The organism is Pseudomonas sp. S2_F07 (assembly GCF_054668325.1).
On sequence record NZ_CP162758.1, the window covers coordinates 1,263,250 to 1,320,089 of the forward strand.

Sequence of the window (56,840 nt, forward strand, 5' to 3'; positions counted from 1 at the left end):
CGCGGCTACTACGGTTCGGTAAACCACAACGTCAAAGCCACCTACGTGTTGTATCTGGGATGGTTTACCGGTAACCCGGCACAGTTGCATGAGCTGCCACCAGAGGAAGGCGGCAAGCATTATGTCGAGATGATGGGCGGCGAAGAGGCTGTCCTCAAGAAAGCCAAGGAATATTTCGACAAGGGCGAGTTCCGCTGGGTCGCCGAGGTGGTCAACCATGTGGTGTTCGCCAATCCGAGCAATCAGGCGGCGAAGAACCTGCAGGCAGACGCTCTGGAGCAATTGGGTTACCAGGCCGAAAGCGGGCCATGGCGTAACTTCTATCTCACCGGCGCCAAGGAGCTGCGAGAAGGAGTGATGAAGCTGCCGACCCCAGATACCGCCAGCCCCGATACGGTCCGGGCCATGGATCTGGACTTGTTCTTTGACTTCCTGGCCATGCGTTTGAATGGACCCAAAGCCGAAGGCAAGCGCCTATCGCTGAACTTCGATTTCACCGACCTCAAACAGAAATATTCGGTGGAAATGGAGAATGGTGTGCTCAACCACACCGAAGGTGTTGAAGCAAAAGATGCCGATGCGAAGGTGACCCTGACCCGCGACACGCTGAACAAGATCGTGTTGAAAGAGACCTCGTTGAAAGACGCACTGGCCTCGGGTGATATCAAGATAGACGGAGCGCAAGGCAAGCTGGAGGAGCTGGTGTCCTACATGGACAACTTCGACTTCTGGTTCAACATCGTGACGCCGTAACGCAATCCCTTCACGTCCCTGGAAGACGGCAGCGTGCAAACGCTGTCGTCGTTTCGGCAACTGCTCAGTCTTACTCAATTGCATTTCCCATCAACTCGGACGGAACAATATGAAAGTAGCCATATGGGTATTGGCTTTAGTGTCATTGGCAGGATGCGCGACTCCAACCATGAACGAGATGCGCCAGGAAGCGCCTCGTGAAGTACTGCACTCCAAAAAAGCGGATAAAGTCGTCGCAGATTGCGTTCAGCGGGAGTGGAAAGATCTGTTCGTTTTTGAAGGCCGGGATGGGGCAACCCAGGAATCCGGCAGCAAAGGCGGCTACACAGTAGCAACGAGCGGCTCAGCGTATTTTGTCGACATCCAGCCAGAAGCGTCCGGCTCGGTGGCCAAGTACTACGCTGCGACCTATCGCTGGATATCAAAAAAACATCTGGACGCGTTACAAAGCTGTCTCTGAATCGCCCCTGATTTCGTCAGTAATGAATGACCGATATTGGCCGTTCTCTGCCGGTCATGATTACAAAGCCTGCGGGTCAAATCCGATGCAATCGGTGGTCAAGCGGAATGCCATTTCGCGCCTGACAACCAAACCAGTACTGCCCACGCCAAAAACCCTTCCTGCATTTCAACACAGGAAGGGTTTTTTGTTTGCGGCTAATCAGTCTTTAGCCTGGCTCAACTTGGTAAACAACTCGGTCGGCACTTTCTTGCCATTGGAGGTGAACTGGTTGGTGCGGAACTTGTAAACCTCACCCTCGGACAGGAATCCATCGCCGTTGGCGTCCATCGCCTTGAATTCCGCTGTGCCCTTGGGTGCCACGGCCAGCAGTTCCTTGAGCGACACGCGGCCGTCATGATCGGCGTCGGTACGCGCAAAAGATGCATCGCCGCACTTGCCCTCACCGCACTTGCCCTCGGCCTGGGTCTTTTGCGCGCTGGCTTCGGCACCGCACTTGCCTTCGCCACACTTGCCTTCGCTGGTCTTCTCCGCGGAAGCCAGTTGATAGCCCTGAGGCAAGGCCTCGGCGGAAAACGCGGAGGACGTGAAGTTGATACCGCCGACCAGTGCAACAGCGATCAGGCCAATACGGGTTTTGTTCGACTGGATACGAGTCATGTTGATACTCCGGATCATTTGCGCGGCGGGACCGTTATTGGTCGTACCACAAGGGTTGATAAACCTGGTTGCGGGGTGCGTTGTGCACCTCGCTTTGCCAGGTCTATTTGGCCTCGGTGGTGTATCCCGGCTGTATCCGTGAAGCGCTGGTTTTGTATGGCTGTACGAAGATGTGGTGCCTTGATACACGGCGATACAACAAAAGCCTCAAGCGACTACCCTTCATTGACGACCTAGACCTTACAACTCAAGGAGCGTCAGGCATGAACGGCAAACGTATGGCAGCGGGATTGAGTCTTTTGTTCGCCCTCAGTGGTGCGTGCCTGGCGGCGCCGGGCACCATCAGGTTTCAAGGCAGCATTGTCGAGCCGGGCTGTCAGTCACGCGTGGGGACGGATGGCACATTCGGACTTTACCAATGCCCTGCCCAGAGTCGTGCGATGGGGATTGAGGCAAACAGCATCGCACCAACCGCCAGTGTGAGCGCTGTCGGTCAATCCAGCGTCAACGTAAAACTGCTCGCTGACAGTGGTCGGGAAGGCCGATATTACGATCAACGGTTTGTGTTGATGGATGACGCAGGCTTACCGATCCGTTCCGGAGACTATCTGGTTACCCTCAGCATGCCTTGATCACGGGGTGCGCGCAGAGCGTCTGCATCTGAGCAATAGCACTTGTTTAAAGAGGCTGTAGGTTATTTCCTGAGAGCTACAAGACCTTGCGTCGTTGCCTACGGTTACGCCAGAATCCGCCGGCTTGTGCGCCCTGCCCCTGGTCTCTATCGTTTCCGCGCCACTGCCCATCAGTGGTCGGGTCTGGAAACCCCGAAATGAAAATGGCGCAACTGCGCCCTTCATAACCTATGCTTGCGCGCTTTTAAGTGTGCACTCCGTTATGGCGGCTGTGCGCGGGAGACCTTCGGGTCTACCGGGTTGCCGTTTCCCCGGGTTTCCAGCCTGCGTACAGCTGCCACCTCTTCGCCTGGAAACGAACGTGGCAGCTTCAACCATGAAGCGGAGACAGCCATGTTCAAGGTCACCCCCAACCCGCCGGACACCGATCCGACATCCCCGTACGAACCCGATTCAAAAACGCTCAACGAGGCCGCCGAACGTGCGCTCGCCTTCCACTTCCCGTCGACTGCCGACATCAAAGCCACGCCGCGCAGACCTAGCCACCTGTTTACCGTTGACCCCGAAGCCACGACCGAGACCCTGGTGGTTTATCTGGTCGAAACGCTGGCCTCGGTCGATGTGATGGTGCACCAGTTGGTGGACCATCTGGATGGCGGATCGCGCAATGCCCTGCTGGGGATTTCCAACAGTGTGATGCTGGCGGAGATCACGGCGAATCGGGTGCTGGACCAAATCGACCCGCCCGAATAAACACTGAATCTGTGACTAACACTCCCCCCGTGGCGTGGGGCATTGCCCCCGCTCGGCGGCGAAGCCGTCGCAAAACCTGACTGCACCGTCTGACTGAAGAAAAGCGGGGGGCCGCTACGCGACCCAGCGGGACGGTGCAGCGTTCCGACAAGCTCCCTCGCCACAGGTTTTGTGTGTTTGATGTTGGCTGGGCCATCTCTAGTTCGGGTCCAGCAACCCGCCACTCCAGTTTCTCGACACCCGGCTACCAGTGAATTTCGCCACGCCCATGCCCTGGGGGATCAGGCGATCGCGATAGCGCGTCACCAGGCGCCCCGCTTGTTCGGCGTGCAGCACCACTTCGGTGGACGGGTCGCCCGGGCGTCCGAGAATCCGCGCAAAGCGCTGGCCTTCCTCGACGAAATCCCCCAGTTCTTTTTCGAAGATCAGCACGCCGGGTTGCGGGGCGATGATGGTTTCCATGTGGCCCATTTCCACGGCTTCGACGGGCCAGTCCGTGGGCGCCACTGATTCATCGATGACAGCGCAACCGCACAGCCAGTTGTATAGCCCTTCGGCATCCGACTCGGCAAAACGATCGCTGACATCGCCCTGCCCGCGCAGCTCCAGGGTCGCGGCCATGCGCCCCGCAGTGACTCCGTCGCGTATCCACGGGGCAATGATGGTTTCCTCGAAGGAGCCATCGCCGCCGTCATCCCAGATGATCGCCACGTCCATCTTCATCGCCGCCGCCAGTTCGCGGCCACGGGGCCAGAAGCTGCGGTGCACGTAGAGGTACGGCAAGGCCTCGTCATCGGTGTGCAGGTCGAGCATCACATCGGCCGGGGCAGCCAGTTGCACCAGTTGCTTTTGCCATTGCTGGACGCAGGTCGAAGGTCGTTCCATGGCTGCCGACTGGTCGAACGCGCGGTTGAAGTTTTGCCCGGTGGCGTCGTGATAACGGCCGAGGATCCGCCCTTGGCGAAACTGCCCGATGCCCAGCGGATTGGCCTGCGGCACCACGGTGACGTTGCCTTTGAGCCGGCCCTGGGCCTCGGCGTTTTGCAGCCGTTGCATCAGCAGGTGCAGGACCAGCATCCCGGCGATTTCATCGGCATGTACGCCGGCCTGCAGGTGTACGTTTGGCCCGCTGCCGTCGCCTGCATAGCGCCAGGCACCGACCCGCACGGCGTCACCGTTGTTGTTGCGAACACTGAACGAAATATCCTGCGGCATTGGCTTTCACTCCCGTCATGAACCTTGAAAAACGTTGTATCGCTGCTGCCGAAGCTGGTGATTGAACAGACGTTCAACTAAGCTCGGCATCGTGGAACCTCACCCAAGGACAGCCTTGTGACAACCGATGCCCCGAAAAACCGCCGCGCCGAACCCGAAGACCGTCGCGAAATGCTGGTGGCCGCCACCCTGCGCTGCCTGGGCCGCGACGGTCACGCCGGGATTTCCGTGCGGCGTATTGCTACCGAGGCCGGGGTCTCCGTGGGGTTGCTCAACCATCACTTCGGCAGCATCGAGGCACTGATCGCCGACACCTACCAGCGGCTCGCCAGCGAACTGACCACCGCCCTGCTCCAGGAAATCGAACAGGCCCAGACACCGGCGCAAAAGATCGATGCTTTCCTGGAAGGCTCGTTCTCGCCCAGGGTCATGGACCCGAAACTGCTCGGCGTGTGGGTGGTGTTCTGGAGCCTGATCCGTCACTCCGAACACGTCAGCCAGTCCCACGAAAAAAGCTACCGCGCCTACCTCGACCTGATCCGCCAGTTGCTCGACGGGCTGGCCGCCAGCGAAGGTTTCGTGATTCACGACACGCGCCTGGCCGCCATCGGCTTATCGGCGATGCTCGACGGTCTCTGGCTCGAGTGGTGCCTGAACCCCGAGACCTTCAGCGCCGCCAACGGCCTGCACATCTGCCGTTGCTGGATAAAGGGGCTGCGTCACGGAGCATTCAGCACCGACGACGTCCTGTGACGGGTGCCGGCCGAAGATCATCGCCAGGGTGCCGCTGACCGCGATCAACCCGGCGCCGATCATCAGCGACATGTCCATCAGCGTGCCCCAGATCAGGCTCGACAGGGCAAACGCCCAGATCAGCCCGGTGTATTCGAACGGCGCGAGCAAGGTCGCGGTGGCGCGGCGGAAGCTGGCGAACAACAGGAACTGACCGATGCCGCCCACCAGGCCGGCGCCGAGCATGCCCAGCCAGGCCGGCGTCGGTGATGGCGTGTGGGTCCAGGGCAAGGCGACCGCCATGCAAATCACGAACACCACGTTGGTGATCAGCATCTGCTCCAGCACCGAGGTCTGCTCGTCCACCTGACGCAGCTGAATGTAAGTGAATGCCCAACACATCGCCGCCAGCAGGGTCAGGACGATCGGCAACGGATCGGTCATGTTGTCGGGACGACAGGCAATGACCACCCCGACAAAACCGATGATCAGGCTGAACCACTGCCAGCCGCCGGCGCGCTCCTTGAGAATCACCGCCGCCAGCACCGTGACCATGATCGGCGCGGAAAAATACAGGGTGGTCATCTCGGCCAGGGTCAGGTCCCGGGCCGCCGTGTAGTACAGCACCCAGGCGACAATCGACAGCAACCCGCGCACCACCAGCAGACGCCGGCTCGGCGAGCGCCAGGCCCGCTGGATCAGGCGCAGGCGCCCCGCCAGCAGCACCGCCACGACCACCACCGCGGCGCGCCAGAACAGAATGGTAACCACCGAATAGTCGGCCACCAGCCACTTGATGACCGCATCCTGCAACGCCAGGAACGCATAGCCCAAAGTGCACAGGCCGATGCCTTGCAGCGAGCGGTCAACGGTTGGAGAACTCATCAGGCCGACCTGCGTACGGGCGTCCCGCGCCGCTCGGCAAAGGCAAACAGCGCCTCGATCAGGAACGTCAGGCAGACGTAGACGCCGGCCACCAGCAACAAGGGTTCGTACACTTGCAGGGTTTGTGCGCGGACCACGTTGGCGGCGCCGAGCAGATCGATCACGGCGATGGTCGAGGCCAGCGCCGTGGACTTGAGCAGCATCACGGTTTCCCCGGCCAGGGTCGGTAACAGCAGGCGCATCGCCCGGGGCAAGCGCACCCGCAGCAAGGACTGGCGCGCCGTCATGCCGAAGGCCGACGCCGCTTCCATTTCACCCTTGGGCACCGCCAGCAGGCCACCGCGAATCACTTCGCCAACATAAGCCCCCACCGACACCACCAGGGCAAACACGATGTACCAGTAACCATCGCGCAGGTACGGCCAGAGGAAACTGCCGCGAATCAGCGGGAACTGGGCAAACAGGCTGCCCAGGCCGTAGTAGAAAATGTAGATCTGGATCAGCAACGGCGTGCCGCGGGTGACGCTGGTGTAGAACAGGCTGACCTTGGCGATCACCTTGTTTTTCGAGATCCGCGCCAGCGCCACCAACACCGCCAGGCCATAACCCAACACACTGGCGATCAACAAAATCGTGAGGGTGGTTTGCAGCCCCCGGCCCAACAGTGCCGCGTATTCAACTATCCACGCTGGAATCATTTCATTCTCTCTGCCGGTTCAGTCAACAAGAGGCATCCAGCGACGAATGCGTCGCTCCAACCGTCCCGAAAGGTAGTTGGACACCAGAGTCACCGCGTAATACAGCGCCGCAGCCGTGAGGTAGAACAACAGATAGTGGCGCGTCGACCCCGCGCCTTGCTTGGCGGTGTATAGCAGCTCGTTGGTGCCGACCACGCTGATCAGTGCACTGTCCTTGATCAGGTTGATCCACAGGTTGGCCATCCCGGCCATGGCATAGGGCGCCATGATCGGCAGCGTGACCCGGCGGAACAGGCCGAAACCGTTAAGGCCGAACGCCTTGGCCGCTTCGATCTGGCCGAAGGGAATCGCCTGGATCGCCGCGCGGAAAATCTCCGAGGCGTAGGCGCCCTGCACCAGCCCCAGCACCACGATGGCCGCCAGCGGACCGCTGACATCGACCACGCCGTAGCCGAGATGGGTCATCAGCGAATTGAGGAGCATGGAGCCGACGTAGTACAGCAACAGAATCAGCAGCAACTCCGGAACAGCCCGGAACAAGGTGGTGTAGCCACGCATCAGCGCTGCAATCGGCTTCGGCGCGCCAAGCTTGAGGCACGCCACCACCAGCCCGATGGCCAGCCCGAGCACGAAGGCCCCGGCGGAAATCTGCAGGGTCATCCAGAGCCCCTTCAACAGCGCACTGCCCCATCCCTGCTCGGTGAAATTGATCAGATCGAACATTGCCGGCATTTCAGTCTCCAGTATGCGGTCGTGAACACACCGCCGGATCCTGTGGGAGCGAGCTTGCTCCGGGCGGCGTTCCGACGATGAGGCCATGCCAGTCAACATCAATGGTGACTGAACAACCGCTATCGCGAGCAAGCTCGCTCCCACAGGGATCTGCTTTTCCTCAGGACTTGCGTTTAGCCAGCCATCAGAACGCAGGCTTGACGCTGGTGCCGAAGTAGCTCTGGGACAGCTCGTCGTAGTCCTTGCTCGCCAGCAATTCCTGGATGGCCTTGTCCAGTTTGGCCTTGAGTTCGGTGTCGTCCTTGCGCAAACCAGCGCCAACGCCTTTGCCGAAGATCGGGTCATAAGGCACGGTACCGAGGTAGGCCAGGTCCTTGGCATCCGGGGTTTTGATGAACGCGGCCATGGCGGTGCCGTCGGCCATCATCAGGTCGATGCGCCCGGCAATCAGGTCGGCGTTGGCCGAGTCCTGGGTGTCGTAGTACTTAACGTCGGCAATTTTTTCGTAGTAGGTCTTCAGGTAGCTGGCGCTCACGGTCGAGTTCTGCACGCCGATGATCTTGCCCTTGAGGTCATCCGGGTATTTCTTCACCGATGCTTCTTTCGGGCCGACGACGGCAATCACCGAGTCGTAATAAGCCTTGCTGAAGGCGATCTGTTTTTCCCGCTCCTCGGTCACCGACATTGACGAGAAAATCACGTCGATCTTCTTCGCCAGCAACGATGGAATGATGCCGTCCCACGCCACTTCCTTGATCTCGCACTCGGCTTTCATTTCGCTGCATAGCTTGTGGATCAGGTCGACTTCAAAACCTTTCCACACGCCGTTGGCCTGTTTTTCGGTGTACGGCGGATAGGGTTCCGCTGCCACCGCGAACCTGATCGGTTGCGCCTGAGCAGCACTCATGCCGACCAGCATTACGCAGGCCGCACCGGTCAACCAGTTTGCAAAACGTCGATTTCCCATGTTGTTTTCCCGTCTTTTTATGATGAGTTAGCGAGTCTGATGAGCGTTGACGAATTGTCGGCAACGCTCGCTGCGTGGGTGTACGAACACTTCGTCCGGCGAACCGGTTTCCTCGATCAGCCCTTGATGCAAAAAGGCGACTTTGGATGAGACATCGCGTGCGAAAGCCATTTCATGAGTCACCAGGATCATGGTCCGGCCTTCTTCGGCGAGGGAGCGGATCACCCGCAGCACTTCCCCGACCAGTTCCGGGTCGAGTGCCGAGGTGGGTTCATCGAACAGCATGACCTTGGGCCGCATGGCCAGGGCCCGGGCGATGGCCACCCGTTGTTGCTGTCCCCCGGAGAGAAACGCCGGGTACTCGTTGCGCTTGGCCGCAAGACCTACGCGTTCGAGCAGGGCTTCGGCCCGCTCTGTGGCCTCCGCACGGCTTTCACGCAGGACCTGGGTCGGCGCTTCGATAAGGTTTTCCAGCACCGTGCGATGGGGCCAGAGGTTGAAGTTCTGGAACACCATGCCCAGGCTGGAACGGATGCGCACCAGCTGTTTGGCGTCCGACACCAGCGGAGCGCCGGGACGATTCTGGTTGAGGTGAATGCTTTCGCCATCGACCAGGATGCGCCCCTGGTCCGGCACTTCGAGCATGTTGATGCAGCGCAGCAAGGTACTTTTGCCCGAGCCGCTGGCACCGATCAGGGAGATCACGTCGCCCTCGCGGGCGGTCAGGGAAACGCCCTTGAGCACTTCGATATTGCCGAAGCGTTTGTGCAGGCCATCGACCTCGATCATGGTCTTGGCGGCGACCGGTTCGACGGTGGCGGTGCTGGTCACCGTGCCGATCACCGGCCGCGGCGCTTCACCGTTGAGCACCTGGACGAAGCCGCGAATGCGCTGGCAGGCCTGGGCCAGGCGCTCGTCACTCAAGGTGAACGACAGCCGTACAAACCCCTGGGCCGGCTCACCGAATGCCGCCGCATCAAGCACCGAGACACCGGCCTCGCGCAGCAGGCGCCAGGCGAACTCCAGCGAGGTCAGGCCGGTGCCGCGCACGTCCACCAGCACGAACATGCCGGCATCGGGGTTGAGCACGCTAATGCCCGGGCAATCCGCCAGGCCAGATACCACCAGGTCGCGGCGCCGACGATAGATCTCGCGCATGCCATGGGTGACGTCGTCATGGGACTGCACGGCCTTGAGCGCCGCTTCCATGACAAACCCGGGCAAGCCGTACAGCATGCTCAGCACCAGGGTTTCGACATGATTGACCAGGGCTTCATTGGCCACGACCCAGCCGATGCGCCAACCGGTCATGGCATGGGATTTGGACAGGCTGCCGATCACCACGCAGCGCTCGGCCATGCCCGGCAACGCCGCCAGGCTCAAGTGTTCACGCTCGTAGGCGAGGCTCTCATAGACCTCGTCCACCACCACCCACAGGTCATGGGCGATGGCGAGTTCGGCGATGGCTTGCAGCTCTTCGCGCCCCAGTACCACCCCGGTGGGGTTGTTCGGGTTGGAGAAGAAAATCGCCCGGGTGCGCGGGGTGATGGCCTTGGCCAGCACGGCGGCATCGAGGCGGAAACCCGAGTCCGCCGCGCAAGGCACCCGCACCAGCGTGGCGCCGGACGCCTTGAGCGTGGCTTCGTAGGTGACGTACATCGGATCGAAGGCAATCACTTCGTCGCCGGCACCGAGCAGGCACATCGAGGTGGCGAACAAGGCGTTCTGCGCACCGGCCGTGAGAATGACGTTGGACGCCTGCAGTTCGCGGTCGATCAGTTGGCTGTAGCGGCCGGCAATGGCCTCGCGCAAGGCTTGGCGACCGGCGATTTCGGTGTAGTGGGTATCGCCTTCACGCAAGGCGTGGATCGCGGCATCGGTAATGAAATCGGGGGTGGGGAAATCCGGGTCGCCGACGCTGAGGATGATCACGTCCTCGCCTTTGCGCTGTGCCGCGCTGGCCGCGTAGTGGATATCCCAGGCGGCAACGCCTTGGCCACTGATCCGTTCAACAAAGGGTGAAAACCGCATGCCAGTGCCTCGTTCGAATTGAAGAAACGCAAGCCCGCAACCAGCCGGGGGAAGGTGGCCCCCAACATAGTCCAGACTGAACACTCGTTCAATAGAAAACTCGCAAGGCTTCGCGTTCAGCGCAAACAGGTCGTTTTCACGACAGTCGCGCCGTTTTTCAGCACGGCGCAATCAAGCGACGTGAAACGATTTTGCTGATCGCGCCCAGCACCAGGGCCACGAGAATCAGCCCCGCAGCCACCGCAAACGTCAACCGCATCCCCTGCGCGATGGCCTCGGGTTGCGCCTGCAGGATATCGCCGCTGGCCGTGCCGAAGGCGAACACCGCGCCCATGACCGAGGCGCCCGTGATCAATCCGAGATTGCGCGACAAGCCGAGCAATCCGGACACCACACCACGCTGCCGCGCCTCGATTTCCAGCATGACGGCGGTATTGTTGGCCGCCTGGAACAGCGCATAACCGGCGGTAATGACAGCCAGCGGCACGATGTAGCCGGGCACACCGAACGTCATTGGCAAGGCCGGCAGGATGCAAGCGCCGGTCAACATGGCGATCAATCCAGTCGTGCAGGCTCGATACGTGCCCAAACGATCGACCCACCGGCCCGCCGGCACGCCTGCCAGCGCCGCCACCAACGGCCCCGTCGACATCACCAGCCCGACACTCGCTGCATCCAACGCCAGTGCGCCAGTGAGGTAAAACGGCCCTACCACCATGGTCGCCATGACCACGGTGGTCACCAGCATGCTCATGACCAATCCCGCGCTCATCTGCGAGTTACGGAATATCGTCAATCGAACCAGAGGCGACTCGGCCGTGTGCTCGACGAATACAAACACGCCCAGCCCGAAAACCGTCGCCAGCAACAGCGTCATGTTCAGCGGCCCCAGGGTGCCACGCCCAAGGGTCATCGCCAGTGCATAAGCCAGCAGCATCAGAACCAGCACCAGCGTGCCGGGCACATCGAAGCCCGCTCGATCCGCCCTCTTCTCACTGCGATCACTCGGCAAAAAGTAGAGCGTGAGCCCCATCGCCAAAACACCCACCGGCACATTGACCAGAAAAATTGCCTGCCACCCCAGATTGGCAATCAAAAAACCTCCAAGGGTCGGGCCGAGCGAGGTGCCAATCGCCGACATCGTGCCGAGCACGCCCATCGCGCTGCCCATTTTTTCCTTGGGCACCGCCCCGCTCACCAGCGCCATGGTCAGCGCCATCATGGTGGCCGCGCCGACGCCCTGTAAGGCCCGGGCGGCAATCAGCAGCCACAGATTGGGCGCCAGGGCGCACAGGAGCGAGGCGACGGTGAACAGCGCAATGCCGATCAGCAGCAAGCGCCGCCGCCCCAGAAGGTCGCCGAGCCGGCCGATGCTGACGATCAGCGCGGTGATGCTCAGCAAGTAGGCGAGCACCACCCACTGCACGGCCTGGAACGACGCTGAAAACGCCTCGGCCAATGTCGGTAAACCCACACGCTGGCAATGCTGGTGCCCAGGGACGACAGCAGCATGGATAACGACAGGCTGGCCAAGGCGCCCCGGATCGATATGGACTTCATTTTCTCGCGACTCCGCAAATGGTTGTCCCGAGCCTAAGCCTGGCCATAACATGGCGGAAGACGCAGCATTTGCACTGTATACATGCATATAACGCCACCTACCCACAACCCAGTGTGGGAGCGGGCTTGCTCGCGAAGAGGCCGTCAGCTTCACCATTAACGTTGGCTGACACACCGCCTTCGCGAGCAAGCCCGCTCCCACAGGAATTGATTCGATGCCCGATCTGAATCTGTTGATCACCCTGAACGTCTTGCTCGAAGAAGGCAGCGTGGCCCGCGCGGCAAAGCGTTTGCACCTGAGCCCGTCGGCCATGAGCCGGGCGCTGGCGCGGTTGCGCGAAACCACCGGCGATCCGCTGCTGGTGCGGGCCGGGCGCGGACTGGTTCCCACGCCCCGGGCGCTGGAGCTGCGTGAGCGCGTCGGCCTGTTGGTGCAGGACGCCGAAGCCGTGCTGCGCCCCGCCGAGGCACTGGACCTCAACCAACTGGTGCGCACCTTCACCCTGCGCACCAGCGATGGCTTCGTGGAAAATTTCGGACCGCCCCTGATCGCCCGCCTCCATCAGGACGCACCTGGTGTGCGCCTGAGTTTCGTGCAGAAGCTGAACAAGGACAGCACCCTGCTGCGCGAAGGTTCTGTGGACCTGGAAACCGGTGTGATCGGCGAATCCACCAGCCCGGAAGTGCGGACCCGGATGCTGTTTCGCGACCGGTTCGTGGGCGTCGTGCGCAAGGGCCATCCACTGGCTCGCGGCGAGATGACAGCGGTCCGTTATGCCGCCGCCCGGCACATCCTGGTCTCGCGCCGGGGCCACGAAAAAGGCGTCATGGACGACGCCTTGAATGAGCTGGGACTGAGGCGGGACATCGCCACCATTGTCGCCGGCTTCTCTTCGGCGATTGCATTGGCGCGGGCTTCAGATCTGGTCGCCAGCGTACCGCAGCGGCACGTCGGCAACCTGTGCCAGGGGATGCACTGCTTTGCCCTGCCGTTCCCCACGCCGGCGATCACGGTTTCGATGCTGTGGCACCCGCGCATGGATGCCGACCCGGCGCATCGCTGGCTGCGCGGTTGTGTGTGGGAGGTTTGCAGTTCGCAATGACCCGGTAGCGCGCCTACTCCTTCAGGATCAGCAGCGGCTCGCCTTTGTTCACGATGTAGGTCGCCAGCTCCGAGGCCTTGCCCTGGCCCACGTTCTTCGCCACATGGGCAACGCCTTCGGGGATGTACAACGAATCACCGGCCTTGAGCGTCACCGGTGCCCGCCCTTCCAGTTGATACTCGAAGGTGCCGCTGATCACGTGCGCCACCTCGACACCGGGGTGAGCATGTCTGGGCGACGTCACGCCCGGATCGAAGTCCACGAGCACCTGAAGGACTTCGCGGTTGGCGGCGCCCAGGTCTTCACGTACCAGGTCGGTGCGATGCAGGCCCTGCTGCCAGCTTTTCATCGCCGGGGCCGGCTGAGCTTCCTGGGCTTGAGAGAAACCCGCGAAGGTGGCGAGCCCGGCGGCGGCCAGGACCAGACCAAGCTTGCCGAGGGTGTGACGGGTGTGGGTACGCAACATTGTCTTTCCTCCAATTGAACCACGCCAGGTCGCGCCGAAAGTGGCGCGATGCCGGTGGTTCCATTGGAAGGCCGCCGTGTATCGCCCGGGTGTCGGGAAACGGCGGTTTTGTATGCCCGGGTAACGGCGGGCGTTGCGGATACCTGCGGATACAAACCCACAGCCGAGGGCATACCATCAATGACAGCTTTATGTCTGCGTACCCCCTCTCCGGCGTCCTGCCGACCGAACACCAGTCCCTTCATGCACTATTGCCCGTTGCTACGTTGAAATCTCCACGGAGAATTCGCGATGCCAAACTCTGACCTACTCCCTTCCCTGCTCGCCCTGGAAGCTGCCATCCTGGAACTGTCGAACTGGGTCGAGCAGCACGGATCGGCCGATTCTGTTGAAAAGTCGGCCATGGTTTTCACGGTAGAAAAGTACACGCTTGAGATTAAAATCTTTGCATTGAGCGGAGGACTCCCGGCTCAGATTTCGCGTAGCGGCGCGCAAAAAAAGGCATTGTCAGCGGTCCGTATGCAGGCGGTCTGGAAGAACCGACTTTTTCAACAGAATCGGCCAAAAAGCGCTCGTTCGGTCACTCGCAAGTATTCCTGACACGGGTGCTGACTCAGCTCATTGCGAATTTATTACAGATAAATGACAGGAATTACGCCCGAATGATCTAGAAATGCGACACCCGCATTGAGCTCAAACACGGGCTGATATAGAACACCTTGGCAGCATTTGCCACAGTTGTTCAATCCGTGTTCTAAGGGCTCGAATGTGAAAATAAAAACAAAGAAAATCCTAATCTCCCCCTTGTTCCTCTCTCTGCTGATGCTTCATGGGACTCCCAGCTTTGCCGAGGACGTCGCCAGCCCACCTTCAAATCTTTTAACGGCTGCCGTTGCCTGGAAGCAAACCGCCGCCGAGTTTGAAGCGCTTTATTATCAAGGGTTCAACGTAGCAAGAATGCAGCTGGATCGAGCCCTCCAGGCCCACAAAGCGGGCGACCGACCGTTAGCGATCATCAGCGATGTCGACGACACCGTGCTCAGTAGCAACAGCTATTGGGGCTATATGATCAATGCCGACAAAGAGTTTTTCGACGACGCCGCATGGGATAAATGGGTGGCCGACAATGGTCCGGTTGCCACGCCTGGCGCGGTGGATTTCTTGAACTATGCGCAATCAAAGGGTGTTGAGGTTTTTTACGTCACCAGCCGTGACCAGGGCGAAAAAACCTTCGAATACGCTTTGGCGAATCTTCGGAAAAACAATCTTCCGTTTGCCGATGATAAACACCTGACGGTTTATCGTGAAAGCTCCAACAAGGAGCCACGTCAATCAGAGATCGCCAAGGATTACGATGTCGTGGTGATGCTGGGTGACAACCTCAACGACTTCAAGCGCAAGTACTACGTTGCTGACGTTAAACAACGCAATAGCCTCATGATCGAAGATAAGGAGCAGTTCGGTCGCAAGTTCATCATCTTCCCGAACCCGACCGATGGCCACTGGCTCAAAGCGATTTTTGGCGACTCGGAACCACCGGCCACGCCGGAAAACCGCGCGAAGTTCAAGGCCGCGGCCGGCTCTACAGCCTGGCAGCTTAAGCAATAACAGGGCTAGGTCTGGTCAAGGCTTCAGGGGGCGACAACCATCGTTTCGCCCCCATAACGAGACGGGTTTTCTCACTTTTTCTCGGTCGCGACAGCCATAATCGGCCAGAAACGGCCTATCACATCGCTGTTCAGACTGATTTACACGTCAACCAAGCACCCCAGAACAGGCTGCTGAAAAAACGCGTAGCGTCCCCAAAACCCGCGTCATGCAAAAGCTTCTGCACCGCCGCCTCAGAATGTGGAGGGTCAGCTCCTTGAAGAATTTTACCAAGCTTGACCTTCACTTCATCCGGGCTGGCTCCGTGCTGCCGCCAGCGTTGCCCCCAGGCAGCGAGGAGTAACGGCTGGCTGGCATAGGCATATTGATTGCCGGCGACAATCAGCGCAGCCCCCGGTTTCAGACGAGCCCGAATGGATCGTAAAATTTGTCCTTTGGCATCATTCCCGTCGAGATGATGGAGTACACCGATCAAAGTGGCTGCGTCGTAGGACTCATCTGCCGCCAAGTCTTCAACGTGCCCCAGATGCAGGTCCGTTCTTTCGAGCACGTTGTTTACGGCTAACTGCTGTTTCGCGGTTTCAAGCATCGGCTCAGATGGATCAACTGCGGTGAAATGCCAGCCCGGCTCAAGCCTGGCCATCGCGATTATCTCCTGCGCCGTACCGCCAGCGCCGACTACCAGTATTTTTGCCGAGCCCATATTTCCAAGGCTTGCCGCGAGCATGCACGCCACCAAGTCCTGACAGGCGTCATAACCTGCCAGTGCAATTCGGCTCTGTCGTCCGTACTCATTGGCCCGTGTGTTATCGAACTTTTCAGCTGAGTTGAGTGTTAATGATTTCAAGGGCGGTTCTCCATGTCCTTGAATCAACTTAGGTCATAAACAGCGATAATAGAAATTCATTAATTTCATATATTGAATTCCTGTCGAGAATACCAAACCGCTCAGAGTTCGCCCAGGCGACAGTCCGCTTCACGCCCTGAGGAAGTCAGTCAACCTAAATCAAGGATGATGCAGACCGCTAAAAGAAAGGGTATCAACGCATATTGGAAAAAGCCTCCACACGCTGAGCGTGCGGAGGCTTTTTTCTCTCGACAATTACCCAATAGATTGGGCGATCATCCTCAAAGTCTCTTTTCGTGCAGACTCAACCGATACGATTTTGTCTCCGGCTAGAAAAGTTACCGGCCATTAGCACAATCCTGCTCCCATTCTTCGAGCATATCGTTCATCACAGGGGCTTCCTCACCTTGGCTCCTACGGAATTCTGCGACCTTACCTTCGACGCATTTATCGGGGTCTGTGCTGTTAGCAACTGGTACTGGTTGAGCTAGTCTCGGAGGTCGGTTCCCGTTGATGGCTGCTGACGACAGCTGCGCTAAAAAGGATGTAACGGTCGGTGACTTACTGAACTCGACATACATTTGATCGCCATTATCTGTAGGCTGCGCGGTATATTCGATGTCCTGAGCATATTCACGCTCTCCGGTTTTAATGCCTGCTTTGGCTCCATATGCGTCGAAATCTCCATTCGGAGAATGCGTCCAAACCCCCATGAGTAGTAAATTCATTGAGCTATCGAGGTTGTTGTGGTCCATTCCTTTTGTCGCGCGCGAGAGTGCATCTTTCGAGACATCGAAAGCTATTTTCCCGGCACAATAACTTTTGTTGATCGCAGCATCGACCTTGGTGGTACGCGTGCTTATTAATTTGGGTTTGAACTCCGACAGGATGGATTGAATTTCCGTTTCGTCTACCTTCGGCCCGCCTACCATAGGTCTAGCGTTGTCGATGAGTACTTGCCGAATCTGGCTCTTGACATCATCGCCGATAATGTTTGCTACCGTTTCGTTGTCGCAGCCAGGTGGTTTGGGACCGCACCCCGCTATGAATGCGATTGTTACTGCAATTGCACCGAATTTAAGTGGGTATCGCATGGATGTTCCTTGGCATGATTGATAAAGCTCCCCCTGCTATGTCGGTTAATTTGCATTTTTCTGAAGTGCATTTTTTCCGCAAGCCACAGTTGTCAGTTGAAATTCCTATTCTTATCTACAATCAAATGCCGTCGGAGTGAGCCGTCTAGGGATTTATAGGCATATTCGAAAACCGCTGTTCGATTGTAGTTTTTCGCGGAGGACTGCAATTGGCTTGCCGCGGACAGTTTTCAGCCTGTCACGACAGGCAGAAAACGACTGTGGATTCAACCGGCCAATAGCAGACGTTGGATCAAATCCGATCTGGCAAATTACGGACTGCTGCCTGACTTACTCAAATCTGCCTTCTGTCAAGCCTGGTTTCGCGATGTGAAAAAGGTCATCACTGTGGCGAGAACCAACAAGATAGAGCTTGCGAGAAATGTCATGCGATAACCGCTCCCGTCGAACAGCAGGCCGCCGAGGGTAGAGCCCAGAGCAATGGATAGCTGAATGACTGCCACCATCAGGCCGCCACCCGCCTCAGCATCCTTGGGTAACGCCTTGGCCAACCACGACCACCACCCCACAGGTGCTGCCGTCGCGATCAGGCCCCACAGCCCCAGCAATACAAAAGCTGCCACGACTCCGCCGCCAAGGACAATCAAGGAAAGTGCAATGGCGGCCATCAAGAGTGGAATGCAGACCAGGACGCGATACATGCCGAACTTCAGGAAAGTACCGATCAGGATGGTCCCGACAAAACCCGCCACGCCGATGACCAGCAGGATCAGCGACAACATGGAGACATCTACACCAGTAACGGTCTCCAGGAACGGGCGCAGATAGGTGAAGAGTACAAACTGCCCCATGAAAAAAGCACCCACACTCAACATGCCAAAACTGACCAATGGGCTCTTGAGCAATCGAAAGACATTGCCAGCGCCTGCTTTGCGCGGCGCCACCGTCATGGCTGGCAGGCTGATCCACTGCCAGATCAACGCGACGATCGCTACCGGAATCAGGCAGAAGAAAGCACCCCGCCAACCGATGACACTCCCCAGATAGCTTCCCAGTGGTGCGGCCACTACGGTTGCCAAAGCATTGCCGCCGTTAAAGATTGCCAGGGCCTTGGGCACGCTATGGGACGGTACCAGGCGCATGGCCATTGCCGCCGACATCGACCAGAACCCGCCTATCACCACGCCGATCAGCGCACGACCAATCATGTACACCGTATAGTTTGGCGCCAGACCGACCACCAGCCCCGACGCGCACATAATTCCTGTCAGTAGAAGTAACAGCGTCTTGCGGTCCATTGATCCCGCAAGCCTGGAAATCGAAAGGCTTGTCAGCACCGCGAAGGCGCCGGAGACGGCGATCCCATACCCGGCCAGTCCTTCACTGATCTGCAGATCCGATGCAATCGGCGTAAGCAAACTGACAGGCATGAACTCCGAAGCGATCAGAGCGAATACGCACAGTGTCATCGCAAAGATGCCACTCCAGTAAGCCGGCAGTTCCCCAGTCCCCGGCGTGCCGACAGCATCACCTGCCGGGGTGTCGAATACTTGAGCCGTCATTCAAAAACCTCTCTTCCAATAGTTGTTGGCAGAAGCACTTGCCTTTTATCCAACCACCGTCAGGTGCCGGGTAAAAAAGGCGGTGAGTTTGGTCCAGGGAATCAAGTTCACACGGTCGTACAGATCCACGTGACCCGCGCCGGGAACCCAGGCCAGTTCCTTGGGTTCGGCGGCGTGTTGGTAGGCGTCCTCGCTGAACTCTCTGGAGTGCGCCTGATCGCCAGCGATGAACAGCAGCGGACGCGGGGAAATCGTCTCGATATCGTTGAATGGATAGAAATTCACGAACCGGACTTCACTGGTCAAGGCGCGGTTTTGCGTCAGTTCCAACGTTCTGCCATGAGGGATATGGATACCGCGTGGCGTGCGATAGAAGTCCCAAAACTCGCGAGTTACCGGGTCGGTTTCCTTGCCAGGCTGCGTAGGCAGATAGTTCAGAAATTGCATTGTTCCGGTAGAAAACTCGTCGTAGCGTTGCTCGCAGGCTTTGGCGAGCATGGCCTGGCGTTGCTCGACAGTCACTGAGCGCCCCAGACCATGACGGGTGACGGCGCCCATGTCGTACATGCTGACGGTGGCCACGGCTTTCAAACGCAGATCCATCTTGGCCGCACTGATGGCAAAGCCACCGCTGCCACAGATACCCAGCACGCCGATACGCTTGCGATCGATAAAGTCCCGCGTACCCAGGTAGTCAACCGCGGCACTGAATGCGTCGGCATACATTTCGGGGGCAACCTGGTTACGAGGCAGGCCCTCACTCTCTCCCCAGAACGGCAAGTCAATCGCCAGCGTGATGAAGCCTTGTTCCGCCAGCTTTTGTGCATAGAGCATGGCGCTTTGCTCTTTGACTGCTCCCATGGGATGACCGACGATAATCGCCGGTGCTTTAACGTTTCGAGCCAGATTTTTGGGCGTTACAAGATTGCCCACGATCTGAAGATTGTATGAGTTCTTGAAGGTCACCTTCTGCACAGTGACCTTGTCGCTTTTATAAAAATTGTCGGCGCCCTCTGGCGGGCTGACCGCATTTTTCGAGTCAGCTGCGAAGGCCGACCCGCCTGCGACCGAAAGGATGCCCAGAGCCGCAATGCTGACGCCGGTGGCCTTTACGAATTCGCGCCGATCAAGCCCTGGAGGGGTCAAGGCTGCTATAGCTTCAGGGAGGGTTACAGGTGTCTCGCTCATCATCAGTACTCCATTCCAGATAGGTGACAGAGCTTGACGGATTCGAGGTACCCTGATTAGTAGGCGTAATCTTCATGTGGTTTTGAGAAAAACTCAGCAATGGCCAATACCAAAGTCAACGATCTCCAAGCTTTTCTGGCAGTGGCGCGCGATCAAAGCTTTACCAAAGCCGCCGCCAAACTGGGCATTACACCTTCTGCGCTGAGTCATACGATCCGGGCACTTGAACAAAGACTTGGGATACGTCTGCTGGCCCGCACGACACGCAATGTGTCGCCGACAGAGGCGGGAGAAAGATTGATGCGCTCGATCGCCCCGCTTTTTGATCAGATCGCTGTTGAGCTTGAAGCCTTGAGCGAATTACGGGACAAGCCCAGTGGCACGATTCGTATTTCCTGCACTGACGATCAGATTGAGTTGTGCATTCGGCCGATGCTTGCAGGTTTCTTGAAGAATTACCCGGATATCACACTGGAGTTCTACGTCGACTATGGATTCACCAACGTGGTCGAGGAGCGCTTCGATGCCGGCATTCGCATGGGTGAATCGATCAGCAAGGACATGATTGCGGTTCGCATAGGACCGGATTGGCGGTTGGCGGTGGTGGGATCTGCGGCGTATTTCGAACGCAAATCGGCACCAGCGACGCCCCATGAGTTGACGGCCCATGACTGCGTCAATATTCGACACAGGCCATCAGGGGCGATTTACGCCTGGGAGTTTGAACGAGATGGCCAGGCGTTTACGGTCAAGGCAGATGGGCAACTCGTTTTCAACAGCATCATGCATGTTCTCAATGCTGCCGTTGATGGCGTTGGTCTGGCCTACGTACCAGAGGAGTTGGTCGCACCCTATCTGGCCGACGGCCGACTCAAAGAAGTCCTCGCCGACTGGTGCCCTGTGTTTCAGGGCTACCATTTGTATTACCCCAACAGACGCCAGGCGTCTCCCGCCTTTTCTGCATTGGTGGAGGCGCTGAAATATAGAAGTTGAGCGTTCTATGTTCGACCGGTTGAATATCAAATGCGTCTGAAAAATCCAGGGTGACCCGCTCCGCGTCACCCTGCCAGATGCCAGATCCGCAAGTTAAAGTATAAAGTCCGCCGTGGTCGCGCTGTTGAGACCGACTATCTGGATGGCGAACTCGGCGGCGCTGTCGGCATCGGTATTGCCATACAGCACGCCCCCTGAAACCTTCAACTGTCCGGCCACGTTGAAAGCAGCGGTACTGCCGATGACCGAGCTGAAGGCGTCATTGGCGGTCGTCGCCGTGTTGGCATCGAGCGTCGACAGGTCGATCTTGTCGGCTCCCCGGGTGAAGTCGGTGATGATGTCCCAGGTGGAACTGGTCAGCCCCGTTTCTGCGAGGGCGTTGAAATCGAAGATGTCGTTTCCGATGCCACCGGTTAGAACATCCTTGCCTGTACTGCCGATCAAGATGTCGTTCCCGCCCCCACCCTGCAGAGTGTCATTGCCGGCGCCACCGTTCAGCAGGTTGGCTACGGTGTTGCCCGTGAGCCTGTCGTTGTAGTTGGAACCGGTGAGGTTTTCGATGCCCAGCAGGATGTCGGAGCCTGATCCACCGGTGGCCTGGGCCGTGGTCACGGCCAGGCTGGCGCTGACGGCGCTGGCGGCATAGAGGTAGGAGGCGGTGTCGACGCCGGTGCTGCCATCGAGCACGTTACTGCCGGCTCCGGAATAGAGAGTGTTGTCGAGACTGTTACCCGTCAGGGCGGCGGCCCCGGTCGTGAGGAGGCGACCGTTCTCGACATTGGCGCCCAGGGTGTAGACGCTGATAAAACTGTAGACCGTGTCGCTGCCGCCAATGCTGGCCGTCGCATTGGTTTCAATCACGACGTCGCGAATGTTGTCGACGTAATAGGTGTCAGAACCCTCACCGCCCGTCATCCTGTCAAGGTCTGCGCCGCCATTCAAAACGTCATTGCCGGCGCCACCATTGAGCAGGTTGGCGGCGGCGTTACCCGTGAGCGTGTCGTTGTAGTTTGAGCCCGTGAGGTTTTCGATGGCGATCAGGGTGTCCGAGCCTGATCCAGCGGTTGCCTGAGCCGTGGCCACAGCCAGGCTGACGGTGACTGCACTGCCGGCATAGACGTAAGAGACCGTGTCGACGCCGGTGCTGCCATTAAGGACGTTGTTACCGGCCGCGGCAAAGAGTGTGTTGTCGAGGCTATTGCCCGTGAGGGCGGCAACCCCGGTGGCGAGGAGACGACCGTTCTCGACATTGGCGCCCAGGGTGTAGGCGTCGAGATAGCTGTAGACCGTGTCGCTGCCGCCGGTGCTGGTCGTCGCATTGGTTTCAATCACGACGTCACCGGTGCTGCTGACGTAGTAGGTGTCAGAACCCTCACCGCCCGTCATCCTGTCGAGGCCTGCGCCGCCATTCAAAACGTCATTGCCGGCGCCACCATTGAGCAGGTTGGCGGCGGCGTTGCCCGTGAGCGTGTCGTTGTAGTTGGAGCCGGTGAGGTTTTCGATGGCGATCAGGGTGTCGGCGCCCGATCCGCCGGTGGCCTGGGTCGTGGTCACGGCCAGGCTGACGGTGACTGCACTGCCGGCATAGACGTAAGAGGCCGTGTCGACACCGGTGCTGCCATTGAGGACGTTGTTACCGGCCGCGGCAAACAGGGTGTTGTCGAGGCTATTGCCCGTGAGAGCGGCAACCCCGGTGGCAAGGAGGCGACCGCTCTCGACATTGACGCCGAGGGTGTAGGCGTCGAGATAGCTGTAGACCGTGTCGCTGCCGCCGGTGCTGGCCGTCGCATTGGTTTCAATCACGACGTCGTCGGCGCTGCTGACGTAGTAGGTGTCAGAACCCTCACCGCCCGTCATCCTGTCGAGGCCTGCGCCGCCATTCAAAACGTCATTGCCGGCGCCACCGTACAGCAGGTTGGCAGCGGCGTTGCCCGTGAGCGTGTCGTCGTAGTTGGAGCCGGTGAGGTTTTCGATGGCGATCAGGGTGTCTGAGCCTGATCCGCCGGTGGCCTGGGCCGTAGTCACGGCCAGGCTGACGGTAACTGCACTGCCGGCATAGACGTACGAGACCGCGTCGACGCCGGTCATGCCATTGAGGACATTGTTGCCGGTCCCGGCAAAGAGGGTGTTATTGAGGCTGTTGCCTGTGAGGGCGGCAACCCCGGTGGCGGTGAGGCGACCGTTCTCGACATTGGCGCCGAGGGTGTAGGCGTTGAGAGAACTATGGACCGTATCGCTACCACCGCTGCTGAGCGTCTCATCGGTTTCGGTAACGACGTCGCCGATGTTGTCGACATAGTAGGTGTCGTTGCCAAGTCCGCCGATCAAAGTGTCGGCACCCGACTTGCCGCTGAGGATATTGGCCCCATTATCGCCGGTCAGAATATCGTTGAAACTACTGCCGATGATGTTTTCGATACTCCACAACTGGTCGGCAAAGTCTGAGATGGCTTGCTCGACGTCGTTGATGAAGTTCCCTATGCCGGTCTCCGGAGGGGGCCTGCTGTTGAGCACAGAAATGGCACCCGTTGCATACCCAAAGCCGCTGGTCAGGTTCACGACCACGCTCGATTGGGCATTGGCATAACTGACGAAATCGTTGCCGGTGCCACCGTCGAGGGTTTCGCCGTGGTAGAACCAGAAGTCATAGCCGCTGATCAGATTGCCAGATTCATCGTATGTCGTGCCGTATTCAATCGACTCCAGCGTCGCCGAATATCCCCCTTCAGCCATCAGGGTATCGTTGCCGCCTTCTCCCTTGACAAGATCACGGCCGACATTGCCATCCAGGGTATTGTCTTGCGAGTTACCGATCAGGGTGTCGTTGAACCGGCTTCCGATCACCGCCTCGATGGCTCCCAGGGTATCCGTGCCAGAGCCACCCGTGACTTGCGTTACGGTGCCCAGATTGATGGTGACAGCAGCGCCCGCATACTCATATGAAACGGTATCGAAGCCTGTATTACCGTAGAGACTATTATTGCCGCTACCTGAGTAGAGTACGTTGTCGAGAGCGTTGCCGCCCAGATTGGAGGTTCCGGTCGAGAGAATGCGGCCACTCTCGATATTGGCACCGAGCACGTAGTTGGCGAGGGAGTTGGCGACCAGGTCAACGCCGCCTGTGCTGGTTTCGCTGACCACATCGCCGGAATTATCGACGTAATAGGTGTCGTCCCCGTCGCCGCCCTGCATCAAGTCGGCACCTGTGCCTCCATCCAGGACATCGTCGCCATCGCCGCCCTGCATGGAGTCGGCACCCGCGCCTCCGTCCAGGACATCGTCGCCACCGTAGCCCATCAGGGTATTCTTGCCGCTGTTGCCGGTCAGCCGGTTGTTCAGGTCGTTACCATCACCATTGATATTTTCGCTGCCTGTCAGCTCCAGGTTTTCCAGGGTGCTGCCCAGGGTGTAGCTGGGCAGGCTGGACTTGACCAGATCGGTACCACCGCTGTCCGGCAATATCTGGTCTTGGACTACGTGGTAGTTGTAGAGGAAGCTGTCGCTGGCGCCCCGTAGGGAGGCTATTCCCCCCTGAGCCCCAAAGGAAAACCACTCGGTGACCAAGGGGTTGCCACGGGAGTAGGAGTAGTAGGTGCCTAGACCCCAATACAGTCCGGATGATTCGGAAAAGTAGATCGCGTCGATTTGCCGTTGATTGTCCACTGGGTAATACATGGACTCCATGACGCCGGAAATCAAAAGCCCCGATACATTGGTGAATTCAGACTTCAGTACGGGGATTTTATTGAGAATGTAGGTGTCATCCCCGTTGCCGCCTTCCAGCGTGTCCAGACCTAGACCGCCGTCGAGAATGTCATCCCCCTCCAGGCCGGTAATACTGTCGGCCTCAATTGTCCCGACCAGAACATCGTTGTTCGTAGTGCCTCTTATCACGCCCATGTTTCTTCCTTTAATCACGGCAACAAGTGGCAACCCACGCGGCCGTATTGTTCGTTGTCATCAATGACGGGCGGGGTGCCAGGCATTTCATCGAAATTCGTCGAGGCCACGTAGTTCAGCACTCATTTTCATTCAGTTCGCTCATGGCCAAGGTGCTTACGCTGGTGAGTGGGGTGACCAACTCGGCTGAGCTGCCCGTATCGGTGTCGCCGTAGAGCGCCCCGCATGCAACCTGCTACTGTCCGGCCGCAAAGATAGTGGCACTCATTATATATAGCCATTTGCCATCGTGCTTGCCCGATTGTCGCCTCTCATGGGGGAATATGCCGGCAATGCATTGCCGCTATACCAGGCAAACTACTGCAGATCAGCCTGTTTGGTTTGCCGGGATTCGTTGAATCGGTATTGATGGAGGCAGAGTGGCCTTCGCCTTGGGCTAGCAGATCAAGACAGAGAAGTGGATGACATGCTTTGACGATCACGAATGACTGTTTCTGGCAGTTAGTTGCCTTTCGCGACGGGCATAAAACGCCCAAAAGGAGACAGTCAGATACGTCTGGAAAATCCAGGGTGACCCGCTCCGCGTCACCCTGCCAGATGCCAGATCCGCAAATTAAAGTATAAAGTCCGCCGTGGTCGCGCTGTTGAGACCGACTATCTGGATGGCGAATTCGGCGGCGCTGTCGGCATCGGTATTGCCATACAGCACGCCCCCTGAAACCTTCAACTGTCCGGCCGCGTTGAAAGCAGCGGTACTGCCGATGACCGAGCTGAAGGCGTCATTGGTGGTCGTCGCCGTGTTGGCATCCAGCGTCGACAGGTCGATCTTGTCGGCTCCCCGGACGAAGTCGGTGATGATGTCCCAGGTGGAGCTGGTCAGCCCCGTTTCAGCGAGGGCGTTGAAATCGAAGATGTCGCTGCCGGCGCCACCGGTGAGGACATCCTTGCCTGTACCGCCGATGAGGATGTCGTTCCCGCCCCCACCGTTCAGCAGGTTGGCGGCGGCGTTGCCCGTGAGCCTGTCGTTGTAGTTGGAACCGGTGAGGTTTTCGATGGCGATCAGGGTGTCGGAACCTGAGCCGCCGGTGGCCTGGGCCGTGGTCACGGCGAGGCTGGCGGTGATTGCGCTACCGGCATAGGCGTAGGACGCCGTGTCGGTACCGGTGCTGCCATTGAGGACGTTGTTGCCGGCGCCGGCATAAAGGGTGTTGTTGAGGCTGTTGCCCGTCAGGCCGGCGTCTCCGGTGGCGAGGAGGCGGCCACTCTCGACATTGGCGCCGAGGGTGTAGGCGCTGAGGGAACTGAAGACCGTGTCGCTGCCGCCGGTGCCGACCGTTGCATTGGTTTCAACCACGACGTCACCCGTATTGTCGACGTAGTAGAGGTCAGACCCATCGCCGCCGGTCATCCGGTCGAGGCCTGCGCCGCCATCCAGAACGTCATTGCCCGCCCCACCGTCGAGCGTATCGTTACCGCTGCCACCGTTGAGCAAGTTAGCCGCGGCGTTGCCCGTGAGTTTGTCGTTGTAGTTGGAGCCGATGAGGTTTTCGATGGCGATCAGGGTGTCGGCGCCTGAGCCGCCGGTGGCCTGGGCCGTGGTCACGGCCAGGCTGACGGTGACGGCGCTGCCGGCATAGAGGTAGGAGGCAGAGTCGACACCGGTGCCGCCATTGAGGACGTTATTACCGGTCCCGTCATAGAGGGTGTTGTTAAGGCTGTTGCCCGTGAGGGCGGCGCCCCCGGTGGCGAGGAGGCGACCGTTCTCGACATTATCACTGAGGGTGTAGGCGCCGAGAGAGCTGTAGACCATGTCGCTGCCGCCGGTGCTGGCCGTGGCATTGGTTTCCACCACGACGTCGCTAGCGTTGTCGACGTAGTAGAGGTCGGAGCCATCACCGCCCGTCATCCCGTCAGCGCCAGTGCCACCATTCAAAACGTCATTGCCCGCACCACCGTCGAGCGTATCGTTTTCGGCACCACCGCTCAGCAGGTTGGCGGCGGCGTTGCCCCTGAGCGTGTCGTTGTAGCTGGAGCCGGTGAGGTTTTCGATAGCGATCAGGGTGTCGGCGCCTGATCCGACGGTGGCCTGGGCCGTGGTCACGGCCAGGCTGACGGTGACTGCGCTGGTGGCATAGAGGTAGGAGGCGGTATCGACGCCGGTGCCACCATTGAGGACGTTGTTGCCGACCCCGGCATAGAAGGTGTTGTCGAGGCCGTTACCCGTCAGGCCGGCGATCCCGGTGGCGAGGACGCGCCCATTCTCGACATTGGCAGCGAGGGTGTAGGCGCTGAGAAAACTGTAGACCGTGTCGCTGCCGCCGGTGCTGGCCGTGGCATTGGTTTCAACCACGACGTCAGCCGCGTTGTCGACGTAGTAGATGTCGGAACCCTCATCGCCCGTCATCCTGTCGATACCTGCGGCGCCATTTAAAAAGTCATTGCCGGCACCGCCGTAGAGGTGATTGGCGGCGGCGTTGCCGGTCAGCGTGTTGGCGAGGCTGTTGCCCGTGCCTGTGAGCGCCGCGCTGCCCGTGAGGGTCAGGTTCTCCTGGTAGTTGCCGAGGGTGCGACTGACGCTGGAAACGACGGTGTCGACGCCGCCGGTGGCGGAGGTTTCGTTGACCACGTCGCTGGCATGGTCGACGTAGTAGATGTCATTGCCCAGGCCGCCGCTCATCACATCGGCGCCGGCACCGCCGTTGAGCGTATTGGCGGCGGCGTTACCGGTCAGCGTGTTGGCGAGGCCGTTACCGGTGCCATTGATCGTTGAAGTCCCTGTAAGCGTCAGGTTCTCCAGGTTGGCTCCCAGCACCCAGCTCACAGCCGACTTGACCGTGTCAGTGCCGGCACCCAGCTCTTCACGAAGTTGAATCAGGCTGTCGCCCACTGCATAAGTATCATTGCCAGTGCCCCCGGCCAACAGCATGTTACCCTGACCGTTCAGCGTGTCATCACCGCTCCCGCCAGTGACCTCCAGCCGTACCGCGGTGCCATCGGCACTGAAGCGCTGGACATAGACGCCGTCATTGACATGACTGGACTGTCCTATAGACACCCAGGTCACTGCCCAGCCACCGTCTTCCAGAGACGTGACCTTAGCGGCAACCTGATGGCCGTCAGTGGTGGTATTGACCAGCGTTTCGCCACCGACGGCTTGGCCCGCGGCGTTGTAGCGCTGGGCATAGATAGCCATCCCACTGCCATCTTGTTCGCCGCCCGATTCCCAGGTCACCACCCAGCCGCCATCAGCCAATGCCGTTACATCGGAGTGACTCTGAGACTGCGTGGCATAGTGAGGGCTGTTTATGACGAGGGTTTCACCGCCGACCGCCTGACCATTGGCGTTATAGCGCTGGAAGTAGATATCGTTACTATTGGTAGCTAGGCTGGAGGATGACCAGCTCACCAGCCAGCCACCATCGTTCAAGGCCGTGACCGCAGGAATGTACTGGACATCCAGCGTGTTGGTGTTTACCTGAGTTTCGCTGCCGACCCTGTTACCGGTTGCATCGTAACGCTGGGCATAGATATCGAAGCGGCTTTCGTCTGGGTGATTCGCATGCCAGGTCACCAGCCAGCCACCGTCCTTCAGGGCCGTCACGTCAGTGCTGTAGTGCACGATCTGATTATCGCCTGTCGTCGTGTTGACCTGGGTTTCACCCCCCACAGCGATGCCCGCTGCGTCATAGCGTTGGGCCTCGATCGTGAAGTTATTGCCAGCGACGTCCCGCGACATCCATACCACCACCCAACCACCATCACCCAGTGCTGTCACAGCCGGGCTGTTCTGGCTCTCAGTCGTGTGGGTATTGACGCGCCATGGTTCACCCACGGCTTCACCAGCCTGGTTGAAACGCCGGGCATAGATGTCGCCAGTGTCGACCTGCAGATAGGTGTACCAGGTAACCACCCAGCCACCGTCAGCCAGCCCGGCGACATCGGAGTATTCCTGATTGTATTGCGAAGGGGCGACAGCAATCTCATCGCCCAACCGCTCGCCTGCTGCACTGTAGCGTTGGATTAAAATATCGTTCCCATTGACTGGATCAGAGGACTGCAAGGACACCAGCCACCCACCGTCGGCCAGCCCGGTAATGGAGATACTGTCCTGAGTCATCGGCGTCAACGTACTGACCCGGCTTTCACCGCCCGCCTTGACGCTCAGAATCCTGTCGGCGAATTGCAGGCTTTCGATATTGCGCAGGTAATCGGTACCCTCATCGCCACCAACGACATTCAGGTCGGTGACCGTCAGTTGGCCGTTGCTCCATCCGAAGCGGTAGTCGCCGGCGTTGCCCGAATAGATAGCCGTATCCTGACCACCACCACCGCCGTCGAGAATGTCATCCCCCGCCAGCCCGGTAATGCTGTCGGCCTCACTTGTCCCCAATAGATCATCATTGCTCGTAGTGCCTGTTATCACGGCCATGTGCAATTTTTCCTTTATGCAGGGCCGCAAGTGGCAACCCACGCGGCGGTGTTGTTATTTGTCATCAGTAACAGGCGAGGTGAAGCCGCCGGGCATTGCATCGAAATTCGTCGAGGCCACGTAGGTCAGCACTCATTTTCATTCAGTTCGCTCATGGCCAAGGTGCTTGCGCCGGTGAACCGGGTGACAAACTCGGTTGTGCTGTCCGCATCGGTGTCGCCGTAGAGCGCCCGCTTGCAACCTTCCAGAGCCCGGCCGCACAGAGAGTGGCACTCAGTGTATATAGCCATTTGCCACTTCGCTTGTCCGGTCGTCGCTTCCCATCTCTTGGGCAAGCAGGCTGGGACAGAACAGTGGATGACATACTTTCCAATTTGGACTCCGGTGGCAGGACTAGCTCTCGACGGTGGTCCTTACTTTTTGGCATACGCTTGACGATCACAAATGACTGCATCAGTTGACTGCGGCCCTTCGTGACGGACAGCTATCGGCCGATTTTTTGTTTGTCGCCACCGTCAGCCTGGGTCGATTTCAGCCGATTGTGGAAGGCAGAAATCGGCCAGAAACAGCCGGTCGCAACTTGCAGAATTGCGGGGCGAAGGCTTGGCATTGGGCTGTAGCGAGAGGTGGCCGGTAAGACCGGAGAAGTTTCGCGAAAAAGATGTGAGGGCAGTAGTATCGACGGATAGACCACGATTAAACCGTAACAGCCTAAGCTGTGGTCTGCCTCTGGTTGTCATTAGAAGTGTTAATCATAGATCAGCGGTCTTCACCAACGAACCAGAGACTTTCACATGATAGCGATGAATCGAATACTTCACTCCACTACAGCCCTAGCGCTCGTGACGATCTTCAGCTTCCTGAGCGGACCGGCGCAAGCCGGCTTAGAGGAAGGCGTTACGGCCTATCAAGCCGGTGACTTGCCGCTGGCATTTAAGGAATTTAGCACCGTTGCGGACACAGGCAACGCCGATGGCCAGTTCAATGTGGCTCTAATGTACGAGCAGGGCATCGGGGTCGCCAAGGACGAAACACAAGCAATTAGTTGGTATGAAAAATCTGCGCAGCAAGGCAACTCCAACGCGCAATACAATCTCGCTGTGCTGTATGAAAACGGTCGTGGCACTGCCGTGGACTTTGCGCAGGCCAATCAGTGGTATCGCAAGGCAGCAGCGCAAGGCGATGCGCTCGCCGTCGGTAATCTGGGCATGCTTTATATGCGCGGCGATGGCGTGAAGGTGGACAAAAATCTCGGCCTAGCTCTGCTTATACAGTCGGCAACCATGGACAACTCGCCCACAAACAAAGCCAAAAGTAACATTGCAGCGACCAGGGGTTTAACCGCCAACATGATCACAACAGCCCAGACACTTTCGGATGAGCTAGGCCAAGCCAAAAATCTGCTGATACCGCTGGATCAATACTTGAAAACTACGACGACTACCTCTGGCGGCGAATCGCAATAGGCTGAAACGCGTCCTCCGGAATACAGGGGGCGCAGGTAGCAAATTACCGCCCGCCAATAAGGGGCGGACCACAATTTTGCGAAATTTCGATTTAAACGTGAATCGCCCCTATTTTTGTAGTCACTACCTAATCTCATTACGGCCGTACCACCGGCCGTTTTTGGTCGAGGCTGTGTAAAAACGTTTTAGAACAGGTTTGATGGTCAGAACCTGAATGAAAATCGCATTCCTACGCAAATTTCAGGTCCGCTGATTAACCAATCACTGGCAGATTTTACGTAGCGACGCAGACTTCAAAACAGTGCCTGCGTTTTTACACAGCCTGGGTCGTTTTCTGCCGGTCACCACAGGCAGAAAACGGCCAAAAGCAGACCATGGGCGCGCCGCTAATGCGCCAGTAATGGGCGCAAAAGTCATGTCGCTTTTCCTCCTCACCTCATGTCGCGTTTCTAGCGCGACACTCAAGCCGAACAAGGAGTTACGCATGGACAAGGAACGCTATCAGACACAATCGGCGGAAAACATTACGCCAGATGCATCGTCTACTGATAGCTGGGAAGCCAACCAGCCAGCATAGGTTTGAGGCATACCCAAGTCCGGTCAGTCCAATCATCGGCAACCAAACGCCGCGAAAGGAGCAAAGCCTATGTACTCTTCAACGTTCATCTTTGCCAAAAAGCAGTTTGATGAAGCCTTCCACCGACTCGATCAGGAAATCGCTGCAATCGCAAAATCGATCCCTGGTTACCTTGGCGAAGAAGCTTGGGAGAATCCACAGACTGGCCTCTTCTCCAATGTGTACTACTGGAGTTCTCTCGAAGCACTTCAGATATTGGTTGAGCATCCCCGTCACCTGGAGGCAAAGGCTGCCCAGGAAAATTGGCTTGCCGGTTATCAAGTCATCATCTCTGAGGTCATCAAAACCTATGGTGACTCCAAGCTTGGCGAGAAATGGCCAATCGCAACAGCTACTTAAGCATTCCATCGACCAGAATAGTCTTTCGGATGTGCGTAGAAAAACCGACAAGGAAATACGCGGATCAAAAATGGAGTTCATCTTCGACATCGTAATCAACCTGTTGGCTCATCGCATTGGCGTTTACGTGCTGGGCTTGCTTAGTGGCGTAATGCAGCTCACTTAAGGACGAACACTGTATCTGTGGCGAGGGAGCTTATTGTTTGGTCTATCTCTTAAGTGAACAGCATTACGCCTAATCAGCGGGCCTTTTTATTTAATCGATATCGTTCGTCGGAGAAAGTCCAACTCGACAGTCAATCATGTTCAGCGCTGCCGCAGCGTTGTGCCTGATATGGATCGACCAATAACTACCTGGCGGACCAGAAACCGGATAGATAAAGGTTATCTGCGGGCGAGAATCCAATGTGGGTAGCCAAGCAACTCGCCCACAAAGAATGGACCACGATCGCCAAGATTTATGGTCGCTGAATGCCCTCCGCCGATGCAGGAGCCGGAGGGCGAGCCGGGAGACTTTTTGCCGGCAATACCAACGTTACGACAACTTCTCCTATTTTAGATCGAAGCGATCCAGGTTCATCATCTTGAAGGGCAACCCTGAGGGCCGCGCAGGCTGCGGCTTTCAGGCCCTCAAAAATCCCCCTTTGGGGTTTGTATGGCTCAGTTTGGCTATGCAATGACAGCTTTATGTCAGCATTACATTCCCCCTCCCCGGCGTCCTGCCGACGAACACCAACCTCTACATGCACTATTTCCCGATGCTACGCTGAAGTCTCCACGGAGGATTCGCGATGCCAAACTCTGACCTGCTCCCATCCCTGCTGTACAAAATCAACGAAAACCAGCTCGCCTTGGAAGCGGTCATCATGGAGCTTTCGAACTGGGTCGAGCAGCGCGGCTCAGCCGACGTCGCCGACAACGTGCGCGGAGCCCTTGAAGCCATCGACAAGAACGAAGAATTCATCAAGATGACGCTCGCAGTGATGATGGCGCCAGAGTGACAGCTATCGGCCAATTGCGGACACTGCCGACAGTACACATCCGCCCTTAACAGCGAAGCATTCCTCGCCAGGCCAAAGCGATCCCTGACCACCGCATTGCCGGGCAGGGTTTACTTAGCAAAAAAGGTCACTGTATCGGAGTTTATTGTGGAATCTGTGTCTGACTGTCGGCCCCTTCGCTCGCTAGCATGGAAGCTCTCGCGGTCGAAAAACGTGATGAAATCTTCAACCAGACGCTGATACCGATCAGCGCTAAGAGGGATCGAAATGTTCGACAGTTCTGCGGTGCTCACTGTTTTCTGGGTTTATCTGGCGGGCGTAGTGATTCCGGGGCCGAACTTCGTCGCCGTTGTTCACAAGGCAGTAGCCGCAACACGTGCCGAGGCGTTGGCCTTAGTCGCCGGTATAGTGACCGTGAACCTGCTCTGGTCTGGCTGTGCGATCACAGGCCTGGGCCTTGTGTTTGCAGCCTTCCCATGGGCAGTACTGGTTATGAAGATCATGGGGGCGACGTACCTGATGTGGTTTGGCGTACGCCTGATCGTTAAAGCAGGCAAGCATCCCGCCTTACGGCCTTGTGAGGGCACGGCTGGCAGCGTCCGGAAATCTTTCTTTCAGGGTGTCGTCACCAACATCGGCAATCCTAAATCCATGGCCTTCTACGCCGCCGTCTTTTCAGCAGCAGCCCCCGCCCACCCCTCGGTCAGCACCTTCGTCTCAATGCTGGCGGTTGTGGTGGTCGTTTCGCTGACCTGGTATGGACTGGTTGCGGTGGCTTTGTCGCAACCAAGGATTTCCTCGACGTATCAGAAGGCTCGGAAAGTGATTGATCGCCTGTGCGGTGGTCTGATTCTGGGCCTAGGAGTACGACAGCTGACCTAAGTATTGAATCGACCGCGAGAGGTGAGGAAACTCCGCTATCGGCCAATAGCGGCCTGTCGAAATTGCAAAACTATTCGAGTTCGAGAGTCCGCCTTGCCAGCCACTCGGTGGTGAGCCGATCAGATAGCGACTGGCAAAGCGAGCCAATCAAATACTAGCTCATTCAAAAAAAATTGCTTGTCCAGAAAGCGCCGTGAACGGGCACCTGGTGCATGGTTATCGTGAGAATCAGATAGGACCTTGTGCGAGGCAAAATTGCTGGCATCAACACGATCGACTGACTTTTCTGGAGGTCAGCTATGGGTCGACTGCGGCCCTTCGCGACAGGCAGTAATCTGCCAAAAGCGGCCCTTGGGCGAACTATAAGTCCATCAATTTCTGCATTAACTAAAGTTCGGCTCGGTCAACACATTGAGCCCTGACTGGCGCAATCGCATGCGAAAAAGATAATCACGAAGATTTGATGTTTTTTTCAGACATTGTGCACTTTCGGGCACGCGTTCCAAGTAATCGAGCATTGGCGTCAGGATGGCGTCCGCCATGCTGTAGTCCGCCCCGCAGAAAAATTGCTGCCCGTCCAATTGCTTCGCCAGCAGCCCAAGTGTCTGGATAGCCATGGGCTCGGCGATAGCCACGGCGTCTCTATCGATTGGGCCTGACGGCTGCGCAGGTGAAACAAGCAGTAAAAGATAACGACGTATCAGTCGATCATCGGCATACATCGCCAAGGTAGCGGACCACTGATCGACCTTCACCTTCTGGGCCAAGTCAGCGGGCCTTGGAGAAGTATGCGCAAAGGCTTCATCCAAGTAGCGGCAAATGGTGGTTGTTTCAATTACGCTCCGCTCTCCATGCAGCAATACCGGGACCTTGCCAAAAGGATGCAGTGCCATGTGTTCAGGGCCGTGGAACCTGATCGTATTACCATCCACGTGCATCCCGTGTGTGTAATCCAGCGCTTTCTCTTCACAGTAAAGTTTGACACTACGTACGAAGGTGCTAAATCCAGGTCCCAGTATGTGTAATCTCATGTGTAGCTCCTTGAGGGAAGAGTCGACAATTCTGGTCGGTGTGACTTTATGTTCAAGAACATAAAGTCACGTTTTGTCATACTCCATCTCACGCTTTACTGAGGAGAATACGTATGCCCTGGCCTGTTACACAGCGCGCAACCACTCGACAGATGATTCTGGATAGCGCCGCGCGACTCTTCGCACTGGAGGGTTTCGAAAAAGTCAGTATCGACTCGATTATGGAGAGTGCAGGATTGACCCGGGGGGCCTTCTATAGTCACTTCGCATCCAAAACGGAGCTTTACACCGAAGCTATTAGAAACGCCGCCAACGCGGGGGGCGCGATACTCGAAGAGGCTGGTAAAGATGGTTTGCAGCAGGTAGTGAAAGACTATCTCCGCATGGACCATCGGGATGCAAGCCGCATGCACTGTCCGTTAGCCTTCATGGTCAATGATGCTGCTCAGCAGGACGGAGCCATCCAGGAGAGCTACACCCAAGTGCTCGCAGCTTTCATCACACGTCTAGAGTCCGGGCTGAAAACAACGACAGAGACGAATACACGCCAGCATGCTCTGCAAATTGCCGTAGGGATGATTGGTGGCTTGGCACTGGCTCGAGCTGTGGCCGATGACCAATTGGCGCAAGAGATTCTCACAGCCTGTCAACAGGGATGTTTGCAACTCGTTGAGCCATGACATGCCATAACAAACAACGAAACAACCGCGTTGGTCGTTTTCCGCCTTTCGCGACAGGCAACAATCGGCCAAAAGCAGTCCTTCAGATGCGTCTATGAAATGAGGGCTGATTCAGTTTTAAGTCAGCCAACTACTCAAGATGGCGAACAATGCTTTCGAACCTTAATGTAGTTCGCGCGCAATTGCGGGAAGCGGAACCGGTGTTGAAGCGTCTCGACCAGGAACTGGAAACGATCAATTTTGACCCTGCCGTCCCGTCCAGCGTCGAAGCAGCGACGCGTTGGGTTACGGAGACCATTGACGGTTTCTTAGTGGGGTTCAATGGCAATCCAATTCTCGGCCCATTAGCGAATCAACTTAAGGCTCAGTATGTTGAAGGCATCCTGAACCAAGTGGTGTCCGCTCAGCACACAAAGGTCAGCCAAGATAGCTAGCTATTGCCCATGAGGGTGGCGGCACTAAGTCGGGAGCGGCCCTTCGTGGCAAGCAGGGGCACCTGAAGATCACGCGTTATTTTGTATCGCCCTTGGGTGTGCAGATGGTGTGGATCTGGAACTGCACCCCTTCAAGTGATGCCTTGATCTGATCGGCTGCGTGCTGACACGCCTCCATATTCTCGTACTCAGCATGGTCGACCGCTCGAGCGGGCTGTGGGCCGCTTGTACCAAGAATGATCCAGAGAATGAAGTTCATGATGCCTCCGACACTTCAGGTAGATGTTGGAGTGTAGACGTGGACTGATGACCGCGGCATAGAGCGCATTTGGAGTCGATACTTCAACTGGAAAATGGTGAGCCTCATGTAGGACGTGTATGACGAATATTGTCGGTTATGACCGGCCGCTATAATGGGTCGTTTTCTGCCCATCGTGACAGGAAGAAATCGGCCAAGAATGGTCACCGGGATGCGCCGGGAAAACGTGTTGATTTAATGGGCATCAGGAATGACTGTGTGTGCCGACGCGATGGCTGATATCTTTCCCACACTGCAAATCGCGTCCAATCGACGCCGATCCCATCAAGGAAGATAAAAACAATGAAAATATTATTCATCGCTTCGCTAGGAATTTTATCGCTGACTCAAACATCACTATCCTTCGCGGATAATGCTAATGGAAAAAATCTCTATCTACAGCGATGCAGCATGTGCCACGGAATGGATCTCAAAGCAACAGGACCGCTGGCTAATAAAAGCAATCCGCCTACACCTGATCTAACAACGTCCGCTTTCAAAAAACGATTAACTGATTATCCGGGCGTGATTGTATCTTCGATAATACTTCGCCCAAATGGCGACTTAATTCCAAGAACCTTGCGTGAGAATGGAGTAAAGCTATCGCCGCACTCATGGAGCGTTAAGGATTTACGCGATTTAAATCAATACATGGGTGGTTTGATTTCACAAAACCGATGATCTTTGAAGTACCTGGTCCTGTGCTGTCACCTTCGATTGACATGACACCAGCGCTTGAGTCTGTCCCTTGGGGCAACCCGTAACTGCCATGGCGCTGAGGGCTCAGCAGGCCCGATTGCTCATACAAACGAATGGCTTTTGGAGTGCACCCCGACAACTTGGCAAGTTCACCTATGTACAAATGACGCTCCTCCCTGATCCAGCGCCGGCCCGCTGTTTGCTGGGTGTGACCGGATGCCGTCCTGGTGCACACGGTGTTCACGCAGAGTCGCTCAGCGGCACCGCGACAGGCAGAAAGCGGCCAATAGCGGACACTAAGAGCGTCCAAAATTAACCACTATATAATACCTTTCCCTTCCGCTATCAGGGCGACTGTCTTGGCTAATTTCAAGAGGTTCGATCCGCAAGACGCTCTTGAATGAGCGGTTACCCAGGCACGCTCGGCACATTAAGCCCGACTTTCACACGGTCCAGCGCCACGATTGTCTTGAACCAGGTAACGTTGGAATTTTCGGCAAACAATCGCCGCGCCAAAGCCTGGTATTCCTTCATGCTGCCAACGGTTAACACCAGGACGAAATCCACTTCGCCGGTGACGTAGTAGCACTGCTGAACTTCGGGCACCGCGAAGTGTGTCTTCATCGCCTCCAGCGCCTCGATGCTAGTGCGCTCTGCCATCACTTCCACAATGATCGTGATCGGCCGTCCTACGGCGGTGGGATCCACGATGGCTACGTTGCCCGTGATGACTCCCCCCTCTTCCATTCGCTTGATGCGGCGCTGAACGGCGGCCGTGGAAAGATTGACCTGCTCGGCCATAAGGCGCAGCGGCATAGTGTTGTCGCGCTGAACGAGGTCCAAGATGGCACGGTCGAATTTATCCAACGATTCAGGTGCAGCGTCGTTTTTTGCCATGGTAAACCCGTGAGAAATTTTCTCGAAAACTATCAGAAAACTGCGCCCCTTTATCTAGCCAAGAGAAATATTATCTTGCCAGCAGTCTGCGTACGCAGCCTTAATCGGGAACACACACAGGATATTATTGGCATGCTCGCACTGTTCCATCTTTCCCCTGTCCTGTTGGTTACAGCCATGCTCGTCGTGCTGCGCCGGCCGCCCGTTCACGCCGCCATTGCAGGCACTCTATTAGTCATGGTGCTCTGGCTCGCCGGCGCTGCCGACGCGTGGCGCCAAGGCAGTATGGTGGCCGCCGCTCAAGATACGGCCGTGCTGTTTGCAAGTACGGCTTTCGTGATCGTTCCAGGTCTGGTCTTCGTGATTTTTATCGAGCGCATGGGCGTCAACCTGGCGCTTAGCCAATGGGTGCGGTCACTGGGGCTTGGACGCGGCGATCAAGTAGTGTTTATCGTCCTTGGACTGGCACCGTTGCTCGAAGCGATGACCGGCTTCGGCGTGTCGTTGATCGCTACGGTGCCCCTGCTGCTCAGTCTCTTCGAACGTCGGGTCGCGCTACGAATAGCACTGACCGGCATGGCAATCATGCCCTGGGGAACGCTGGGCTTGGCATCTGTCATTGGTGCTTCGTTGGTTCACCTGGACGCACCCGCGCTGGCATCGACCTCGGCACTGACCAGCGCACCGGTTTTTTTGGCCCTCAGTGCAATCGCGCTATATCTTGCAGGCGTTCGTGACTCGCGGGAATGGAGGGCGTTGGGCGCTTGCTGGCTGCTGTTTGTGGGCGTGCTTTACAGTGCTAGTCGGTGGCTGGGGCCGGAAGTGGCCGGCGTTGCCGCGGGCCTGGTGACGGCAGCAGCGGTACTCTCTGCTGGGCTGTGGCGCCTGCGCCGCAACGATAGCGAGCGCGGCGCGGTGCAATGGCCGCGTCAGGCATGGCCGTATCTGGTGCTGATTGTCTGCATTGTCGCGTTGAAGATGGTGTGGACGATCACCTCTTGGCAGGATCACTGGGTTGTACAGGGCGCCCAGGTCACCTGGAAGCCACTCGCCTCACCAGGCCTGGCACTGGTTCTGGTGCTGATCGGGCTAGGGTTTCACACGCGCAACACACAACGCCAGACAGCACTCGACGTCAGCATGCCTGCTGCGCTGGTGGCGCGGGCGAAGCGGCCATTGTTGACCATTTTCTTCTTTCTCGCGATGTCGCAGATGATGGTGAAGGCCGGCTTCCTCGCGGGTTTGATGCAACTGCTGGCGGGCCTGTCGCCCACCGCCGCGACGTCGCTGGTTGCCATGTTTGGCGCGCTGTCAGGCTACATGACCGGGTCGAATGTTGGCGGCAATGCGATCTTCATGCCGGCCATCGCGATGTTGCCCGAATCCTCTCGCCTATTGTTGGCTGCCGTCCAAAACAGCTCGGCAGGGCATGCAGCGCTGGGCTCGCTGTCGGTTGTCATGCTGATCCTGGGACTTGCTAAAACCCAGGCCAAGGAGGAAGGCGAACTGGTAAGGTTTGGCTTCATGCTGGTCTGTCTCAATACCGCGTTAGTCGCGTTGGGCGCAGCGTTGCTGATTGGATGGTTTGGATAGCATGGTATTGGCAGATGGGCACCCCAATGAGCAACGTGCGACTTAGCGACTGCAATGACCACTATGGGTCGTTTTAAGCCGGTCACGACAGCCAAAACGGTCATTCAGATGTGTCTATGGAACTGAGGTTGGTTCAGTTTTACGAATAGAATGACCTACAGCAATCAATTTCTGTGGGGGTGCCATATGAGACGTGACAACGCGCTGATATTTAGAGTTTTGTCGTGCATTGAGTCCGGCCAGGACCCTCTAGGGTCGTCGTATTGTGAAATTCTGCAACAGCTTGAGCACGACTATGGTGTCTCAGGTGATTGTGAGCGGGTCGGCGATCTCCAAAAAAGCTTGGAATATCAGCTGGAGATCCTGGAGGATGCGGCGTTCGTGAAGAAATACTCAGCCCACTATGATTCGCCGGATAAAATTTTTTATCGTTTGATGTGGTCCGGACACGAATATCTCGACGACAGAAGAAAGGCTGGTGCTTAGTTTCGCGTAGCCTGGATGAGGATTGGTGGGCAATGCTTTTTTGGTTGCCTGCTTCAGCGACTGACCGCAATGGGTCGACTTCTGCTGGTCACGACAGGCAGAAACCGGCCAACAGCGGTCGCTCCAGAGGTGTAATAAAGTTGCACCGAGAGCATTCTTAACCTTTCTGCAGATATGTTTTTTCGCGCGATCGGGAAAAGCCGATCGGAGCCGCTTAAAGTTTTCTATCGCATCGCCGACAAATGCGTAAGACCGCCCCGTTCGCACCTATAAAATAAATTAACGCTTACAAGGAAGACAATGAGCGAATTAGCTTCTTACTTTACACACGGATTCAACTCAGATCACAACGGATGGGAAAGTTTCTTTCTGTATAGCCCGCACCTCGGAAAGTACTGGAACTACTCACTCCTCCCAAAAGACATAATTCAACTTCACGAAAGACTTCAAGAAGAAAAAAATCCGGCATTTCCAACAAACATAGTCAACTGGGACTCAGGAAATATCGGCGATAAATTCGACTCAATGATAAGCGCAATTGTTGCAATCTTCGACGTGGATGAGGTTACTAAAAAGCATGAGGAATGGAGTAATGCAAACGAGCGAGCGATAGAAACTGGAGAACTATTAGCAAAAAGAATAAACTCAGCACACAAGCCTGGCGATCACGTCGTGCTAAGCGCCCACTCACTGGGCACCATAGTATTATACCACGCAGTGCAGCATATTAGACAAGACATTACTATCTATCTATTCATGATGGCCGGCGTCCTTGAGAAACATGACTTGGAATGGCTGCTTTTCACATATAAAAACATAGCATTTACATATAATTTATACAGCTATAGCGATTACACTTTAAATGAAGTACTACCAAAGTTCGAAGCGTCAATCAGCGAGCCAATCGGAAGTAATGCCATTTCGTCGGACACCCACCTCGTTTGCGATATAAATACTGAAATAGACCACTCAGAGTACAAAACTGACACCATTAGGAAAATTTTTGTTGAATTCTCCAAGCGTGTCAACGTGGTTACGTCCTTTGAAAACCGGCAGAAATGGGTCGATTACAGCCCATCATGACCGGCTGCAATGGGTCGACTTCTGCCCTTCGTGATAGGCAGAAAACGATCCGTTGGTGGCGCTCCCCTTTAGCGACAACCACGACCCCCAAGGGCGACTAGATATGGGCATGCTCAGTGAGAAAGCCCAATCAACAGATCACACGTATCGCTCAACTCTTTGATCACAGTGCCGAACAGGCCAGGCGTGGCAATCAGCCAGGATCTCGAAGCCATGGCCGATTACCCGCACAGCCTGGCCACGCGCTTTAGCCGATAGCCTCTGGATCGCTCCTGCTGCAAGGGTAACGGAACGTAAACGCGAACGAGGGTGTCAGCTGTTTAGACACCCCCTGTTTCTTCCCTCAATCCAAATGAAGCGGTGAAGTCATGAACAATATTATTTACCTCGTTGGCGCCGTCGTGATCGTCCTGTTTATCCTGTCGTTTGTCGGCATGGTCTGATTCAGCCAGCCGAACTCAAAACAGATTGAGAGGGTGCGTTTGCCAGGAACACCCCTCAAACGGCTGCGGTGTTCAGTCCCCCGTCACTGCGACTGAATCCAATCAAGGAAACGCCGGATCGGCTGCTCCTCGCCCCTGCGTTGAACATGCACGAGATACCATCCTCCGGCCTGCATGACGTCTGTATGCATGGGTATGACCAGACTGCCCGAACGAAGATCGGAGGTTGCTGAACAGACGCTGGTATCAGGCAGTACCTGTGCTTCTTTGCCATTTCAATTGAGGGACTGAAGCGCGAAAAAAAGCCGAGTTAAGACAGACGCTTGTCTTGCGACTGACCGTTTCGGGTCGGAAGTTGCCCGTCGCTGTCGGCAGCCGCCTTTGGCGATCCCCTGCAACTCGTCGACCTCTCCTCGCGAACTTGCCAAACCTCAATTACTGTATATAAAAACAGTATTTGGCAAAGGCGCTCCCGTGGATCCCCTCGAAATCGAAGACACCGACGACTGGCTTGGCTGCCCGACACCGCTCGAAACCTGCCGGCATTCGTTGCGCATCTATGAAAACGAAGTCCAGGAACTGACCCTGCAACTGCGCCAGGCCCGGGAGAAAATTTACAAACTGGTCGAGATGCATGCAGAAGTCGCCAAAGAGCGCGACGGCCTGCGATCCGAATTGCAAAAAATCATGCCCACCCTGGACGACGTAAGCCGCCGAGCCGCCGAATTAGAGACAAAAACCAATTGGGAGCTGATGGCCAGCAATAAGCACATCACTGAACTGACCACCCAGATACGAATTCTCAAAGGGGAAAATCCGTACGCCGATCCGTTCCCCCATCAGCGTGACAACTCCCGCACGTAGGCTTGGCATGCTGCCAGCGCGATCAGTCCTTGGTCGCCGGCGTCGGTGATGGCGACAATTCGTTGAGCATGCGCTTGGTCAAGTCGGGCGCGTGTTCCTCCATGAACCACGCCGCCGGCGGCGGTACCGGCTGGCACTGCACAGCGACTGGCTGAATCCGTGGCGTCGAGAAGGACTGACAGCCGCAGATCAGCAGTAGCAAGGCGATCACGCAGGCGCGCCTGGTCTTTCTGTGCATTGGTCAAATCCTCATAGTGGGATTGGTCGCTGGCCGACAGGCGCTGCTCGAGCTCGAGGCGCTTGTCCTGATCGGTGCGGACCTGGGCTGCTGCCGCGTTGCTGATTGCGGTGAGGTCGGACTGATGCAGCAGCGCCTGCTGAGCGAGCTGCCCGCCATAGCGCCAGTCCTGCACCTTCCACACGCCACCGGCCGTGACCAGAACCAGTGCCAGCACTCCGACTAGCGCCAACTTCAGCGCAGCCGGGTTCATGGCACATCCTTGAAGAAGGCATGATGCCCGAGCGCCAGCGTCTGCTTGGCGCCTTTCACCCAAGTCGGCGGCTTGGGCATGGTGGTCGCGTAGTAGTGCGTGGCACCGCCGGTAGGATCCGACACCTTTCCATCGACCACCTGGTCAGCGGCAATCCGCGCCTGCGCGAGCTCACGAAATGGAATCTTCTTGGCGCCACTCAGGTAGGCAAAGTTGGGGTCGCTCTTGTTCCAGCAACTGAACTGGTATGGCTTCTGGCAAACGCCGGCATAGCCCTCCCCCCACCACGATTTGATCTTGCCGTCGTTCACGCGGTTGCGGATGGTCCAGGCCACGGCGATCTGGCCGGCCAGGGATTCGCCGCGGGCCTCGCCCCATAACGTGCGGGCGAGGATGTCGCGGTCTTTCTCGGAAACGGTCATCACTTTTCTCCAGGCAAAAAAATACCCGCTCAGTGGCGGGCTTTGTGTCGTAAATCTTACAACTTACATCGAAGAAAGTGGCGCAGTGCCTGCATTGAGGCTATTCGTCGACAGTCCTGCGTTTCCTTTGTATCCGGGCTGTGATGTAATCGCCGCCTTTCCGGCAGGCCAGACCTGTAATACCTAGCATGGAGTGCTGAAATGCGCGCCGCACACATACAAAATCTGACAGGACTGCGGGGATTCGCTGCCTTGTCAGTCCTGCTTCTTCACATCCGATACGGCGACCTTGCCACCCCATACGGCCCTTTCGCTTTTCTGTTTCATACCCGAGGCCTAGGGGTCGACGTGTTCTTCATTTTGTCGGGCTTCATCCTGGCCTATGTCCACGGGAAAGACTTTGGAAACAGCCTGAGACCAAAAGAAGCTATCAACTTCTGGGTGGCCAGGCTGGCGCGCATCTACCCGGTGCACCTCTTTATGCTGGTTCTCACAGCATTCATCCTGCCAATGCATAAACTGTATGAATGGTCGCCTGTTGATACTGCGTTAACGTTTTACGCGAACCTGTTCCTTTTTCATGCGTGGGGAGTAACGTCCGACCTGACGTTTAATCAACCTTCGTGGTCGATCAGCTGCGAGTGGGCCGCATACCTAACCTTTCCTTTCGTCGCCTATTTCACGCGGAAGTGGGGAAAGGTTCCCTTCGCTCTACTGCTGATTGGTCTGGCGCTGTACGCGCCCTACCTGCAGCCGAATATGCTGGCCAATGGCGTCTGGACCATCAAGTGCATCACCTACTTTGTTGCTGGGTACTGCGCCTACCAGGTGTGCCACGATCTGCCGGACTCCAAACTCTGGCGAATCACTGCAATGGCGATTGCCCCGCTGATCTTGCTGATGTTCTGGATGACCAGCATTCAGTATTACTTCGATCTGGCCTTCCCGTTCCTGGTAATCGTGATGATTGCGAGCCTGTTCCGGGCTGGGCCGATTTGGGGTTACTCCAACCCTGTATCGGTCTATCTGGGAAAAATCAGCTTCAGTTTGTACATGTGCCACATCATGGTGCTGTTTGTGGAGCGCAAGCTGTTTGGCATGATGGATCTGAAGTATGAGATTCCAATCATCTTGGCCTTCTCCATGTTCCTGTATCACTGCATTGAGGAGCCGGCGCGGAAAGTTATCCGGATGGTGGCCGAAGGTGGTAGCCGCGAGCGTCCACAGAAAAACTTCACTGACAGTTACGCGCTGCCGGCAACAGAGCCGGAACCACAGAAAGAGCACAAAGCTCTGGCGTAATAAAGAAGGCCCGCCTAATCAGCGGGCCTTCTTTCTGCACGACAAATACCTTACCAACGTATTGGCGAGCGAACCCCGGGTCTTACCGTCGCTCACCCGTTACAGATGGTCCAAGCCACGGCGATCTGGCCGACCAGAGATTCACCCCGGGCCTCGCCCCACAATGTGCGGGCGAGGATGTCGCTGTCTCTTTCGGTTACTGTCATTACTTTTCTCCGGGCAAAAAAATACCCGCGCTGGCGGGTGTCGGTCTTCAATGACGATCAAACGGGAATGGCTGGCCAATCGATGGTGATTGGATAGCCTGGCTGGTCTGGCAGGCGACTCAGCGCGACTCGGTATTTCTTCCAGGCTTTCAGTAGGGCCACCTCGCATTCCGTGGCTTCATCAATATCAACGGCGTCCTGCAGCGGCGCGATCGCCGCGTCCGCAATGGCGCGGTACCTTGAACTCTCTGCGACCACCGCAACCAGAAGCTGTTCGGCCTCGGCCTGCGTCTTCATTGCCTGGGTGATCAATTGCGTCCAGTCGATGTTCATTCCAGCTCCTCGCCCACGGCTGCTTCAGTGATCACAGGCGGCAGTGGCGCAGGGAACAGGATCTGACCATCTGGTACGTTGAGCAGAGGCTTCGGGAAGGCTTGAGCCGGACTGAAGTTCATGGGCAACGGTAGGAACAGCGTGAGTTCCAGTTCGCCTTCGTGTCTCTCAACCGGCCCGGCGAACCACATCGAGTCAATGGCGGCGGCGGGCAACGTATCGCCGTTGCCAACCGGCGAAAAATCGAAGGCTTCGCCATTGATTGTCAGCACATCGCCAGCCCGCAGCACTTCCAACCCGACGTCACGACTCTGGGGGGAAAGATTTATTTTCATCAAAACCACCTTCCTATTGCGACATACCGGCAGCTCGCAATGGATTGCGCCACCGGACCATTTCTAAAAATACCCGTGGCGCTGTGCACGGCTTTACTGTTCACCCGGGTGAACCCGCTCACATCGTTACTGGCGTTGGGCGAACCGTTGAAGTCGACGTAGTAATTTGTGTTGATGAATAATGCGGGGAACGTTGCAGCCGATGACACTGTGGCAACCGCGCCGGCGGCGACAGCAAAGTCCGGCATCGGCCCCTGACAAATCAAAGTCCCGTCCGCAAACTTCGTGTAGGTCCCGTTCGCGTTGGTCGCCGTCTCGATAATTGCGCCGGTCGGAGTACCGCCACTCTGAGAGGCGGTTCCGAGGATCGCCGCGGCGGCGAGCTTGGCCGCAGTACCCGAGTTATTCCCGGTGCCGCCCTGGGCAATGCTGAGGGGGGTGGTCAGCCCTGAGAGGGATGTGATGTCGGAGTTATCGCCCCCTCTGGCCACGATCCGCCAGGCGCTCCACACACCCGCCACCTGAAGGCGGTGGTACAGGACGTCAATGGATAGGCCCTCTGCCCACTGAGCGGCGTAGCCTGCTGCCGCGTGTGGGTCGTGCTCGATGTGATACGAGGAGGCGGTAGGGAGATTGGTGCCCCCGGACGCGAAAGTGTATCGCCCCTGCGTGGTAAGTGAGTTAGCGTTCACGCTGGAAGCCATCGGCACACCGGAAGTGCCGTTCCTGCCAAAGGCGCCAACCGTCAATAGACTGCCTGCCGTCTTATCATCCTGTCCAGTCTGCGGGATCAGTAGGAGGTTGATACGTGCTTCGGACAGGTTAATACCGCCAGTGCCCCCCTTCGCGAGCGGCAAGACCTCGTAATTGCCAGTCGTGCCCAGTGCCGCCAGCTTGGCACCCCAGGTGTTGAGGATGTCGCGCACCGTATCGGCCAGGCCTTTCTCATAGCCTTGCACGGGCATGATGGAGTAGGCAGCGCCAGATCCGGTTGTACTTTTGTAGGTTGGGGAGATTGACAGTGCGGTATCACTGGCAATGTTGGTTACTTCGTACCAACGTCCATCGGGGCCGATAAAGGCATCCCCCACACGGGCGTTGGCGATGAACGCAGTGCCGGTACCAACTACCGCGCTCGAGTTCAGCGTGACAGTGACTGTCCCGGTTTTATACCAAGCCATATTGGCTTCCTTATCCGAAAGGGAATGGGAGATTTGCTGTGGTGATGACTAGGGCTATTGGAAATCGGTCAACGGGCATGTTGTAGAAAGATACGGGCAGGCTCCATCCCTGGTTCGACGGAGTAGATTGAGTAGTTGCGGCGGAGGCCCCAAACATGAAGGAGAGCCCCCCCACCCTACCATAGGCCCCCTCCAACAAGGCATACACCTTGAAGTTGGAGGTCCCTCCAGATAGGAAGTCACCAACTGCGGCCGCTCGAGACCATGGCAAGTAAGCGGCGTACTCCACACCAGCCGTGAGCGGAATGTCGATGTACGAGTCAACTTGACCCACATAGACGATTCTACCGCTTACTGACTGAGCCTGACGAACTCGGTTGGCCCCACCCGTATAACAGGTAGAGTATCTTCCATTACCGTCCAGCGCCCCCGGTCCTGGCGCCTGATATGCAATGGCGATATTCAAGGCTGGCTGCAATGAGTTGAAGGTTATCTTGCCCGTTTCATCAAACGTCTTCAGGTAAGGCGATCCAGGAAGATTGTTCGCCATCAAGTCAAAGCAGTAAAACTTGGTATCCGTTGTGGCATTGGAATAACGAAACGTAATCGAGTTTCCGGACCTCGAGGACCCATTCAAAGTTCCAGATCCCACGATAAACACAATTGGTGACTGTGCGTTATCTACCGTGAACCCCCACAGGCCGTCTGCGAAAGTCAGTGACTGCTGAATAACTGAGGTGGTCCAGTTAGATCCGTCCGACGGGTCTAATTGAGCAGACCTCAGTGTCTTGCGAGTCCAGGCCTGCTGATACTCCATGTAACCGCTTTTTACCAGTCCATATGTAATCTTGCTGGTGTCGAACAACAGACTACCGTCCGCCTTCTTAACGACTAGGCCAGTCATCAGTAGTACCCGTAATAGATTCGTGCGTTGGCCGAGTAGAACCCCCAGTTGTTTGTCGGATAGACATACACCCAAGACAACGTGCTGCCCGTCAAGGTGACCCCCGGCAACTTACCGGTGTTCCCCATCTCAACTAACGGGACGACGATGAAGTACTGAGTCTTACCAGCTGGGGGGGCCGGGATGGTTGCGCCCCCATTCACAGCCCCCGTATCGACTGAACCTTGGGTTTGACTGATGTTCATGGTCATATCGACCATTACCCGGCCTAACGCATCCTTGATTGTTAATCCCGTCATGGCCTCGCCTCAAAGACTCATATCGATCCCCAGCACACCATTTGGGTGGTAGAACTTGATGGACGTGTTGGTGAGTTGCATCCGTGCGCCACCCGCAGTCCCGTTCAGCTCCCACGGGCCAGTTTTAGGCAAGATCCATCCCTGCGTACCTGCGATGTAGTCAGTCGACGAGAGCGATCCACCAATCTTGCCGTTGGTGATGGTGCCGTCCTGGATGAACGCCGCCCGGATAAACACCTGTCCGTTTTGCACCGCAAACGGCACCTGGATCTCGCCGCCAGCAATCGTGTTGACCAGGGCGAAGCGATCCGCCGCGATCAGGAACTGACTCTGCAGACCTGCGCCGGTGTTTTCGATTCCTAGGCCGATGCCGGCGGCAATGTACTGGCCATCGCCCGTGACCTGCATTTTCACCGACCACATGGTCGTCAGCTTGCCGCTGGTATCGGCGTAGGCCTCGGTAGTCTGCTGAATGGCAGCGGCGTTGCTGCCGATCTGCACGCTCATCTGGTCAATCTTGGTGGTCGTCACCAAGTTGTTGTTCGCCACCACCTCCTCCAGCGTGGTGATGTTCCCCTGCTTCTCGTCGATCTTGACGTCTAGGGTTGTCAGTCGCCGGGCAATTACCTCGTCGTTGGTCGCGCTGACCTTCGACTCCTCAGCGATGGCCGCCGTATTGGTCCAACCCTTGATTGCATCCGCCAGTTCGCCCTTCCCGCTGTCATCCCTGACCGAGGCCTGCAGTGCGTTGAAGGATGTGGCCTGCGCCTTGATCTGCCCATCGAGGTCAGTGATGTCATTCGTGTTGGTGCTCACTTGCAGCGCCAGGCCGTCTACCGTCTCGGACACTTGGCCGACGTTTTGCCAGTAGGTGGCATTGGGCGGCGCGGAATTGATCGGCACGGCCACCATCGCCTGGTAGAGGAAATCTCCCTGTCGGACGATGGCGAACTTGGCGTAGGTTTTGGCTGGGTCGTAGGTCTCGTCCAGAGCGTCGATCTGGTCTTGAAGTCCGGGGATCTTCTCGATTTCCTGTTGCAGGAAGTCGTTGAGCTCGGTCTCGGAGATCTTGCCCTCGAGCATGTCGAGGATAGGATCAGCCTCAGAGCTCGATTGCCCTTGCACGCCAATGCCCACTGGATACCAAGGACCGACGTTACCGATCCGATCCACCAGGCGCGCCCAGAAGTAGAGGGTCACGCCAGCAGCCAGGCCCAGCAACGAAAAATCGCTCTGCGGATAGGACAGGTCGGTGAGTTTGGTCGCCGCGGCCCGATTGGTCGTTGGTCCATACCAGAGCTCCGTGCGCTGGGTGTCTTCGGCGCCAGCCGGGAAACCCCACTTTAGGCGAATGCCAAACAGCAGCGCTGTTGCGGTCAGAGATGACACCGCCGGCGGCGAACCACTTTTCCCTTTGAGGTCGGTGAGGATCGAGTTACGCCAGATCGACGAGATGTCGAAGGCGCTCACGGCACGAACGCGGGCCACATAGGCACCAGCATAGATACCGGTAACGTCGACGCTAGTCAGCCCGGTGCGTTGCACTTTGATCCAGTTGCCGCTGTCCTTGCGCCACTCCACGTCATAGCCGACCGCGCCGGGCACCGCCGGCCAGGTGATCGTCATAGTGGCTACGGCGATGCCTTGGGATACGACTGAACTTGCCGACAGGGTGACGCTGGCCGGCGCTGGGACGACGGTAATTGGAATGACGCTGATCGGCCGTTCTTCTAGGCGGGCGCCGGTGTCGATGAAGGCGAACTTGCTCGGCTCGTACTGCAGCGCGCTGATTTCGTAGTCGCCCTCGGCCGTGCGCTTGGTCCGCAGGACGCGATAGAGCGGAATCGCCAGGTCATCGGCATCCAGCGCCCATTGCAGTTGCGGCAACGGTGGTTCGCTGTAGCTGGTGGTAACGGTCACCGCGCGACCGCTCACGCTCTGCACGGTACGACCTTCGGCACGCCCACCGGGCAAGTTGATGATCAGGCGATCACCGGCCTTGGCCTGGGTGTCACGATCGAGGGTCACCGCGCGACCGGCGACCGCCGAGATGCGCCCGCCCACCTCACGCCCCGCCAGCAGCGAGTCCGCCACCGGGATGATATGGCCCGGCAACGGGATCACACCTTCCATGCCGGTCTTGAACGACACGGTGCGGTCCTGGTTGTTGCTGAGGATCGCCCACTTGCCACGGCGCTGGGCCTCGGAAGCTCGGGTGCACCCGATGGCGCTCAGTTCGGTCGGCCGGTCACCATAACGCCGTTGCAGATCCAGATCAGCGAACGGGATGACATCGGTGTCGTAGTTGTTCGCTGGGTTGTCGTAGCTGACCAGCGCCCGAGTGTAGCGGGTCTTCGCCGAGGCGCTGCCATAGGAGAACTTGCCATCGATGACGTTGGCCCGGGTGAAGACGTAGTCGAAGTCCTGGGCGCGCGGCATATCAGCCTGCATCACCAACTGACCCTGGGCCCAGTAGGTCATGCCTCGGTAGATACCGGCGATGTCGCGCAGCAGAGACCAGGCATCGGCTTTGCCCTGCAAGTTCATGTCGCACAGAAAGCGCGGCTCGGTACCGGCCAGGCCATTCGGCACCATCTGGTCGCAGTACTGAGAAATCCGGTACAGCTCCCACTTGTCGACCATCCACGGCTTGATGCGCTTGCCCAGGCCGAAGCGGTCCTCGGTGCATACCCCGTAGGTGATCCACGCCGGGTTGTTGGTCCAGGCCGACTTCATGCTGCCATCCCAGGTGCCGGCGTAGGTGCGGGCCACCGGGTCGTAGTTGCTCGGCACCATCCAACGCCGCGCCTTGCACTTCACGGTCACGGCCGGGATGTTGGTGAACTGCTCGGCGTCGAACTCGATATAGAGCAACGCGGTGTTCGGGTAGCGCAGCTTGGCGTCGATCACCTCGGTGTAACCGGCGACCAACATGGTGTCGGCGATCTTGTTGGTGTTCTGGTTCGGCGTCAGGCGACGGACGCGGATCTGCCAGCCGGTGGTGGCGTCCGGAAGATCGACCCGGCGCGAGCGCTCGTAGCGGGTGGTGGTCTTGCCGTCGACGGCATCGACCAGCACCTGCTGATAGGCGCCGCCATCGGTGGCCACGTCGATGGCGTACTCAATGCGATAGCCGCCAACGTTGCCCTGGTCATCCTGCCGCTGCAGGGCTGGCCATGCAAAACGCAGGCGCACTGCCGACAATTGGATATTGGTAATCGAACGCACCCACGGCGCATCGCTGCGCAGTTCGATGTTCAGCGAGGTTTCGCTCTCCACGGACGGAATGCCCGGGATGTAGGTCTGATCCACCGAGCCCGGACGCCAGTCCCATTTCACGTTGGGGAAGTTGTAATTGCCACTGGCATCACGGATCGGCGTGTTGTCCAGGTAGATATCGTAATCGGTCGGAGTACCGTCGAACTCGCCCTCGCCCACGGCGATCAACAGTTTGGCCAGGTTGGTGGAGCGCAGGCTGTCGCTGGCTTCGGTCGGCGACTTCGGCTTGCTGCTGCCACCTTTCTCACCATGGATCTCGATCTGTGCTGCTGCGCCCATGCGTTCCTCCAGGCATAAAAAAACCGCCTCTTGGGCGGCCTGTGTGCTGCGTGCTGATTACGTTTTGTCTTCGGCGTTGATTGAGGCGGAAATGATCATGCCGCCCCACCGGCGCTCGCCGATGCAGATCGGCACCGGGTTGCCGCTGGCCGTGGTGTTCTTGGCGCTACCGAAGGCATAGGACGGCGCATTTTCGGGGGATGAGCTGTACGAGAGACCACCCTGCTGTGGACTGAGCATCTGAATCACGCCGCCAGCGGTTGATGCAATACCTGCGGCGTAGAGAGCAGACACTGCTGACCCAGTGAAAGCACCGAATGGGTTGAAATATGCGGCAGCAATTAACACCGCCCCCACAACTGTTTGAAGAACGCCTGCGCGCTTGCTACCAGAGATTACCGGGACGATTTTTAGAACCCGCGTTCCAGATAGATTCAGGTCAGATAGCCCTGCATTTTTCCCATTTCTGTAAATTGCAAAACACATCCCGAGCCGATCGAGTCGTTTAATCTCCTCCTGAAAGCCTGGGATCGTCGCATTGAGCGCTTTGAAAACCTCCAACCCTTGCCCGGAATCCAAGAGCAAGTGATGAACTTCGCCAAATTTATTGGCAAGCTGCCTGGTCAACTGAACCCGAGTGCGTGGTGAGTAATGCGCTACCGTTGTCGCCATACTTTTCTCCGGACAATAAAAAACCGCCAAAAGGCGGTTTAGCAAAAGGCACACTCTCTATCGTGCGCAGCTCTCAACAACGCTTGTCACCTTCGTAGAAGGGTCCTGCCATGTACGAAAGAAATGGTAGGCAACAGTTGAGCCGCTTGGAGTGGGGGTGATATCAACAACATGCCAAGGGGATTCAGGATCCGGCGCAATCACTGAATATCGCTCACCGGAGGACTGTAAACCCCCGCCGACGCTCCCACCTATTAACGATGTGGATTGCCATCCGTCACGAATACACTCAGCTACATTTTTCGCTTTTTTCTCAGAGGAAAGCGTCAATAGTGGTGCGTTTTTCCGGATATCGCTAGCAGTAGAACATCCCGCCAACAACGCTATAGCCAACGCCCCTACGATCAATTTCATGCAGGTCACTCCTGTGGGAAATGCTACACGATATCACTGAGCATCACGGTGACGCAGCACAAGGCGTGTCCGGTCGAGCCAGGGCCCGCCGAACACAATGACCTCCGATGGCCTGCCGTACAGGTGGTGCAACAGGAAAGGGCCAGGGCCGAAGGTCGCCGCATCCTCGCCGGATAGTGCTGGATCGCTGCCGAGGAAAATCCCAGCATGGTTCGGGAAAACAGTCCGCCCCACCTCCATAACGATCATGTCGCCGCGCTGTGGCTGGTCGACCCTGTAGAAGCCAGCGACCTCGTAGTTCGCTTCGTACAGGCTGGTGTTTTCTTTGCTTTCCCACCAGCCATCGGCACGCTTGAAGGCTTCGAACTCCAGCCCCCACTCCCGCTTGTACCAGTCGGCGCAGACCTGCCAGCAGTCCCAGGCACCGTGCACGAATGGCCGCTTCAATAACGGCACCTCGCCGCTCGGCATGACTGTGCGCAGGTCGCCCTCGGGCCAGCTCAGGATGTGCCACGGCAGCGCCGTCGCCTCGCACATAGCCAGGTCGCGCGGCGATGGCCGACTCGTCGCGTCCGGATGTGAATGAACCACGCCGATCACCTCGCCGATATCCTCGGCCGCGGCGTATTCCTCCGGATCGATCCGAAATTCCTCATTCGGCTCGGTGGCGACGTTCCGGCACGGGTAGTACTGCTGTTTGCGTCCGATAGCCAGCAGCAACCCGCAGCACTCTTTCGGGTACTCGGCAGCTGCGTGAGCCTGGATCGCGTTCAAAATGTACTTGCGCATGGTCAGCTCCGGGCGATCAAGGAAACGGCGGGGAACCCACCAAATGGCAGCGGGTTGCCCTCACCGAAGCGCGGAATGCAGCCCCGGCCCAGCGTTGCATCACAGGCATCGAGTTCCGGGTTATCGGTTGGCACGCCATCCTTCGTGATGTAGCCACCGGTGTAACCGCAGTTCGGTCCCCGGTAGCCGCCAGTAAGGCACCAGTGGCACAACGTTGTCGCCTGCCGGCCAACGGACTCGCCACCGACATCGCCCGGGCTGGCCAACTCCCAACTGACCGTCTCGCCGTCCTCGTTGGTCTTCTGGTCGATGTACCAGACCTCGATCGTCTCTTGGGTTGGATCTGCCGTCGGGTTGCCGGCCGGGAAGTTCACGGCATCCAGGTACGTGCCCAGCGTGTGGCGCATCGTCAGCTTGAACTCGAGCAGATCGGCGAACGCCAGGCAGAGCGCAGTGATGCGACCGCTGACGTTGCCGACGGACAGCGTGGGCCGCACGGCTGTGCCGTCGCCATTCGACTCGATACCGTCAATTTGCATCGGCCAGGCACCGTACTCATTGCCCTGCCACCAGATAGCCTTGGCCGGCAGCTGGTCGGCATTAGCGCCGGCGGCGATCAGTTCGGCCGGCGTGTGCGGGATCGAATGCCCGTGAAAGCGCAGAACGTCTGCGCCGTAGTCGCTGCCGTCCAATTCGAAGAGCAACACTTCACTGCCAGGCTCGAGCACCTGGATATCACTGATCAGCGGCATGATCGCCCCTTATGGTTGGAAGGCTCGCTCGAACGTAGCCGTGAGCTTGAAAACACCACCGCCCACCGGGGTGGGCACGGGATTTTTGCAGGTGAACAGGCCTAGTTGGCCGAGTGGTGTCGTCCACAGAAACGCCTTGGCTCCCGCGTGGCGATCGAAGAAATCCATGATCTCCAGCACCTTTACTTTCAGGCCGGTGAAGGTGATCGGGTAGGAATCCTCTTTGTTGTTGGGGCCGTCGCCGACCTGCTGCTTATAGCCGCCTCCAAACTGCGCGGTACGCACCCTGTAAGAAATCTCAGGTGAGTCACCACGTTCGGTTGGCCAGGTGAATTTCTCGATGGCCATCAGCCCCTCCCATTTGTCAAGCGCCAGATTGATCCGCCCGGCTGAAGCGCTCGGGCAATTGCCGTTTCCGCTTCGGTTTTGGCCGCCTGCTGGATGCTTTTTCCGAGCTGATTTGAGGCTTCTTGCGGTATCGCACCATTCTCCCCAGTGGTCTGCACTGAAACCGCCACAGGGAAGTTGTACGTGTTGCCACCACTACCTCCAGATATCGCGGCCAGCGCTGGCCCGCCGCCTGAAGTCAGCGGCGTGACACTACCGCCATTCGCCCCAGTCATGAGGAAGGACCGGCCGCCCTCGTTGTACAGCTCAGGCCCCAGCTCGTTGACTTCGTACAGAGAGTTGGGGGAGACAGGCCCACCTGCTGCTCGGTACCCGGAGAAGTCGACATTGTCGTAGCCCGCTTGAGTAGACCCCGCTGAGGTAGGCGGGCTCGAAGTGCCACTGCCAACAAAATAGTTGGTCGCGGCACCAACCAGACTGCTGAGCAATGCCGAACTGGCTTGCCGTGTAGCGATGCGCGCCATGTCCGCCAGAATCGACTTGGTGAAATCAGCAAACGACAACTTGCCGGTCATGGCGAAGTTGACGATGGCGTCTTCCATCGAGCTGAAGGCATTGGTGAACAGGCTTTTGGTCTGCCCGGCAACGTCACGCGCCGACTCCAGATAGTTCTGCCATGCCGACGATGCGCCAGCGCTCCAGTCGCCCTGGGCGGCGGTCATGTCGTCGTAATTGGCCTGCACTGTGTCGTGCAGATCCTGCTGAGTCGCTTTCAACGCCTTTAGTTTGGCGTTGTACTCGTCCAGGTTCATGCCGCGCGAGCCGTCGCCGTACTGGTTGGCCAACTCTAGGCGCTGCTGGTTGAAGCGGTCGTCGATTCCGTTTTGCTGATCCGTCAATGAGCGCTGCCGGTCACCCTGACCAAGACCAGATGCCGCCCGCAATCCCTGCTGCCGAAGCGTGTCGACCTGCTGCTGCAAGGCGCGGGTGTACGTGTTGACGGCCAGAGTCTGCTTACGCAGTCGCCCTTCTTCGTTGGTAGCGATGACCGCCAGTTCGCTGTCGCTGTCCTGCTGGGCCTTGACCATGCCCGATCGGGCATCCGAGATCTTTTGATCAATTTGGATGACCTGCGCAGCGGTTGTACCCTTCTTGGCCTTAGCAGCTTCAAGCGCATCAATCTCCGCCTGATAGCTTTGGGCAACTTCGTCGGCCTGCTGCTTCAACAGGCTGACCCGCTGCTCGGTGTAGCTGGCCTGGCTGATCACGCCGGCACGCTGGGAGGCTTCCAGCTCCTTGTCGGCGTTTTTGTAGTAGGCCAGCGTTTCGGCCAAGGCATTCTTCGCACTGTTGAAGCCAGTGGTGTCGACACTGCCTGCTGCGACCTTTGGATCCTTGAACTTGTCGTTGATGTTCGCCAGGTTTTTGTCGATGGCCGCTTGGTTCAGGCGCGGGTCGTTCGGTGCCACCTTGCGGATATCGTCGAGCTGCTGCTTGTATTCCTTCAGAGCCTCGGCGCGCTTTTGCTCGTTGGTCAATGACGACTTGGTGAGAGCGTCGACTTTACCCATCGCAATAACCGCAGCGCCTTGGGCTTTCGCCTGCTCACCTTGCCATTTAGCGATATCAGCCTCGGCGTCCCTCTGGTCCTCCAGCATGTTGAGCTGATTGGTATAGAGGTCGATCATCTCCTGCTTGTTCTGGAACAAGCCGATGTTGCCAGCTTGGGCCGCCGCCAAATTGCGGCGCGCCTGCTCGATGTCTGCACCAATATCTGGCCGGCCGATGTTCTTCAGATTGTCCGCGGCGCGTGCGACAGCGTTGTAGCCCTTCTCCCAGAAGTTCAGATTTTCGAGAATCTTCGGTGTGCGCTCATTGATCGCATCCGCATATTGCTCGGTGGCAAGCTTCACGGCGCCTGCATGATCGCCCTGCTCTTCAAGGGCAGCGATCTGCGAGTAAACCGATGCAGTCAGGTAGTGGTACTGCTCGTTCAGTGCAGCGGAAGCCTTGACCGGATCATCTGCCAGCTTCGAGAACTCAGCGACGGTTTCGCTCACTGCCTTTCCGGTCGCTTCCTGCATCGACACGGCAGCCTGGGTGATGCCGGTGAAACTCTCGCCCGCGATCTTGCCGTTGCCGGCCAGGAGGGCAAGAACCTCAGCAGCCAGCCCGGTTGTGCCGACAGTGGCGCCCACTTGCCGCGCCATCTCCCCCAGTTGCCCAGCACTTACACCGGCGTAGTTGCCGGTCAGGATCAGCGACTTGTTGTAGCTGCTCTGCTCTTCGCTGCCCTTGTAATAGGCGTATGCGAGCCCGCCCACTGCCGCCGTGGCCAGCGCGAGCGGTGCAAGGATTGCGAGCAGCCCCGCAGCCCCCTCTCCCGCCCCCGCACCCAACTGAGCGACCGCACGAACACCGCTACCCCAGTCCCCCGAGGACAGGGCATTCCCCAACTGCACGACGTTCTCTTGCGCCTGACGAGTACCGAGGCGAAGTTTGTCGAAACCGGTGGTGGTCTTTTCGAGCTTGGCGTAATCCTTATCGATCTTGCTCAGGGCCGAGTTGTACTGGTCCTGGCTGATGCGACCGGCGTCGAGGTGTTTCCCAAGTTGCTCAACCTGGGTGTCCAGCTTGGCCATGGCCGCCCGGGCGGGGTCGATCGCACCCAGCAGGCTGTTGAGGGCCTTCTGTTCATCCAGCGTCGACTTCGCCAATGCCACCTGCTGCTTA

The 56,840-nt window shown here is 57.7% G+C and carries 51 protein-coding genes and 4 pseudogenes (2 of these 55 only partly in view); 22 read left to right on the forward strand and 33 right to left on the reverse strand.

Going from position 1 to position 56,840, the window contains the following annotated elements:
- On the forward strand, positions 1 to 753 hold the 3' end of the coding sequence (locus tag AB4O40_RS05500; RefSeq protein ID WP_223541808.1) for an alkyl/aryl-sulfatase. Its footprint begins 1,335 nt before the window's first position; the window shows 753 of its 2,088 coding nt (coding positions 1,336–2,088); its start codon lies beyond the left edge, outside the window; its stop codon occupies positions 751 to 753.
- Positions 754 to 922: 169 nt separating this feature from the next.
- Positions 923 to 1,213 (forward strand): hypothetical protein, encoded by a 291-nt coding sequence (locus tag AB4O40_RS05505; RefSeq protein WP_223541809.1) that lies wholly within the window; start codon positions 923 to 925, stop codon positions 1,211 to 1,213.
- Between the two features lie 201 nt (positions 1,214 to 1,414).
- On the opposite strand, the gene AB4O40_RS05510 is transcribed toward AB4O40_RS05505, so the two are convergent.
- Positions 1,415 to 1,873, reverse strand: coding sequence for an HvfA family oxazolone/thioamide-modified RiPP metallophore (locus AB4O40_RS05510; RefSeq protein ID WP_460055647.1), 459 nt, complete (start codon positions 1,871 to 1,873; stop codon positions 1,415 to 1,417).
- Between the two features lie 263 nt (positions 1,874 to 2,136).
- On the opposite strand from AB4O40_RS05510, the gene AB4O40_RS05515 reads away from it, so the two are divergent.
- Complete coding sequence (locus tag AB4O40_RS05515) at positions 2,137 to 2,505, forward strand: type 1 fimbrial protein (protein WP_414913307.1); 369 nt, start codon at positions 2,137 to 2,139, stop codon at positions 2,503 to 2,505.
- Between the two features lie 393 nt (positions 2,506 to 2,898).
- Complete coding sequence (locus AB4O40_RS05520; protein ID WP_414917887.1) at positions 2,899 to 3,258, forward strand: DUF6124 family protein; 360 nt, start codon at positions 2,899 to 2,901, stop codon at positions 3,256 to 3,258.
- A 198-nt stretch (positions 3,259 to 3,456) separates the two neighbouring features.
- Here the strand turns inward: AB4O40_RS05520 and AB4O40_RS05525 are convergent, their stop codons facing one another.
- The gene (locus AB4O40_RS05525) at positions 3,457 to 4,473 is read right to left on the reverse strand and encodes a M14 family zinc carboxypeptidase (protein WP_223541812.1); all 1,017 of its coding nucleotides are present in this window, start codon (positions 4,471 to 4,473) and stop codon (positions 3,457 to 3,459) included.
- Between the two features lie 171 nt (positions 4,474 to 4,644).
- On the opposite strand from AB4O40_RS05525, the pseudogene AB4O40_RS05530 reads away from it, so the two are divergent.
- Positions 4,645 to 5,130, forward strand: a pseudogene (locus tag AB4O40_RS05530) (TetR family transcriptional regulator C-terminal domain-containing protein); the annotation flags it as partial.
- Here the strand turns inward: AB4O40_RS05530 and AB4O40_RS05535 are convergent.
- The 6 genes and pseudogenes from AB4O40_RS05535 to AB4O40_RS05560 form a co-directional block, all read right to left on the reverse strand.
- Positions 5,086 to 6,090 (reverse strand): DMT family transporter, encoded by a 1,005-nt coding sequence (locus tag AB4O40_RS05535; protein WP_056727402.1) that lies wholly within the window; start codon positions 6,088 to 6,090, stop codon positions 5,086 to 5,088. The pseudogene AB4O40_RS05530 and the gene AB4O40_RS05535 sit on opposite strands and share 45 nt — an antisense overlap.
- On the reverse strand, positions 6,090 to 6,788 hold the full coding sequence (locus tag AB4O40_RS05540; RefSeq protein ID WP_056727404.1) for an ABC transporter permease: 699 nt from the start codon (positions 6,786 to 6,788) through the stop codon (positions 6,090 to 6,092). The genes AB4O40_RS05535 and AB4O40_RS05540 overlap by 1 nt, the downstream gene beginning before the upstream one ends.
- Positions 6,789 to 6,806: 18 nt before the next feature.
- A complete protein-coding gene (locus tag AB4O40_RS05545; protein ID WP_056727405.1) occupies positions 6,807 to 7,520 on the reverse strand; it encodes an ABC transporter permease in 714 nt (237 codons plus the stop codon).
- 184 nt (positions 7,521 to 7,704) lie between these two features.
- Positions 7,705 to 8,487, reverse strand: coding sequence for a transporter substrate-binding domain-containing protein (locus AB4O40_RS05550; protein WP_223541814.1), 783 nt, complete (start codon positions 8,485 to 8,487; stop codon positions 7,705 to 7,707).
- 27 nt (positions 8,488 to 8,514) lie between these two features.
- Positions 8,515 to 10,518: an aminotransferase class I/II-fold pyridoxal phosphate-dependent enzyme gene (locus AB4O40_RS05555; protein ID WP_056727409.1), complete on the reverse strand. Its 2,004-nt coding sequence runs from the start codon at positions 10,516 to 10,518 to the stop codon at positions 8,515 to 8,517.
- Positions 10,519 to 10,675: 157 nt separating this feature from the next.
- Positions 10,676 to 12,078, reverse strand: a pseudogene (locus tag AB4O40_RS05560) (MFS transporter).
- A gap of 215 nt (positions 12,079 to 12,293) precedes the next feature.
- Here AB4O40_RS05560 and AB4O40_RS05565 point away from each other — a divergent pair.
- Positions 12,294 to 13,181: a LysR family transcriptional regulator gene (locus AB4O40_RS05565; protein ID WP_460055639.1), complete on the forward strand. Its 888-nt coding sequence runs from the start codon at positions 12,294 to 12,296 to the stop codon at positions 13,179 to 13,181.
- Positions 13,182 to 13,194: 13 nt separating this feature from the next.
- On the opposite strand, the gene AB4O40_RS05570 is transcribed toward AB4O40_RS05565, so the two are convergent.
- Positions 13,195 to 13,647, reverse strand: coding sequence for a cupin domain-containing protein (locus AB4O40_RS05570; RefSeq protein ID WP_056727414.1), 453 nt, complete (start codon positions 13,645 to 13,647; stop codon positions 13,195 to 13,197).
- Positions 13,648 to 13,938: 291 nt separating this feature from the next.
- Here AB4O40_RS05570 and AB4O40_RS05575 point away from each other — a divergent pair, with 291 nt between their 5' ends.
- On the forward strand, positions 13,939 to 14,247 hold the full coding sequence (locus AB4O40_RS05575) for a hypothetical protein (protein WP_409078800.1): 309 nt from the start codon (positions 13,939 to 13,941) through the stop codon (positions 14,245 to 14,247).
- 222 nt (positions 14,248 to 14,469) lie between these two features.
- Positions 14,470 to 15,255 (forward strand): 5'-nucleotidase, lipoprotein e(P4) family, encoded by a 786-nt coding sequence (locus tag AB4O40_RS05580; RefSeq protein ID WP_460058168.1) that lies wholly within the window; start codon positions 14,470 to 14,472, stop codon positions 15,253 to 15,255.
- Between the two features lie 130 nt (positions 15,256 to 15,385).
- Here the strand turns inward: AB4O40_RS05580 and AB4O40_RS05585 are convergent, their stop codons facing one another.
- From AB4O40_RS05585 to AB4O40_RS05600, 4 genes are all read right to left on the reverse strand, one after another.
- Complete coding sequence (locus AB4O40_RS05585) at positions 15,386 to 16,102, reverse strand: class I SAM-dependent methyltransferase (protein WP_056727419.1); 717 nt, start codon at positions 16,100 to 16,102, stop codon at positions 15,386 to 15,388.
- Positions 16,103 to 16,440: 338 nt separating this feature from the next.
- On the reverse strand, positions 16,441 to 17,196 hold the full coding sequence (locus AB4O40_RS05590; protein WP_056727421.1) for a hypothetical protein: 756 nt from the start codon (positions 17,194 to 17,196) through the stop codon (positions 16,441 to 16,443).
- 350 nt (positions 17,197 to 17,546) lie between these two features.
- Positions 17,547 to 18,758 carry an MFS transporter gene (locus AB4O40_RS05595; RefSeq protein ID WP_056727423.1) on the reverse strand — a complete coding sequence of 404 codons (1,212 nt, stop codon included), beginning with the start codon at positions 18,756 to 18,758 and terminating at the stop codon, positions 17,547 to 17,549.
- 45 nt (positions 18,759 to 18,803) lie between these two features.
- A complete protein-coding gene (locus tag AB4O40_RS05600; RefSeq protein WP_156385857.1) occupies positions 18,804 to 19,949 on the reverse strand; it encodes an alpha/beta hydrolase in 1,146 nt (381 codons plus the stop codon).
- A 96-nt stretch (positions 19,950 to 20,045) separates the two neighbouring features.
- Here AB4O40_RS05600 and AB4O40_RS05605 point away from each other — a divergent pair, with 96 nt between their 5' ends.
- Positions 20,046 to 20,939 carry a LysR family transcriptional regulator gene (locus AB4O40_RS05605; protein WP_056727425.1) on the forward strand — a complete coding sequence of 298 codons (894 nt, stop codon included), beginning with the start codon at positions 20,046 to 20,048 and terminating at the stop codon, positions 20,937 to 20,939.
- Positions 20,940 to 21,032: 93 nt separating this feature from the next.
- Here the strand turns inward: AB4O40_RS05605 and AB4O40_RS05610 are convergent, their stop codons facing one another.
- The 3 genes from AB4O40_RS05610 to AB4O40_RS05620 form a co-directional block, all read right to left on the reverse strand.
- A complete protein-coding gene (locus AB4O40_RS05610) occupies positions 21,033 to 24,839 on the reverse strand; it encodes a beta strand repeat-containing protein (RefSeq protein WP_460055633.1) in 3,807 nt (1,268 codons plus the stop codon).
- 613 nt (positions 24,840 to 25,452) lie between these two features.
- Positions 25,453 to 29,268 (reverse strand): beta strand repeat-containing protein, encoded by a 3,816-nt coding sequence (locus AB4O40_RS05615; protein WP_460055630.1) that lies wholly within the window; start codon positions 29,266 to 29,268, stop codon positions 25,453 to 25,455.
- Between the two features lie 125 nt (positions 29,269 to 29,393).
- Complete coding sequence (locus AB4O40_RS05620) at positions 29,394 to 29,558, reverse strand: hypothetical protein (protein WP_223542058.1); 165 nt, start codon at positions 29,556 to 29,558, stop codon at positions 29,394 to 29,396.
- 504 nt (positions 29,559 to 30,062) lie between these two features.
- Here AB4O40_RS05620 and AB4O40_RS05625 point away from each other — a divergent pair.
- The 5 genes and pseudogenes from AB4O40_RS05625 to AB4O40_RS05645 all read left to right on the forward strand — a co-directional run bounded on the left by AB4O40_RS05625 (position 30,063) and on the right by AB4O40_RS05645 (position 33,593).
- Positions 30,063 to 30,734, forward strand: a complete 672-nt coding sequence (locus AB4O40_RS05625; protein WP_223542059.1) for a tetratricopeptide repeat protein — start codon at positions 30,063 to 30,065, stop codon at positions 30,732 to 30,734.
- A gap of 646 nt (positions 30,735 to 31,380) precedes the next feature.
- Positions 31,381 to 31,710 (forward strand): antibiotic biosynthesis monooxygenase family protein, encoded by a 330-nt coding sequence (locus tag AB4O40_RS05630; RefSeq protein ID WP_056724165.1) that lies wholly within the window; start codon positions 31,381 to 31,383, stop codon positions 31,708 to 31,710.
- Positions 31,711 to 32,094: 384 nt separating this feature from the next.
- A pseudogene (locus tag AB4O40_RS05635) lies at positions 32,095 to 32,298 on the forward strand (site-specific integrase); the annotation flags it as partial.
- A gap of 203 nt (positions 32,299 to 32,501) precedes the next feature.
- Entirely contained in the window at positions 32,502 to 32,711 is a 210-nt protein-coding gene (locus tag AB4O40_RS05640; RefSeq protein ID WP_460055626.1) for a hypothetical protein, read from the forward strand.
- Positions 32,712 to 32,978: 267 nt separating this feature from the next.
- On the forward strand, positions 32,979 to 33,593 hold the full coding sequence (locus tag AB4O40_RS05645) for a LysE family translocator (protein WP_460055624.1): 615 nt from the start codon (positions 32,979 to 32,981) through the stop codon (positions 33,591 to 33,593).
- A gap of 383 nt (positions 33,594 to 33,976) precedes the next feature.
- On the opposite strand, the gene AB4O40_RS05650 is transcribed toward AB4O40_RS05645, so the two are convergent.
- Positions 33,977 to 34,624: a glutathione S-transferase family protein gene (locus AB4O40_RS05650; protein ID WP_460055621.1), complete on the reverse strand. Its 648-nt coding sequence runs from the start codon at positions 34,622 to 34,624 to the stop codon at positions 33,977 to 33,979.
- Between the two features lie 113 nt (positions 34,625 to 34,737).
- Here AB4O40_RS05650 and AB4O40_RS05655 point away from each other — a divergent pair, with 113 nt between their 5' ends.
- Complete coding sequence (locus tag AB4O40_RS05655; RefSeq protein WP_053156159.1) at positions 34,738 to 35,304, forward strand: TetR/AcrR family transcriptional regulator; 567 nt, start codon at positions 34,738 to 34,740, stop codon at positions 35,302 to 35,304.
- 149 nt (positions 35,305 to 35,453) lie between these two features.
- Positions 35,454 to 35,738 carry a hypothetical protein gene (locus AB4O40_RS05660; protein WP_460055618.1) on the forward strand — a complete coding sequence of 95 codons (285 nt, stop codon included), beginning with the start codon at positions 35,454 to 35,456 and terminating at the stop codon, positions 35,736 to 35,738.
- 76 nt (positions 35,739 to 35,814) lie between these two features.
- On the opposite strand, the gene AB4O40_RS05665 is transcribed toward AB4O40_RS05660, so the two are convergent.
- Positions 35,815 to 35,997, reverse strand: coding sequence for a hypothetical protein (locus AB4O40_RS05665; RefSeq protein ID WP_460055615.1), 183 nt, complete (start codon positions 35,995 to 35,997; stop codon positions 35,815 to 35,817).
- Positions 35,998 to 36,339: 342 nt separating this feature from the next.
- Between AB4O40_RS05665 and AB4O40_RS05670 the strand changes: the two genes are divergently transcribed.
- A complete protein-coding gene (locus AB4O40_RS05670) occupies positions 36,340 to 36,717 on the forward strand; it encodes a c-type cytochrome (RefSeq protein WP_460055613.1) in 378 nt (125 codons plus the stop codon).
- Here AB4O40_RS05670 and AB4O40_RS05675 read toward each other — a convergent pair.
- Both AB4O40_RS05675 and AB4O40_RS05680 read right to left on the reverse strand, forming a co-directional pair.
- Positions 36,659 to 36,979, reverse strand: coding sequence for a MerR family DNA-binding transcriptional regulator (locus tag AB4O40_RS05675; protein ID WP_460154684.1), 321 nt, complete (start codon positions 36,977 to 36,979; stop codon positions 36,659 to 36,661). The two genes, AB4O40_RS05670 and AB4O40_RS05675, sit on opposite strands and share 59 nt — an antisense overlap.
- Before the next feature lie 164 nt (positions 36,980 to 37,143).
- A complete protein-coding gene (locus AB4O40_RS05680) occupies positions 37,144 to 37,632 on the reverse strand; it encodes an Lrp/AsnC family transcriptional regulator (RefSeq protein ID WP_460055610.1) in 489 nt (162 codons plus the stop codon).
- A 132-nt stretch (positions 37,633 to 37,764) separates the two neighbouring features.
- Here AB4O40_RS05680 and AB4O40_RS05685 point away from each other — a divergent pair, with 132 nt between their 5' ends.
- From AB4O40_RS05685 to AB4O40_RS05700, 4 genes are all read left to right on the forward strand, one after another.
- Complete coding sequence (locus AB4O40_RS05685; protein WP_460055607.1) at positions 37,765 to 39,225, forward strand: L-lactate permease; 1,461 nt, start codon at positions 37,765 to 37,767, stop codon at positions 39,223 to 39,225.
- A gap of 186 nt (positions 39,226 to 39,411) precedes the next feature.
- Positions 39,412 to 39,711 (forward strand): hypothetical protein, encoded by a 300-nt coding sequence (locus tag AB4O40_RS05690; protein ID WP_460055604.1) that lies wholly within the window; start codon positions 39,412 to 39,414, stop codon positions 39,709 to 39,711.
- 300 nt (positions 39,712 to 40,011) lie between these two features.
- Positions 40,012 to 40,794, forward strand: coding sequence for a hypothetical protein (locus AB4O40_RS05695; RefSeq protein ID WP_460055601.1), 783 nt, complete (start codon positions 40,012 to 40,014; stop codon positions 40,792 to 40,794).
- Positions 40,795 to 41,711: 917 nt separating this feature from the next.
- The gene (locus AB4O40_RS05700; RefSeq protein ID WP_460055598.1) at positions 41,712 to 42,101 is read left to right on the forward strand and encodes a hypothetical protein; all 390 of its coding nucleotides are present in this window, start codon (positions 41,712 to 41,714) and stop codon (positions 42,099 to 42,101) included.
- On the opposite strand, the gene AB4O40_RS05705 is transcribed toward AB4O40_RS05700, so the two are convergent.
- On the reverse strand, positions 42,077 to 42,592 hold the full coding sequence (locus AB4O40_RS05705; protein ID WP_460055595.1) for a lysis protein: 516 nt from the start codon (positions 42,590 to 42,592) through the stop codon (positions 42,077 to 42,079). The genes AB4O40_RS05700 and AB4O40_RS05705 overlap by 25 nt on opposite strands.
- Positions 42,589 to 43,014: a cell wall hydrolase gene (locus AB4O40_RS05710; RefSeq protein ID WP_460055592.1), complete on the reverse strand. Its 426-nt coding sequence runs from the start codon at positions 43,012 to 43,014 to the stop codon at positions 42,589 to 42,591. The genes AB4O40_RS05705 and AB4O40_RS05710 overlap by 4 nt, the downstream gene beginning before the upstream one ends.
- Before the next feature lie 201 nt (positions 43,015 to 43,215).
- On the opposite strand from AB4O40_RS05710, the gene AB4O40_RS05715 reads away from it, so the two are divergent.
- A complete protein-coding gene (locus AB4O40_RS05715) occupies positions 43,216 to 44,316 on the forward strand; it encodes an acyltransferase family protein (protein ID WP_460055589.1) in 1,101 nt (366 codons plus the stop codon).
- 98 nt (positions 44,317 to 44,414) lie between these two features.
- On the opposite strand, the pseudogene AB4O40_RS05720 reads toward AB4O40_RS05715, so the two are convergent.
- From AB4O40_RS05720 to AB4O40_RS05770, 11 genes and pseudogenes are all read right to left on the reverse strand, one after another.
- A pseudogene (locus AB4O40_RS05720) lies at positions 44,415 to 44,522 on the reverse strand (cell wall hydrolase); the annotation flags it as partial.
- A gap of 57 nt (positions 44,523 to 44,579) precedes the next feature.
- Entirely contained in the window at positions 44,580 to 44,855 is a 276-nt protein-coding gene (locus AB4O40_RS05725) for a tail fiber assembly protein (protein ID WP_460055586.1), read from the reverse strand.
- Complete coding sequence (locus AB4O40_RS05730; protein ID WP_460055583.1) at positions 44,852 to 45,190, reverse strand: hypothetical protein; 339 nt, start codon at positions 45,188 to 45,190, stop codon at positions 44,852 to 44,854. The genes AB4O40_RS05725 and AB4O40_RS05730 overlap by 4 nt, the downstream gene beginning before the upstream one ends.
- Complete coding sequence (locus AB4O40_RS05735) at positions 45,190 to 46,371, reverse strand: hypothetical protein (protein ID WP_460055580.1); 1,182 nt, start codon at positions 46,369 to 46,371, stop codon at positions 45,190 to 45,192. The genes AB4O40_RS05730 and AB4O40_RS05735 overlap by 1 nt, the downstream gene beginning before the upstream one ends.
- Before the next feature lie 1,212 nt (positions 46,372 to 47,583).
- A complete protein-coding gene (locus tag AB4O40_RS05740; RefSeq protein ID WP_460055574.1) occupies positions 47,584 to 51,132 on the reverse strand; it encodes a TipJ family phage tail tip protein in 3,549 nt (1,182 codons plus the stop codon).
- Positions 51,133 to 51,189: 57 nt separating this feature from the next.
- A complete protein-coding gene (locus tag AB4O40_RS05745; RefSeq protein WP_460055571.1) occupies positions 51,190 to 51,804 on the reverse strand; it encodes a tail assembly protein in 615 nt (204 codons plus the stop codon).
- Positions 51,805 to 51,861: 57 nt separating this feature from the next.
- Complete coding sequence (locus AB4O40_RS05750; RefSeq protein ID WP_460055568.1) at positions 51,862 to 52,218, reverse strand: hypothetical protein; 357 nt, start codon at positions 52,216 to 52,218, stop codon at positions 51,862 to 51,864.
- A gap of 33 nt (positions 52,219 to 52,251) precedes the next feature.
- Positions 52,252 to 53,007, reverse strand: coding sequence for a C40 family peptidase (locus tag AB4O40_RS05755; protein ID WP_460055565.1), 756 nt, complete (start codon positions 53,005 to 53,007; stop codon positions 52,252 to 52,254).
- Positions 53,008 to 53,009: 2 nt separating this feature from the next.
- A complete protein-coding gene (locus tag AB4O40_RS05760; RefSeq protein WP_460055562.1) occupies positions 53,010 to 53,759 on the reverse strand; it encodes a phage minor tail protein L in 750 nt (249 codons plus the stop codon).
- A 9-nt stretch (positions 53,760 to 53,768) separates the two neighbouring features.
- Positions 53,769 to 54,107: a phage tail protein gene (locus AB4O40_RS05765; RefSeq protein WP_460055559.1), complete on the reverse strand. Its 339-nt coding sequence runs from the start codon at positions 54,105 to 54,107 to the stop codon at positions 53,769 to 53,771.
- Positions 54,107 to 56,840, reverse strand: the 3' portion of a protein-coding gene (locus AB4O40_RS05770; protein WP_460055556.1) for a phage tail tape measure protein. 266 nt of this gene lie beyond the right edge of the window; the window shows 2,734 of its 3,000 coding nt (coding positions 267–3,000); its start codon lies off the right edge, out of view; it ends in the stop codon at positions 54,107 to 54,109. Before AB4O40_RS05770 ends, AB4O40_RS05765 begins: the two co-directional genes overlap by 1 nt.

Excerpts from the sequence above, each read along its gene's own strand:
- AB4O40_RS05505 (WP_223541809.1), top strand. The coding sequence starts at position 923 with ATGAACGAGATGCGCCAGGAAGCGCCTCGTGAAGTACTGCACTCCAAA.
- AB4O40_RS05510 (WP_460055647.1), bottom strand. The coding sequence starts at position 1,873 with ATGACTCGTATCCAGTCGAACAAAACCCGTATTGGCCTGATCGCTGTT.
- AB4O40_RS05515 (WP_414913307.1), top strand. The coding sequence starts at position 2,137 with ATGAACGGCAAACGTATGGCAGCGGGATTGAGTCTTTTGTTCGCCCTC.
- AB4O40_RS05520 (WP_414917887.1), top strand. The coding sequence starts at position 2,899 with ATGTTCAAGGTCACCCCCAACCCGCCGGACACCGATCCGACATCCCCG.
- AB4O40_RS05525 (WP_223541812.1), bottom strand. The coding sequence starts at position 4,473 with ATGCCGCAGGATATTTCGTTCAGTGTTCGCAACAACAACGGTGACGCC.
- AB4O40_RS05535 (WP_056727402.1), bottom strand. The coding sequence starts at position 6,090 with ATGAGTTCTCCAACCGTTGACCGCTCGCTGCAAGGCATCGGCCTGTGC.
- AB4O40_RS05540 (WP_056727404.1), bottom strand. The coding sequence starts at position 6,788 with ATGATTCCAGCGTGGATAGTTGAATACGCGGCACTGTTGGGCCGGGGG.
- AB4O40_RS05545 (WP_056727405.1), bottom strand. The coding sequence starts at position 7,520 with ATGCCGGCAATGTTCGATCTGATCAATTTCACCGAGCAGGGATGGGGC.
- AB4O40_RS05550 (WP_223541814.1), bottom strand. The coding sequence starts at position 8,487 with ATGGGAAATCGACGTTTTGCAAACTGGTTGACCGGTGCGGCCTGCGTA.
- AB4O40_RS05555 (WP_056727409.1), bottom strand. The coding sequence starts at position 10,518 with ATGCGGTTTTCACCCTTTGTTGAACGGATCAGTGGCCAAGGCGTTGCC.
- AB4O40_RS05565 (WP_460055639.1), top strand. The coding sequence starts at position 12,294 with ATGCCCGATCTGAATCTGTTGATCACCCTGAACGTCTTGCTCGAAGAA.
- AB4O40_RS05570 (WP_056727414.1), bottom strand. The coding sequence starts at position 13,647 with ATGTTGCGTACCCACACCCGTCACACCCTCGGCAAGCTTGGTCTGGTC.
- AB4O40_RS05575 (WP_409078800.1), top strand. The coding sequence starts at position 13,939 with ATGCCAAACTCTGACCTACTCCCTTCCCTGCTCGCCCTGGAAGCTGCC.
- AB4O40_RS05580 (WP_460058168.1), top strand. The coding sequence starts at position 14,470 with ATGCTTCATGGGACTCCCAGCTTTGCCGAGGACGTCGCCAGCCCACCT.
- AB4O40_RS05590 (WP_056727421.1), bottom strand. The coding sequence starts at position 17,196 with ATGCGATACCCACTTAAATTCGGTGCAATTGCAGTAACAATCGCATTC.
- AB4O40_RS05595 (WP_056727423.1), bottom strand. The coding sequence starts at position 18,758 with ATGACGGCTCAAGTATTCGACACCCCGGCAGGTGATGCTGTCGGCACG.
- AB4O40_RS05600 (WP_156385857.1), bottom strand. The coding sequence starts at position 19,949 with ATGATGAGCGAGACACCTGTAACCCTCCCTGAAGCTATAGCAGCCTTG.
- AB4O40_RS05605 (WP_056727425.1), top strand. The coding sequence starts at position 20,046 with ATGGCCAATACCAAAGTCAACGATCTCCAAGCTTTTCTGGCAGTGGCG.
- AB4O40_RS05610 (WP_460055633.1), bottom strand. The coding sequence starts at position 24,839 with ATGGGCGTGATAAGAGGCACTACGAACAACGATGTTCTGGTCGGGACA.
- AB4O40_RS05615 (WP_460055630.1), bottom strand. The coding sequence starts at position 29,268 with ATGGCCGTGATAACAGGCACTACGAGCAATGATGATCTATTGGGGACA.
- AB4O40_RS05620 (WP_223542058.1), bottom strand. The coding sequence starts at position 29,558 with ATGGCTATATACACTGAGTGCCACTCTCTGTGCGGCCGGGCTCTGGAA.
- AB4O40_RS05625 (WP_223542059.1), top strand. The coding sequence starts at position 30,063 with ATGATAGCGATGAATCGAATACTTCACTCCACTACAGCCCTAGCGCTC.
- AB4O40_RS05630 (WP_056724165.1), top strand. The coding sequence starts at position 31,381 with ATGTACTCTTCAACGTTCATCTTTGCCAAAAAGCAGTTTGATGAAGCC.
- AB4O40_RS05640 (WP_460055626.1), top strand. The coding sequence starts at position 32,502 with ATGCCAAACTCTGACCTGCTCCCATCCCTGCTGTACAAAATCAACGAA.
- AB4O40_RS05645 (WP_460055624.1), top strand. The coding sequence starts at position 32,979 with ATGTTCGACAGTTCTGCGGTGCTCACTGTTTTCTGGGTTTATCTGGCG.
- AB4O40_RS05650 (WP_460055621.1), bottom strand. The coding sequence starts at position 34,624 with ATGAGATTACACATACTGGGACCTGGATTTAGCACCTTCGTACGTAGT.
- AB4O40_RS05655 (WP_053156159.1), top strand. The coding sequence starts at position 34,738 with ATGCCCTGGCCTGTTACACAGCGCGCAACCACTCGACAGATGATTCTG.
- AB4O40_RS05660 (WP_460055618.1), top strand. The coding sequence starts at position 35,454 with ATGCTTTCGAACCTTAATGTAGTTCGCGCGCAATTGCGGGAAGCGGAA.
- AB4O40_RS05665 (WP_460055615.1), bottom strand. The coding sequence starts at position 35,997 with ATGAACTTCATTCTCTGGATCATTCTTGGTACAAGCGGCCCACAGCCC.
- AB4O40_RS05670 (WP_460055613.1), top strand. The coding sequence starts at position 36,340 with ATGAAAATATTATTCATCGCTTCGCTAGGAATTTTATCGCTGACTCAA.
- AB4O40_RS05680 (WP_460055610.1), bottom strand. The coding sequence starts at position 37,632 with ATGGCAAAAAACGACGCTGCACCTGAATCGTTGGATAAATTCGACCGT.
- AB4O40_RS05685 (WP_460055607.1), top strand. The coding sequence starts at position 37,765 with ATGCTCGCACTGTTCCATCTTTCCCCTGTCCTGTTGGTTACAGCCATG.
- AB4O40_RS05690 (WP_460055604.1), top strand. The coding sequence starts at position 39,412 with ATGAGACGTGACAACGCGCTGATATTTAGAGTTTTGTCGTGCATTGAG.
- AB4O40_RS05695 (WP_460055601.1), top strand. The coding sequence starts at position 40,012 with ATGAGCGAATTAGCTTCTTACTTTACACACGGATTCAACTCAGATCAC.
- AB4O40_RS05705 (WP_460055595.1), bottom strand. The coding sequence starts at position 42,592 with ATGAACCCGGCTGCGCTGAAGTTGGCGCTAGTCGGAGTGCTGGCACTG.
- AB4O40_RS05710 (WP_460055592.1), bottom strand. The coding sequence starts at position 43,014 with ATGACCGTTTCCGAGAAAGACCGCGACATCCTCGCCCGCACGTTATGG.
- AB4O40_RS05715 (WP_460055589.1), top strand. The coding sequence starts at position 43,216 with ATGCGCGCCGCACACATACAAAATCTGACAGGACTGCGGGGATTCGCT.
- AB4O40_RS05725 (WP_460055586.1), bottom strand. The coding sequence starts at position 44,855 with ATGAACATCGACTGGACGCAATTGATCACCCAGGCAATGAAGACGCAG.
- AB4O40_RS05730 (WP_460055583.1), bottom strand. The coding sequence starts at position 45,190 with ATGAAAATAAATCTTTCCCCCCAGAGTCGTGACGTCGGGTTGGAAGTG.
- AB4O40_RS05735 (WP_460055580.1), bottom strand. The coding sequence starts at position 46,371 with ATGGCTTGGTATAAAACCGGGACAGTCACTGTCACGCTGAACTCGAGC.
- AB4O40_RS05740 (WP_460055574.1), bottom strand. The coding sequence starts at position 51,132 with ATGGGCGCAGCAGCACAGATCGAGATCCATGGTGAGAAAGGTGGCAGC.
- AB4O40_RS05745 (WP_460055571.1), bottom strand. The coding sequence starts at position 51,804 with ATGGCGACAACGGTAGCGCATTACTCACCACGCACTCGGGTTCAGTTG.
- AB4O40_RS05750 (WP_460055568.1), bottom strand. The coding sequence starts at position 52,218 with ATGAAATTGATCGTAGGGGCGTTGGCTATAGCGTTGTTGGCGGGATGT.
- AB4O40_RS05755 (WP_460055565.1), bottom strand. The coding sequence starts at position 53,007 with ATGCGCAAGTACATTTTGAACGCGATCCAGGCTCACGCAGCTGCCGAG.
- AB4O40_RS05760 (WP_460055562.1), bottom strand. The coding sequence starts at position 53,759 with ATGCCGCTGATCAGTGATATCCAGGTGCTCGAGCCTGGCAGTGAAGTG.
- AB4O40_RS05765 (WP_460055559.1), bottom strand. The coding sequence starts at position 54,107 with ATGGCCATCGAGAAATTCACCTGGCCAACCGAACGTGGTGACTCACCT.